At 56.8% G+C, this 56,618-nt stretch carries 59 protein-coding genes (2 of these 59 cut by a window edge); 30 read left to right on the top strand and 29 right to left on the bottom strand.

From position 1 onward, the window contains the following. Positions 1-681, top strand: partial view of a DNA polymerase III subunit delta gene (holA, locus tag C8N45_RS18785; protein WP_108387804.1) — the 3' portion only. The gene continues 342 nt to the left of window position 1, outside the view; only the last 681 of its 1,023 coding nucleotides appear in the window; its start codon lies beyond the left edge, outside the window; the stop codon is at positions 679-681. Positions 682-923: 242 nt separating this feature from the next. Here the strand turns inward: holA and C8N45_RS18780 are convergent, their stop codons facing one another. The 4 genes from C8N45_RS18780 to C8N45_RS18765 all read right to left on the bottom strand — a co-directional run bounded on the left by C8N45_RS18780 (position 924) and on the right by C8N45_RS18765 (position 4,583). Beyond that, a complete protein-coding gene (locus C8N45_RS18780; RefSeq protein ID WP_108387802.1) occupies positions 924-1,145 on the bottom strand; it encodes a hypothetical protein in 222 nt (73 codons plus the stop codon). Positions 1,146-1,488: 343 nt separating this feature from the next. Then, a complete protein-coding gene (locus C8N45_RS18775) occupies positions 1,489-1,701 on the bottom strand; it encodes a hypothetical protein (RefSeq protein WP_108387859.1) in 213 nt (70 codons plus the stop codon). Between the two features lie 105 nt (positions 1,702-1,806). Further along, a complete protein-coding gene (locus tag C8N45_RS18770; RefSeq protein WP_108387800.1) occupies positions 1,807-2,457 on the bottom strand; it encodes a YjbF family lipoprotein in 651 nt (216 codons plus the stop codon). Then, positions 2,454-4,583, bottom strand: coding sequence for a YjbH domain-containing protein (locus C8N45_RS18765; RefSeq protein WP_108387797.1), 2,130 nt, complete (start codon positions 4,581-4,583; stop codon positions 2,454-2,456). Before C8N45_RS18765 ends, C8N45_RS18770 begins: the two co-directional genes overlap by 4 nt. Positions 4,584-4,887: 304 nt before the next feature. Between C8N45_RS18765 and C8N45_RS18760 the strand changes: the two genes are divergently transcribed. Beyond that, positions 4,888-5,403, top strand: coding sequence for a hypothetical protein (locus tag C8N45_RS18760; RefSeq protein WP_133176011.1), 516 nt, complete (start codon positions 4,888-4,890; stop codon positions 5,401-5,403). On the opposite strand, the gene C8N45_RS18755 is transcribed toward C8N45_RS18760, so the two are convergent. Genes C8N45_RS18755 through C8N45_RS18745 form a run of 3 tightly spaced genes read right to left on the bottom strand, consistent with a single transcriptional unit; the run spans position 5,364 to position 7,908 of the window. Beyond that, positions 5,364-6,548, bottom strand: a complete 1,185-nt coding sequence (locus C8N45_RS18755; RefSeq protein ID WP_108387793.1) for a TIGR03862 family flavoprotein — start codon at positions 6,546-6,548, stop codon at positions 5,364-5,366. The two genes, C8N45_RS18760 and C8N45_RS18755, sit on opposite strands and share 40 nt — an antisense overlap. Further along, positions 6,545-7,162 carry an enoyl-CoA hydratase/isomerase family protein gene (locus C8N45_RS18750; RefSeq protein WP_108387791.1) on the bottom strand — a complete coding sequence of 206 codons (618 nt, stop codon included), beginning with the start codon at positions 7,160-7,162 and terminating at the stop codon, positions 6,545-6,547. The genes C8N45_RS18755 and C8N45_RS18750 overlap by 4 nt, the downstream gene beginning before the upstream one ends. After that, entirely contained in the window at positions 7,159-7,908 is a 750-nt protein-coding gene (locus C8N45_RS18745) for an SDR family oxidoreductase (protein WP_108387789.1), read from the bottom strand. Before C8N45_RS18745 ends, C8N45_RS18750 begins: the two co-directional genes overlap by 4 nt. A gap of 127 nt (positions 7,909-8,035) precedes the next feature. Here C8N45_RS18745 and C8N45_RS18740 point away from each other — a divergent pair, with 127 nt between their 5' ends. From C8N45_RS18740 to lpxK, 6 genes are all read left to right on the top strand, one after another. Beyond that, the gene (locus C8N45_RS18740) at positions 8,036-9,538 is read left to right on the top strand and encodes a DUF2125 domain-containing protein (protein ID WP_245882747.1); all 1,503 of its coding nucleotides are present in this window, start codon (positions 8,036-8,038) and stop codon (positions 9,536-9,538) included. 121 nt (positions 9,539-9,659) lie between these two features. After that, positions 9,660-11,006: a TldD/PmbA family protein gene (locus C8N45_RS18735; RefSeq protein WP_108387787.1), complete on the top strand. Its 1,347-nt coding sequence runs from the start codon at positions 9,660-9,662 to the stop codon at positions 11,004-11,006. Beyond that, a complete protein-coding gene (locus C8N45_RS18730; protein WP_108387785.1) occupies positions 10,993-11,784 on the top strand; it encodes an inositol monophosphatase family protein in 792 nt (263 codons plus the stop codon). The genes C8N45_RS18735 and C8N45_RS18730 overlap by 14 nt, the downstream gene beginning before the upstream one ends. 37 nt (positions 11,785-11,821) lie before the next feature. Then, positions 11,822-12,067 (top strand): DUF4170 domain-containing protein, encoded by a 246-nt coding sequence (locus tag C8N45_RS18725; RefSeq protein WP_108387783.1) that lies wholly within the window; start codon positions 11,822-11,824, stop codon positions 12,065-12,067. Between the two features lie 9 nt (positions 12,068-12,076). Beyond that, entirely contained in the window at positions 12,077-13,273 is a 1,197-nt protein-coding gene (locus C8N45_RS18720) for a 3-deoxy-D-manno-octulosonic acid transferase (protein WP_108387781.1), read from the top strand. Then, positions 13,274-14,248 carry a tetraacyldisaccharide 4'-kinase gene (lpxK, locus tag C8N45_RS18715; protein WP_108387779.1) on the top strand — a complete coding sequence of 325 codons (975 nt, stop codon included), beginning with the start codon at positions 13,274-13,276 and terminating at the stop codon, positions 14,246-14,248. Here lpxK and C8N45_RS18710 read toward each other — a convergent pair. Next, complete coding sequence (locus C8N45_RS18710) at positions 14,245-14,910, bottom strand: DsbA family protein (protein WP_108387777.1); 666 nt, start codon at positions 14,908-14,910, stop codon at positions 14,245-14,247. The genes lpxK and C8N45_RS18710 overlap by 4 nt on opposite strands. A 13-nt stretch (positions 14,911-14,923) precedes the next feature. After that, positions 14,924-15,433 (bottom strand): DUF721 domain-containing protein, encoded by a 510-nt coding sequence (locus tag C8N45_RS18705; protein WP_108387775.1) that lies wholly within the window; start codon positions 15,431-15,433, stop codon positions 14,924-14,926. 68 nt (positions 15,434-15,501) lie between these two features. Here C8N45_RS18705 and mutY point away from each other — a divergent pair, with 68 nt between their 5' ends. After that, positions 15,502-16,545, top strand: a complete 1,044-nt coding sequence (gene mutY, locus C8N45_RS18700; protein ID WP_108387773.1) for an A/G-specific adenine glycosylase — start codon at positions 15,502-15,504, stop codon at positions 16,543-16,545. A gap of 61 nt (positions 16,546-16,606) precedes the next feature. Beyond that, the gene (locus C8N45_RS18695) at positions 16,607-17,743 is read left to right on the top strand and encodes an alkane 1-monooxygenase (RefSeq protein ID WP_108387771.1); all 1,137 of its coding nucleotides are present in this window, start codon (positions 16,607-16,609) and stop codon (positions 17,741-17,743) included. A gap of 5 nt (positions 17,744-17,748) precedes the next feature. Here the strand turns inward: C8N45_RS18695 and C8N45_RS18690 are convergent, their stop codons facing one another. The 12 genes from C8N45_RS18690 to C8N45_RS18635 form a co-directional block, all read right to left on the bottom strand. After that, entirely contained in the window at positions 17,749-18,465 is a 717-nt protein-coding gene (locus C8N45_RS18690; protein ID WP_133176010.1) for a hypothetical protein, read from the bottom strand. A gap of 286 nt (positions 18,466-18,751) precedes the next feature. Continuing rightward, on the bottom strand, positions 18,752-19,516 hold the full coding sequence (locus tag C8N45_RS18685) for a proteasome-type protease (protein ID WP_108387768.1): 765 nt from the start codon (positions 19,514-19,516) through the stop codon (positions 18,752-18,754). 48 nt (positions 19,517-19,564) lie between these two features. Next, entirely contained in the window at positions 19,565-20,362 is a 798-nt protein-coding gene (locus tag C8N45_RS18680) for a transglutaminase family protein (RefSeq protein ID WP_108387767.1), read from the bottom strand. A gap of 12 nt (positions 20,363-20,374) precedes the next feature. Further along, entirely contained in the window at positions 20,375-21,316 is a 942-nt protein-coding gene (locus tag C8N45_RS18675) for an alpha-E domain-containing protein (protein ID WP_108387766.1), read from the bottom strand. A gap of 2 nt (positions 21,317-21,318) precedes the next feature. Then, positions 21,319-22,746, bottom strand: coding sequence for a circularly permuted type 2 ATP-grasp protein (locus C8N45_RS18670; protein WP_108387765.1), 1,428 nt, complete (start codon positions 22,744-22,746; stop codon positions 21,319-21,321). Positions 22,747-22,777: 31 nt separating this feature from the next. Further along, on the bottom strand, positions 22,778-23,560 hold the full coding sequence (locus tag C8N45_RS18665) for a transglutaminase-like domain-containing protein (protein ID WP_108387764.1): 783 nt from the start codon (positions 23,558-23,560) through the stop codon (positions 22,778-22,780). 1 nt (position 23,561) lies between these two features. Continuing rightward, complete coding sequence (arfB, locus tag C8N45_RS18660; RefSeq protein WP_108387763.1) at positions 23,562-23,984, bottom strand: alternative ribosome rescue aminoacyl-tRNA hydrolase ArfB; 423 nt, start codon at positions 23,982-23,984, stop codon at positions 23,562-23,564. A gap of 313 nt (positions 23,985-24,297) precedes the next feature. Continuing rightward, positions 24,298-24,948: a queuosine precursor transporter gene (locus C8N45_RS18655; RefSeq protein ID WP_108387762.1), complete on the bottom strand. Its 651-nt coding sequence runs from the start codon at positions 24,946-24,948 to the stop codon at positions 24,298-24,300. A 77-nt stretch (positions 24,949-25,025) separates the two neighbouring features. Next, positions 25,026-25,871, bottom strand: coding sequence for an esterase-like activity of phytase family protein (locus tag C8N45_RS18650; RefSeq protein ID WP_108387761.1), 846 nt, complete (start codon positions 25,869-25,871; stop codon positions 25,026-25,028). After that, a complete protein-coding gene (gene mepA, locus C8N45_RS18645; RefSeq protein WP_108387760.1) occupies positions 25,872-26,774 on the bottom strand; it encodes a penicillin-insensitive murein endopeptidase in 903 nt (300 codons plus the stop codon). After that, positions 26,759-28,135: an MFS transporter gene (locus C8N45_RS18640; protein ID WP_108387759.1), complete on the bottom strand. Its 1,377-nt coding sequence runs from the start codon at positions 28,133-28,135 to the stop codon at positions 26,759-26,761. Before C8N45_RS18640 ends, mepA begins: the two co-directional genes overlap by 16 nt. Before the next feature lie 63 nt (positions 28,136-28,198). Beyond that, positions 28,199-28,735: an acyl-CoA thioesterase gene (locus C8N45_RS18635; RefSeq protein WP_108387758.1), complete on the bottom strand. Its 537-nt coding sequence runs from the start codon at positions 28,733-28,735 to the stop codon at positions 28,199-28,201. Between the two features lie 140 nt (positions 28,736-28,875). Between C8N45_RS18635 and C8N45_RS18630 the strand changes: the two genes are divergently transcribed. From C8N45_RS18630 to C8N45_RS18615, 4 genes are all read left to right on the top strand, one after another. Further along, a complete protein-coding gene (locus C8N45_RS18630; protein ID WP_108387757.1) occupies positions 28,876-29,148 on the top strand; it encodes a YggT family protein in 273 nt (90 codons plus the stop codon). A 91-nt stretch (positions 29,149-29,239) separates the two neighbouring features. Then, positions 29,240-29,641 (top strand): PA2779 family protein, encoded by a 402-nt coding sequence (locus C8N45_RS18625; RefSeq protein WP_108387756.1) that lies wholly within the window; start codon positions 29,240-29,242, stop codon positions 29,639-29,641. Beyond that, positions 29,599-30,453, top strand: a complete 855-nt coding sequence (locus tag C8N45_RS18620) for a PA2778 family cysteine peptidase (RefSeq protein ID WP_245882746.1) — start codon at positions 29,599-29,601, stop codon at positions 30,451-30,453. Before C8N45_RS18625 ends, C8N45_RS18620 begins: the two co-directional genes overlap by 43 nt. Before the next feature lie 95 nt (positions 30,454-30,548). Further along, a complete protein-coding gene (locus C8N45_RS18615; protein WP_108387755.1) occupies positions 30,549-30,974 on the top strand; it encodes a YfjT/YkfB family phage-associated protein in 426 nt (141 codons plus the stop codon). 1 nt (position 30,975) lies between these two features. Here the strand turns inward: C8N45_RS18615 and C8N45_RS18610 are convergent, their stop codons facing one another. The 7 genes from C8N45_RS18610 to chlG all read right to left on the bottom strand — a co-directional run bounded on the left by C8N45_RS18610 (position 30,976) and on the right by chlG (position 38,532). Continuing rightward, entirely contained in the window at positions 30,976-32,787 is a 1,812-nt protein-coding gene (locus tag C8N45_RS18610; RefSeq protein ID WP_108387754.1) for a peptidoglycan -binding protein, read from the bottom strand. Positions 32,788-32,790: 3 nt separating this feature from the next. Continuing rightward, positions 32,791-33,873 carry a biopolymer transporter ExbB gene (locus tag C8N45_RS18605; protein WP_108387853.1) on the bottom strand — a complete coding sequence of 361 codons (1,083 nt, stop codon included), beginning with the start codon at positions 33,871-33,873 and terminating at the stop codon, positions 32,791-32,793. A gap of 152 nt (positions 33,874-34,025) precedes the next feature. Continuing rightward, positions 34,026-34,556 (bottom strand): gamma-glutamylcyclotransferase, encoded by a 531-nt coding sequence (locus tag C8N45_RS18600; protein ID WP_108387753.1) that lies wholly within the window; start codon positions 34,554-34,556, stop codon positions 34,026-34,028. 73 nt (positions 34,557-34,629) lie between these two features. Beyond that, positions 34,630-35,163 (bottom strand): isopentenyl-diphosphate Delta-isomerase, encoded by a 534-nt coding sequence (gene idi, locus C8N45_RS18595; protein ID WP_108387752.1) that lies wholly within the window; start codon positions 35,161-35,163, stop codon positions 34,630-34,632. Beyond that, a complete protein-coding gene (locus C8N45_RS18590; RefSeq protein ID WP_108387751.1) occupies positions 35,160-36,341 on the bottom strand; it encodes a geranylgeranyl diphosphate reductase in 1,182 nt (393 codons plus the stop codon). The genes idi and C8N45_RS18590 overlap by 4 nt, the downstream gene beginning before the upstream one ends. A 3-nt stretch (positions 36,342-36,344) precedes the next feature. Next, entirely contained in the window at positions 36,345-37,625 is a 1,281-nt protein-coding gene (locus tag C8N45_RS18585) for a BCD family MFS transporter (RefSeq protein WP_108387750.1), read from the bottom strand. A gap of 1 nt (position 37,626) precedes the next feature. Continuing rightward, the gene (gene chlG, locus C8N45_RS18580; protein ID WP_108387749.1) at positions 37,627-38,532 is read right to left on the bottom strand and encodes a chlorophyll synthase ChlG; all 906 of its coding nucleotides are present in this window, start codon (positions 38,530-38,532) and stop codon (positions 37,627-37,629) included. 724 nt (positions 38,533-39,256) lie between these two features. Between chlG and C8N45_RS18570 the strand changes: the two genes are divergently transcribed. The 16 genes from C8N45_RS18570 to rplQ all read left to right on the top strand — a co-directional run bounded on the left by C8N45_RS18570 (position 39,257) and on the right by rplQ (position 54,700). Beyond that, entirely contained in the window at positions 39,257-40,039 is a 783-nt protein-coding gene (locus C8N45_RS18570; RefSeq protein WP_108387747.1) for a ThuA domain-containing protein, read from the top strand. Further along, positions 40,036-41,088, top strand: a complete 1,053-nt coding sequence (locus C8N45_RS18565) for a Gfo/Idh/MocA family protein (protein ID WP_181868959.1) — start codon at positions 40,036-40,038, stop codon at positions 41,086-41,088. The genes C8N45_RS18570 and C8N45_RS18565 overlap by 4 nt, the downstream gene beginning before the upstream one ends. A gap of 356 nt (positions 41,089-41,444) precedes the next feature. Further along, positions 41,445-41,798 (top strand): hypothetical protein, encoded by a 354-nt coding sequence (locus C8N45_RS18555; RefSeq protein ID WP_108387745.1) that lies wholly within the window; start codon positions 41,445-41,447, stop codon positions 41,796-41,798. Between the two features lie 120 nt (positions 41,799-41,918). Beyond that, positions 41,919-42,755 carry a flagellar motor protein MotB gene (locus C8N45_RS18550; RefSeq protein ID WP_108387744.1) on the top strand — a complete coding sequence of 279 codons (837 nt, stop codon included), beginning with the start codon at positions 41,919-41,921 and terminating at the stop codon, positions 42,753-42,755. A gap of 159 nt (positions 42,756-42,914) precedes the next feature. Then, complete coding sequence (locus tag C8N45_RS18545) at positions 42,915-44,234, top strand: flagellar hook protein FlgE (protein ID WP_108387743.1); 1,320 nt, start codon at positions 42,915-42,917, stop codon at positions 44,232-44,234. 23 nt (positions 44,235-44,257) lie between these two features. Then, positions 44,258-45,706 (top strand): flagellar hook-associated protein FlgK, encoded by a 1,449-nt coding sequence (gene flgK / locus C8N45_RS18540; RefSeq protein ID WP_108387742.1) that lies wholly within the window; start codon positions 44,258-44,260, stop codon positions 45,704-45,706. 1 nt (position 45,707) lies between these two features. Then, positions 45,708-46,712 (top strand): flagellin, encoded by a 1,005-nt coding sequence (locus C8N45_RS18535; RefSeq protein WP_245882745.1) that lies wholly within the window; start codon positions 45,708-45,710, stop codon positions 46,710-46,712. Then, positions 46,712-47,818: a flagellar basal body P-ring protein FlgI gene (locus tag C8N45_RS18530; protein WP_108387741.1), complete on the top strand. Its 1,107-nt coding sequence runs from the start codon at positions 46,712-46,714 to the stop codon at positions 47,816-47,818. The genes C8N45_RS18535 and C8N45_RS18530 overlap by 1 nt, the downstream gene beginning before the upstream one ends. Positions 47,819-48,783: 965 nt before the next feature. After that, complete coding sequence (locus tag C8N45_RS18515) at positions 48,784-48,993, top strand: hypothetical protein (protein ID WP_108387738.1); 210 nt, start codon at positions 48,784-48,786, stop codon at positions 48,991-48,993. 443 nt (positions 48,994-49,436) lie between these two features. After that, positions 49,437-49,910: a 50S ribosomal protein L15 gene (rplO, locus tag C8N45_RS18510; RefSeq protein ID WP_108387737.1), complete on the top strand. Its 474-nt coding sequence runs from the start codon at positions 49,437-49,439 to the stop codon at positions 49,908-49,910. Between the two features lie 126 nt (positions 49,911-50,036). Continuing rightward, the gene (gene secY / locus C8N45_RS18505; RefSeq protein WP_108387846.1) at positions 50,037-51,377 is read left to right on the top strand and encodes a preprotein translocase subunit SecY; all 1,341 of its coding nucleotides are present in this window, start codon (positions 50,037-50,039) and stop codon (positions 51,375-51,377) included. Then, positions 51,374-52,024, top strand: a complete 651-nt coding sequence (locus tag C8N45_RS18500; protein ID WP_108387736.1) for an adenylate kinase — start codon at positions 51,374-51,376, stop codon at positions 52,022-52,024. The genes secY and C8N45_RS18500 overlap by 4 nt, the downstream gene beginning before the upstream one ends. Before the next feature lie 218 nt (positions 52,025-52,242). Further along, a complete protein-coding gene (gene rpsM / locus C8N45_RS18495; RefSeq protein WP_108387844.1) occupies positions 52,243-52,611 on the top strand; it encodes a 30S ribosomal protein S13 in 369 nt (122 codons plus the stop codon). A gap of 15 nt (positions 52,612-52,626) precedes the next feature. Further along, entirely contained in the window at positions 52,627-53,016 is a 390-nt protein-coding gene (gene rpsK, locus C8N45_RS18490) for a 30S ribosomal protein S11 (protein WP_008236527.1), read from the top strand. Between the two features lie 110 nt (positions 53,017-53,126). After that, positions 53,127-54,143, top strand: a complete 1,017-nt coding sequence (locus C8N45_RS18485; protein ID WP_168769524.1) for a DNA-directed RNA polymerase subunit alpha — start codon at positions 53,127-53,129, stop codon at positions 54,141-54,143. Between the two features lie 137 nt (positions 54,144-54,280). Next, on the top strand, positions 54,281-54,700 hold the full coding sequence (gene rplQ / locus C8N45_RS18480; RefSeq protein WP_108387734.1) for a 50S ribosomal protein L17: 420 nt from the start codon (positions 54,281-54,283) through the stop codon (positions 54,698-54,700). A 1,693-nt stretch (positions 54,701-56,393) separates the two neighbouring features. Here the strand turns inward: rplQ and C8N45_RS23955 are convergent. Continuing rightward, positions 56,394-56,618, bottom strand: the end of a protein-coding gene (locus tag C8N45_RS23955; protein WP_108387729.1) for a calcium-binding protein. It continues 693 nt past the right edge of the window; only the last 225 of its 918 coding nucleotides appear in the window; the start codon falls outside the window, past its right edge; its stop codon occupies positions 56,394-56,396.

Here is a 56,618-nt window from a genome sequence, read left to right as displayed (position 1 = left end):
ACTGCAGGTCAACTCACCGCGAAGTCGGCGCTGCGCAAACTCTTTGAAGTGCACCGCAATGCCGTTGCCGTTGGCATTTATGATGATCCCCCCACAGTGGGGGACATCGAACAGACCCTTGCACAGGCAGATATTCCCAGGCCGGGCCCAGATGTGATGGAAGCACTTATGGCGCTTGCCGGATCGCTTGAGCCGGGGGACTTCCGCCAAACCATCGAAAAGGTCAGCCTTTACAAGCTGGGTGATGATACGCCTCTGACCGTCGCTGATATCATGGCCAACGCGCCGCAATCGGCTGACGTGGATGTGGATGATATTCTGGATGTTGTGTCTCAGGGGCAGGCCGATGCGCTTGGCCCTGTACTGCGGTCGCTCTATGCGCAGGGGGTGACGCCGGTAACGCTGTGCATCGGGGCGATGCGTCACTTTCGGCGGCTGCATGTGGTTGCTTGTGATCCCGGCGGGCCAGCGGCCGGTGTCGGGCGGTTGCGTCCGCCGGTGTTTGGGCCGCGTCGGGACAAGATCGCGCGTCAGGCCGGGCAATGGGGGCGTGACCGGCTTGAAAGGGCGCTGACGGCCTTGACCGATGTCGACCTGTCCCTCAGATCCGCAAGCCGTGCGCCACAGGCGGCTCTGATGGAGCGTACACTCATCAGGTTGGCCATGATGGCGCGACGTTAAATCAGTTCAAGAAACGCTTTTGCCGCTTTGCAGATAGCGTGGTGCGAATCTGCTGCGATAGGCCCTGTTTCTTATGGCCAAAATATCCTGGGGGTCCGGGGGTGAAGCCCCCAGCCTGTCGGCTTGCAGCGCAAGCCGATACGTTTGCCGCAAGAGCCAAAGCCGCGCGTATCACAGGCTTCATTCAAAACGAAAAGGGCTGGCGTTTCCGCCAGCCCCGTCCCATCCGAAGATGGTAAATATTACTCGTCGTCGTCTTCTGCGTTGACAGCCGCTGCGATCAGCAGTGCAGCAAGCACACCGATGACAACGTAAGTCGCGCTGACGGAAGAACCCGCAGGCTCCATTTCTTCAACGATGACAGGTGGCTGTTCGATAACAACAGGAGCTGGGCTACCAGCCTGTACTGCGAAACCGGAAACAGTCAGGGCGGCTGCTGCCGCAAGAGTAGTTACAAAGCGCATTGGATAATTCCTTTACTGCGTTACGACCTGCACGATGCAGGTCGGTCATGGGTTAGTTTTGCAAGGTTTCAGTTGTCTTCTGCCTCTATAGCAGATGTGTTTAACACTGCTGCTGGAAGACGAGAGATCACATATATCGGGCTGATGGAAGGGGGCAAAAGTGAAGCAAGCATAATCTGTGGGACTTAGACCACAGTATTACCGGGGGCGCTGCGAACACTGCGATGCTGACGTCAATGAAATTGGACGCTGAAACCACGGTAATAATGGCGAGCAATCATGTTCTTCGTCGTTTCTGGTCGGCCAGGCAAAACAAGCCGACCAGATTTGATAATATCTATTTTTACTCGTCGTCTTCTGCATTCACAGCAGCAGCAATCAGCAGTGCGGCGAGAACACCAATAACGATATATGTTGCGCTGACAGAAGAACCGGCAGGCTCAGGTGCGACAACAACGGGTGGTTCCATTACTTCTGGGGCAAGGCCACCAGCAGAGGCAGCAAAACCGGAAACAGCCAAAGCAGCTGCAGCAACGAGCGTAGTAGTAAGGCGCATGACAATACTCCATTTATGCACAATATCGGGCGACGGCAAAAGCCGACCCCACATTTTCGCATTAAATCAGGCCGCTATGTCGAATCCAAGATGTCGCGGTTCAGATTAGAAAATATCAATTTGAAGGTAGCCAGCCCCCGGAGAAATCGCTTGCAGGCTGCGGACGATGCGCCCTTGGCGATTCACCCAGTAAACATTGGCGAATTCCAGGTTTGGACTGGCGCAATCTTCTGTGAATTTGGTTGTTTTTTGCTCTGTTCCCAACCTTTTCACCGTCTCAAATCCTTCCGAAGCGATGCGGCACTGCAACACTTCGGTCGAAATACTGTCCATATTTGACAGTGTTTCGTGGGTGCGGTGCGCCTCTCCGCCGCCTGACGCGATCGCTGACCAGCTTTCCGACACGTCCGCCGCGATCAAGTCACGCGGTAGCCCGCGGGTTGCGACTACAATCCCGTTTTCAAATGTGACGCTGATGTTGTCGCTGTCGACCCATGTGACCCGGTCGGCGTTTCGTCCAGATTCAACCGCCGTGCCCCAGCGTTCCTGGTTGCGGATGCTGACCCGGATGTATTTGCCCGGATTGGCGAGCAGTTCTTCCTGCGACACACCGCGCTGGGGTGTGGCTTGTGATGCCTTGCCCGTCGCGACGCTGATGGCCAGATCACTGACCTGACTGGCGATGCTGTTTCGTTCGAGCGGCCCACAGGCCGCTATCACAGCCAGACCCGTCACCACTGCAAATTGCTTGATCATCGCCAGAACCGCCCCCAGCCATCGGCAAGGTCGGCCTTGTGCCCGCCCCGCACCACATCATACAGCCGACCGTCTACAGACAGTCGGGCCCCGCCATCACCTGTCCGTGTGCGGAAACTGTTGCGATAGGACCCCCGCGAAGGTGTGCCCGTAAAGAAGTCCGTTGGGATCGAAACCGAGATGCCCTTGTTGTACGACCCGTCGCCAAAGTCAGCGTAGTCCATATCTGTTTGGCTGACATAGGCACCGATCACCCAGCCATTGTCGAATTCACGGTCCACCGACAGCGTGCCCCCCCAATCCCCGGCAAGGTAGCGCCCCAAATCCACTTGAGTGTGATATCCGTTGCCTATGTCGTAATAGGCAGACACGTGACCGGTCGTGACCTGATAGTCATATTCGTCAAACCCAAACTTCATATCCGTATCGCGCTGGGCGACTTCGTTGATTTCAATACCCAGCCCAAGCCGGCTATCAACGGGCTTCCAAAGCAGTTCGGCCGAAACGCCGCCAAAAAACCGCTCCAGATATCCCACCGTGATCCGGCTATAAAGATCAGTGCCGGGCCGGCCATAGCGCGCCAGCGTCAGGCGGGATAAAACCGGCACCCCGTCGTTGCCATAACTGGATGCGTCAGAGCGGACGTTCTGAATGTCAGGGGTCGGGTCAATCCCGGTGGAATCATCGTCAGGGGGAACGATGCTTTGCTCAATTGCACCGTAGGCCACAAGGTTGGGTTGAATTTGATACCGGCCTTGCAGGCTTAACCCCGTATCGACGTTCACCGTGCCATTGCCGCCAAACGGGTTGAACCTGAAATAGGGGCCCAACCCCCATGCGAAAGGATTCGTGTCACGGTCAACGGGGGTCAGCCCGTCTGGCCCTCCGGCATCGCCGAACGTGCTTTGCTCAAACAATGCGTCGGTCCCGCCAACGCGGTTTTCGAACTGTTCGATGTCCGTCCGCCTGATGGTGATGGCTGAAATCGGGATACCGCGACGGACCGGTTCAAGAATGAAAACCTCGATCGGCGCGGGCATGATCTGGGTCATCATGCGCGCGATCCGGCCTGCGGCCTGTGCCTCGGCCCGATAGCGGTTGTTACTGTACCTGATGCGCGCGGATGTGTCCGTCATTTCCAGCTCGCGCAGGGTGACGCCCTCAAGTTTCAGCAGGCCGGAAAGGGCGCTGCGCACGGCACGTTCGGGCAAGGCTTTGCGATCCCAGCTTTGTGCGGCCAGCAAATCGGGACTGCGGGGTTTGACCGGCGGCGGCGCAGGGTCGAGCCCGCTGCCACCAGCGCGATCATTTGCATTCAGTGCAAAGCTGCCAGACACCCCGATCTGGTTTCCGTACATGTAGGACAGACCCAGTTGATATCCGCCGTCGCCCCGGTAGGTCAGCCCGTAATTTAAGGGTGAATCCACATCGACCGCGATATTGCCCGGGCCTTGGGGGTAATTATTGGATGAATATTCGGCCTTGACGCCCCAAGTGTCGTTGATCTGGTACTCAAGCCCGCCAAACAGCGCCGCATCGCCTTTGAACCACTGATCGGTTGCAAGCTGGCCTTCGGGGTCTGCCGGGTCAAACGCGGGCCGCGTTGCAAAGTCGCCGCCCAGCGGGTTGTCAAACCCGTCCCGTGTCCCGAGGGCCCCCCATCCAAGCCCGGCGGTGACAATGACATTGTCGCCCACGGATTTTGAGGCCACCAGATATTCACTTTGAAAGCGACCAGGCGTGAGGACGTCGCGCAGCCCGATGGCAAAGGCTGGCAAATAGTCCGTTTCATTGTTGAAACGGTATTGCAGGTCAAACCCGCGATTATAGTCACGGAAGGTGCCAACGCCCGTGAGTTCATTGAAAACTTCGGCAGCAGTAAAGCGAAACGTGCCCGAAAGCCGCTTTGTCACCTGAAAGGTCAACGATGTCCGCGGCAACGTGTCGACATAGGAAAATGTCGCGATCAGTTCGCTTTCCGGCGCAGTTTGGGCTGTTGGCATTTCCAGCAGGCCGGGTGTGCCATACAGGGAATAGGTCGCGGAAAGATCCTGTGCGCTGGCAAGGTTGGCGACCGTGGTTGCGGCTATTGCGATGGTTGATGCTCGTTTGATGCCGCTTGGCATTACATGGTCTCCGTTCGTCGCAGTAGGTGGTGTGTAACGATCCTGCGGTGATTTGGGAATCCCGAAAGTCAAAGTTGGCGCCAAACACTTAAAAACGCAAGATTTCACCTTATGCGTGTATACGTTTTGTTAACCTTATCAGTGTGTGAATGGTGTTATGTTGGTTTCTCATGCTTTCAAGTTCGTCTTTTTTCCTGACCCTATGGGCGGCGCGCCCTGGATTGAACGCGCTTTGCAGCCCTGGCTTGATCAGCCGGTTGCTTCTGCGCGCCGCCATTCATCCAAAACGATGTTCTTCAGGGGCATGACCCCGCGTGAAGTGGAATTGGCCTTTGATATAGAGGGTCTATCCTTTCGCAGTTACACGCGGATAGCATTGTTGCGAAACCCCTATGTCAAGATGGCCCAGATCTATGATCGCATTGCGGCGTCGGATCCGATCTGGCGCGCGCGAGAGAGACTGGGCCTTCCGACCCCGAAATTCTATCCTTGGCTGAAAGCAACCCGACCCGACCGCAACGGCGCAGGCTACCGATATAGCCCGCGTTGGCGCAGGTACGGTGCGTGGTCGGCTGACACATGGTGCAGCGGTTGCATTTCGCATGTTGTGCGCAGTGAGGATGCGGCGACGAAATTGCTGCCGATCTTTCAGGGACTGGGCTTTACACCGGCGTTTGGCGACCGGCCCAATCGCGACTGGCAAAACCCACGGGTGGCCGGGCTATATGATCCGCGCAGTCGCCTTCTTATTCAGGAAAGATATAAAACGGACCTTGAACTTTACCGCGTAGACTGGGCGGATATGGATTTGGCAGCATAATCAACCGCAGCCATCCCCGCCGCGCGCCCCGTCGCAAGACACCCGTTGATCAGATAACCGCCGGTGGGGGCCTCCCAATCAAGCATTTCTCCGGCGCAAAAAACACCGGGCCTGTCCCGCAGCATCAGGGCGTCGGTCAAGGCATTCAATCTGACCCCGCCTGCGGTTGAAATCGCTTCATCCATGGGGCGGGGGCCTGCATGCTTGACCGGCAGTGCCTTGATCAAGGGTGCAAGGTCACCCGGAAACGGGCGACCGAATTCAGACAGAATGGCAATTTGTACCGGATCGAGCTTCAAGACCTTGCGCAGGTGGTTTGACAGGCTGGCCTTGCCGCGGGGCTTGGCAAGTGCAGTGCGCACCCGGTCCACCGACCAATCGGGCCGCAGATCAATTGTCAATTCTGCACCCTCTCGCATGGCGTGCGACACTGCATAGATGCCGCCGCCCTCAAGCCCGCGTGCCGAGATCACCGCTTCGCCACGGTTTTCCAAATCACCCGCACGCAGGCTCACCGATTTCAAAGGGGTGCCAAAGAAACGCTCCATGTGGCTGGACCAAGGGACAACGAATCCCATGTTTGCGGGGGCAAATGGGGCGACGTCGTCGGGCAGAAACTGTGTCCAGGAACCATCTGATCCAAGACGCGCCCAGCTTGCACCGCCCAATGCAAGGACCGTCACTGCCGGGTCACGGCGGACGACCCCTTCTGCGGTATCGAAGATCACGCTATTGCCATCCCAACCCTGCCAGCGCCAGCGCGTTTGCAGGGTGACGCCGCGATCACCAAGGCGGCGCAGCCACGCCCGAAGCAAGGGTGACGCCTTCATTGACTTGGGAAAGACACGTCCCGTCGATCCGGTAAAGAGCGGCTGCCCCAGTGCTTCGGCCCAAGCCATTACCGCGTCCGGGCCGAAGTTGGACAGTGCGTCATGAAGTGCGCGCGGCACCATGCCATAGGCCTGCAAGAACCTGTCCATCGATTCGGCTTTGGTCAGGTTCAGCCCTGATTTGCCTGCCATCAGAAACTTGCGCCCGACAGACGGCATCGCGTCCGCGACGGTGACATCAAGGCCAGCGCCTGCCATGACCTCTGCCGCCATCAGCCCGGCGGGGCCAGCGCCGATGACAAGCGCATTGGTCAACGCACGGACGGGATCAAGGATTTGATCGCGGCAACATGTGACCGATCCGCAGCAACTGCCGCCTCTGCCAGTTTTGCTGCATCATCGGCCAGACTGTCGGCATTGCAGATGCGGTCGATCAGCCCCCATGCAACCGCCTCGGTCGCGCCGACTTTCTGTGCGCCCATCAAAATCATCTTTGTCCGTGCAGGCCCGATCAGGGCAGCCATGCGGGCCGGATCGGAAGGCTGCGGCAGAAAACCCAGTTTCATCACAGGGTAGAAGAAATTTGCAGTGGCGACGCTGATCCGCACATCACAGGCAAGCACCATCCCGAATGATCCGCCCGCGACCGTGCCGTTGAGCGCGGCGATGCTCAGCCCCTGATAGTCGGCCAAAGCACCTGAGAGTTCTTCCCACACCGGGTCTGTGGCCAATCCTGCTTTGGCAGCCTCAAGATCGGCACCCGCACTGAACACTTTCCCAGTCCCTGTCAGGATCAGCGCCTTGGTGTCCTTGGCCTCCTGCACAAGAGCGGCCAGTTCCAGCAGCATTTCGCGGGTCAGCGCGCCCGCTTTGTCGGGGCGGTCAATCTTCAGGGTCCAGATGTCAGCGCCCCGGTCGCAGCGGATCATATCAGGCCGACCTGTTTGCGAATGTCATCTTCGCGCAGACTGATGTCGGTGCCCAGATGCGCATCGGCCTGCTCCGTACACATCCAGAGCAAGGCGCGCGCTGGCCATTCGGGCGGGATATGCACAGACCAGTCAAGTTGGCTGACCGGATTGACGCCAGAGGCCTTGATCTCGCGCTGCATTTCGGTGGCGACGGTGCCGGGCGACAGGCCCAGGATGCGCACCCCCTTGTCGCGCAATTCCAGATCGGCGTTGCGGGTCAACATATAGACGCCAGCCTTGGACGCACAATAAGCAGTCCAGCCTTCGACGGGTCCGTGTGCGGCGCCGGACGAAATGTTGATGATGGTGCCATGACCCTGTGCCACCATGCCCGGCACAACAGCGCGCATGCCGTGCATCACGCCCTTTAGGTTGATATCAATCGTGCGACCCCATGCATCGGGGTCGATGTCCTGCAAATGCCCGATCGGGTCGACCACACCCGCGTTGTTGATCAAAATATCAAGTCCACCAAAGGTTTGTGCCGTGGCAGCCACGGCCTGCGCCACATCACTATAGCGTGAAACGTCGCAGGGAATCGCCAATGCCTTGTCGCCGATGTCACCTGCAATACTTGCGATTGCGTCGGTCGAGCGTGCGACTAACGCCACATTCGCGCCTGCTGCGGCAAAAACCCGTGCGGTTGCTTCGCCAATGCCGCGGCTTGCTCCGGTAATCAGTACGGTTTTCCCCACCATATCCATATTTTTCGCCCTTTTCCCTTTTGATCCGGCATCCGGATGTCTAGTTTGGTGTCAGTTATTTCCGCCCCTTGCGATAGTCTAAGGATGCTTGGATCGGTACGAAAGAGACATAATGAAAGGCGATCTCATGAATTCTTTGAACCTTATGCGCAATGCCGTATGTGTCGCTGCCCTTTTCGTTGGTGGTGCCGCGCATGCCGACGTGACTGCGGCAGACGTTTGGGCCGACTGGAAATCACAAATGGCTTTTGGCGGCGCGAATACGGTCGTCACCGGGGTTGAGGAACAAACCGGCGGGACGCTGACGGTCAACGACATCACCGTCTCCATGGATGATGGCAACGTAGAATTCACGTCGAACCTTGGCAGCATGACACTGGAAGAGCAGGGCGATGGGACTGTACGTGTCACAGTGCCCGAAAGCTACCCGATTTCGATGACTTTTGATGGTGATGGCACGGTCAACCTGCTTGTGTCGCAATCCGGACTTGAGATGATTGTCAGCGGCACGGCTGACGCGCTTGACTACGACTACAGTGCGCAATCGGTAAGCATTTCCCTTGACAATATTGTCGATGGCGACGTGACAATCAATGCGGATGCCTCAATCAAGATGAGTGACCTCACCGGGCAATCTACGTCCCGTCCGGGCGACGTGCGCGAAATCACAAGTACCTTGGCCGTTGCATCAACTGATTTCCTGCTGGATTTTCAGGCGCCCGGCAGTGAGGGCGAATATGTTGTCGCCAGCGGCAAGGTCGAAGGTCTGGATTTCGACGGTAAGGTGAGCCTGCCGGATGATGCCGATTTTGAGAATCCGGATGACCTGTTTGCAATGGGTTTTGCGTCCGAAGGCGTCTTTTCGGTTGATAGTGCAGCCTATATCTTTGACATCAACGCCGATGGGGATCAGGCGACCGGCTCGGTCAGCAATGGTGCATCGACCTTCTCATCGCAGATCAGCATTGATGCGCTGGCCTACGCCACGCAGACCGAAAATCTGGCGTTGAACATGACGAGCGGCGACTTTCCGTTTCCGGTTGAAATCGCAATGTCGCAAATCGGTTTTGGTCTGAATATGCCCACGGGGCAATCGGACGAAGCATCACCCTTCAGTTTAAACATTGATCTGGTTGATCTGGTGATCAACGACATGATCTGGGACCTGTTAGATGGGGGCCGCGTGTTGCCGCGCGATCCCGCGACGCTGCAAATAGGTGTGTCGGGGACGGCCCGCCCGCTTGTCGATATCATGGACCCAACCCAGTCGGCGGCCCTCGTTGGTGGCCAGTTGCCCTATGAACTGGGCGATTTGACCATTGATACACTGAATGTGACAGCAGTTGGTGCGGAAATTACAGGCGACGGCGCATTCACCTTTGACAACACCGACCTGGAAACCTTTGACGGAATGCCACGCCCGGAAGGGAATGCATCGGTTCAGGTCAATGGGCTGAACAAGCTGATGGACAACCTTGTTTCCATGGGCCTGATCCCCGAAGACCAGATCATGGGTGGCCGCATGATGCTGGGTATGTTTGCCCGCACCGTCGGTGATGACCAGTTGGAAACAACGCTTGAAGTGAACGGTGAAGGTCATGTGCTGGTGAATGGCCAGCGGATGCGCTAACGCTTGATTTCATTGGTGATTGCGGCACGCGAGGCGGCTCGCGTGCCGCTTTCTTTTGACTGGTTCTCTTGCAGTGGCCACGTGTCGGCATTACGTCCACGACAGCAAAAAAGGAGAGTTCATGACGCAATCCCTGTCTGATCTGACACAGCAGCTCTTGGTGGTCGCCAAACATGCCGGGGCTGATGCAGCCTCTGCGGTGGCTGTAGACGGGACTTCGATTTCTATCGATGTCCGCACAGGTGCTCTGGAAAAAGCGGACCGGTCCGAAGGCACGGACGTGGGTCTGCGGGTGCTGATCGGGCAGCGGCAGGCCTGCGTTTCATCCTCTGATACCAAGCCGGACACTTTGCGCCAGATGGCCGAGCGGGCGGTCGCGATGGCCAAAGAGGCCCCCGAAGACCCCTATATCGGTTTGGCCGACCCCGACCAGTTGGCGCCGCAAGTGGATGCGTCATCGCTCGAACTTTGTGACCCGACCGAAGAACCGGACCCAGCCGCCCTGCAAGATGATGCCATGCGCGCAGAGGCCGCCGCCCTACGCAACAAGGATGTGACACAGGTGCAGTCAGCGTCGGCAGGCTACAGCCGCCGCCGCATGCATTTTGCAGCCAGCAACGGGTTTTCGCGGGGCGTCACACGCTCTGATCGTGGCTTGTCCTGTGTGGCTATCAGTGGGCACGGAACCGGGATGGAGCGCGACTATGACTATGATAGCCGTATTTTTCAGGCCGATTTGCGGGATGCAGAGGATATCGGAACTGTTGCAGCGGCGCGTGCCGTTGAGCGCATGAACGCAAAGCGCCCCAAGACCGGGAGTTACCCTGTGCTGTTTGATGAGCGCATTGCGGGCAGCCTGATTGGCAGTTTGCTGGCAACGATCAACGGGCGCACGATTGTGCGTGGCGCGGGCTGGTTGCGCGACAAGTTGGGTGAACAGGTGCTGCCCAAGGGGCTGAGCATCATTGAAGACCCGCACCGTCGCCGCGTGTCAGGCTCGCGGATGGTAGATGCGGAAGGGCTGGCAACCAAGCGGCGTGCGATCGTCGATGGCGGGGTGTTGACGGGATGGACGCTGGATCTCGCGACCGCGCGGCAGTTGGGCATGGAAAGTACCGCAAACGCGGTCGCCAGCACCGGCGCGCCGCCGCACCCGAGCCTGTCAAACATTGCGCTGACCCAAGGCGCGCAAAGTCGCGATGATCTGGTTAAACAGATGGGTACGGGCCTGCTGGTGACATCAATGATCGGCTCGACGATCAATCCCAATACCGGCGACTATTCGCGCGGCGCGGCAGGCTTTTGGGTCGAGAATGGTGAAATCACCTATCCGGTGAGCGGATGCACCGTGGCGGGCAACCTGCGCGACATGATGATGACACTGGTTCCCGCCAATGATGCGCGTCCCCATCTTACGCATGTGGTGCCGTCGCTTTTGGTTGAGGGGTTGACGCTTGCCGGTGACTGACGAGGCGCTGCTGGTTGCCGCTGCTCGCGAAGCCGGGGCAATTGCGATGCGTTATTTCAAGAACAACCCTGATGTGACCCACAAGCCGGGTGGGGCCGGTCCCGTGACCGAAGCGGACCTTGCCGTCAACGCGATGCTTGCCGCCGAATTGCGCGCAGCGCGCCCCGATTACGGCTGGCTGTCCGAAGAAAGCGAAGATACAGACGCGCGGCTGGACACGCGGCGGCAGTTGGTTGTTGATCCGATTGACGGGACCCGCGCGTTCATTGAGGGCGGCAAAGACTGGTCGCATGCGCTGGGCGTTGTGGAAAATGGCCGGGTCATTGCTGCTGCAGTTTATCTGCCCGTGCGCGATTTGATGTTTGCGGCATCTCTGGGCGGTGGTGCGACGGCCAATGGTGTGCCGATTGCGTCGACACAGGCCGGGATGAACAATGCGACGGTTCTGGGGACAAAGCCGAATTTCTTGCCGCATCATTGGCAGGGGGGTGCAGTTCCGCCGATCAAACGGGCTTTTCGATCCTCGCTCGCGTATCGCTTGTGTCTGGTGGGGCAGGGCCGTTTCGATGGCATGATGACTTTGCGTCCCAGTTGGGAATGGGACATCGCGGCAGGTGCGCTGATTGCGACCGAAGCGGGCGCAACCGTATCCGACCAGCATGGCAATGCCTTGCAGTTCAACAACCAACACCCGCAAGTCCCCGGTGTGATGGCTGCTGGCGCGCAGTTACACAGGGCACTTATTCAACGGCTTGAGCCGCAGCCGACAACCCCCTAATGTTGGCCCGAACGTCCTCAAACCAAAAGGATCTCCCATGACCCAACGCTTGCACCTCGTTTTTGGCGGAGAGCTGATTGATCCGACCAAGAACGCTTTCAAGGACGTAGACGCGATAGATGTGGTTGGCATGTACCCCAACTATCAGGCCGCCTATGACGCATGGAAGAATGCGGCGCAGAGGACTGTCGACAATGCCCATATGCGCTATTTCATCGCCCACATCCACCGGTTGCGCGACGAAGAGGCAGAAGCGTCTTCAACCGAAGAACTGGGCAGCTAAAAATACCCGATGGCACGGTCACTTTCCATTGCGGCCTATTTGGCTGGGCTGGGTGGACAGGTCAGCAGCGATACATTGGCAAAACAGCCGCCGCGTCCCTTTGGGGCAGTCATTTGGGCGCGCTGTTGCCATCCCGACCAACTGACCGCCATCGAGACGCTTAATCGCAAACTGACCGAAGACGGCGATCCTGTGCAAGTGATCGCAACTTTGCCTAAATGGGAAAAATCTTTGTCAGACCGGGCACTTCCCGAACCCAGAGGACGCGACAATATTCGCCTGTTTATGGATCATTGGAACCCCGTCATGGGAATCTGGGTCCGTGGTGATCTTGATCCCATCCTGCTTGATGAATGGCGCGAAGCCGATTTGCCCAGCCTTTTCGTCGATGCAACAGCGGAAGGGTTGGAGCAGGTGGCAGGCAGTTGGGTGCCCGGCGCGATGCGGTCGCTATTGTCCCAGTTCGAAGCGGTCCTGACGCTTGATCAAACCGCCGCCGAAGGGTTGATCCGGGCGGGCACCCCGCAAGAGGTTGTGCGCGTGACCGGCCCGATGGAAGATTGCGCGCCGCCGCTTCCTTGCGAGGATAAAGATCGGCAAAGTCTGGCAAAGGCCGTTGGCACACGCCCTGTCTGGCTGGCGGTCGCGGTGCCCGAGAGCGAAATTGCCGATATCTGCAAGGCACATAAATTCGCAAGTCACCGTGCGCACAGGCTTCTTTTGATCATCGTACCACGCGATCCAATCGACGCCTTTGAATTTGCGGCCCACATGCAGGAAAACGGTTTCTACACCACATTGCGGTCTGAAGAACCGGACCCCGATGAGCTGACACAGGTCTATGTCGATGACATAGAGGACGAACTTGGCCTGTGGTATCGGATTTCCCCTGTCACATATATCGGGGGCACCTTGCAAGGCGGAGGCTGTCGGGACCCGTTTGAACCGGCGGCACTTGGGTCCGCCGTGCTTTACGGCCCACAGGTGACCCCTTTTCAAAAGCATGCGGGTCGTTTGAATGCGGCTGGTGCGTCCCACCTGATCCGGTCGGGGTCCGACCTTGGCCCCTTGGTTGAAGAGCTTTTGGCGACGGACAAGGTGGCGACACTGGCCCATGCGGCATGGGATGTGACATCGCGAGGGGCTGATGTGACGAACCGGATTGTGCGCATTATCCAGCGCCGGACAGAAGAGTTGGGACTATAGATGCGTGCCCCTGATTTCTGGTTTCAGCCACGCAGTTGGCAAGCTGTGCTCTTGGCACCTTTGGGTGCGCTCTATGCCGTCTTGACAGCGCTTCGGTTGCGCCAGCCGGGCTATAAGGCGCAAGTTCCCGTGATCTGTATCGGCAATATCAACGCAGGCGGCACTGGCAAGACGCCGACGGCGATCGCACTTGTTGCGCGCCTACAAGACCGGGGCAAGCAACCGCATGTTGTCAGCCGAGGCTATGGCGGGCGCCTTGAAGGTCCTGTGCGTGTCGATCCGTCGATGCATACGGCAGATGATGTCGGGGATGAGCCGCTCCTGCTTGCCGCCTTTGCGCCCACGTGGGTTGCCAAAGACAGGGCCGCAGGCGTGCAGCTGGCGGTCGGTGCTGGCGCGGAAGCGATCGTGTTGGATGACGGGTTCCAGAATCCGACGGTGGCCAAGGACCTTTCCCTCGTTGTTGTCGACGCGTTGCGCGGTTTCGGGAATGGCAAGGTGCTGCCCGCAGGGCCATTGCGTGAACCTGTCAGCGTGGGGCTTGCGCGGGCCGATCTGGTGCTGGCCATCGGACCACCCGCTGCACAAGACGCATTTGCGGCACGCTGGCCCGATGCAGCGCCTTTGCTGCATGGACATCTGGCACCTTTGCCGACCGGCATGCCGTGGCGGGACCTGAATTTGCTGGCCTTTGCCGGGATCGGCAATCCTGAAAAGTTCTTTGTGACCCTGCGCGACATGGGCGCACAGGTGGTACAAACCCATGCGCTGGGGGACCATCAACCGCTGACGCCCGCCTTGATGAAACGGCTTGAGCGGGATGCAATGCAGAAAAAGGCGCAGTTGGTGACAACCGAAAAAGATGCGGTCCGGTTGCCAGAAGCCTTTCGCGGCAAGGTGTTGACCTTGCCGGTCCGGCTTGAATTGGCGGATTGGGCACCGCTTGACGATGCCCTTTCTCGCCTCGGGCTCTAGCCGATTTTTTCGTCCAGAACGGACGCGAACTCGTCATAGCCCATATTGCTGTATTTCTCGCCGTTGATCAGAAAGCTGGGCGTCGAAGAGATACTGTCGCGTTCCGCATTGGCCTGATACCAAGTAAACAGGCTTTCAGCCTTTGGTCCATCACTAAGGCAGGCATCAAGTGCCGCATCATCGAGACCGGCTGTCTTGGCAAGTGTGCGCAAGTCCTCGACAATCGTGCCCGGATCGCCGCTTGCCAGCCATGTTTTCTGCTTTTCGTACAAAAGTTCTGCCATGCCAAAGAAAAACTCTGTTGTATTCGGGCAGCGTGCAATCATTGATGCCCACAGACCGGGGCGATCAAAATAAACCTCGCGGTAGACGAATTTGATCTTGCCGGTGTCGATGTAGTTCGCCTTGATCTGCTGATACTGGTTGGCATGAAAAGACGCACAATGCGGGCAGGTGAATGACGCATATTCGGTGACTTCAACAGTCGCGTCCGGGTTCCCCGCTACCATTTCCATCACGTCGGGTAGGGCACCATCGCTGGTTTGCGCGTTTGCCGCACCGGGCAAAAGACCTGTTTCGGGGTCGGGACGGGACAGCAGGAACCCGCCGCCCAGAGCTAGAATTGCGCCGCCGCCAGCAGCAAGGAGTGTTCTGCGTTCCATGATAAACCTCTGATTAGGATTTTGTTTTTGATAGGACATTTGCACCAAGTGCCGCAAGTGCGCTGCGCAATGCGTCGTCTTTGATCGGGGCAGACAATTCCATGGCCGCATTCAGCTTGGTAGGGTCCGCGCGCTTTTCGATTTTGGGCGCAGGGGCAAAAGCGGCCCGCCCGTCGGCAAACCCTGTGGGGGCGGTCTGCGTGATACGCACGCGCGATATGGCGTTATAGCCATAGCAGGCGTTCACTTTTTCGCGGACCTGTTCCTTTTGCATCTCAAGCATGGGCGCTTGCGCGCCTGTCGTCAGCAGCGTGAGAGTCGCCCCCATTCCGCCTTTGCCATAGGTCACTTTGACCGGTGTTGCGATTTTTGCGATCGCGTCGCCGACAACCTCGGGCCAGTGGGTCAACAGCCTGGATACTGCAAAACCACGCTCTTCGCTGGCCTTGCGGATGCGGGTTTGCATCAGGCTTGCAGCGCGGGAAAATCCCTTTGTGGTGCTGGCGCGGTATGGCTGTTTCATATCTAAGCTCTAATCTATGTAGCGGGCTGCGCCAAGCCAGAGACTCAACGATGAAGGAACTATAAAGATTGCGTGAACTCAGTGCATCCTTGCTGGAATGGTACGACCATAACGCGCGGGCTATGCCTTGGCGCACATCACCTGCGGATCGCAAGGCGGGCGTGTTGCCCGACCCCTATGCGGTCTGGCTGTCCGAAGTGATGTTGCAGCAGACCACTGTGGCAGCGGTACGTGATTATCACCGCAAATTCATGGCGCTTTGGCCGACGGTTATGGATCTGGCTGCGGCAGAAGACGCGGCCGTCATGGCGGCGTGGGCGGGGCTGGGCTATTATGCAAGGGCTCGCAACCTTTTGAAATGCGCCCGCGTCGTTGTGACTGAACACGGTGGGGTGTTCCCGGATGACTACGATGCTTTGTTGGGCTTGCCGGGTATCGGCCCATACACCGCCGCCGCGATTTCTGCGATTGCCTTTGACCAACCAGCGACAGTTGTTGATGGCAACGTCGAGCGAGTCATGGCCCGCCTGCATGATATTCACAAGCCATTGCCCGGTGCCAAGGCGGAATTGACCGCTTGCGCAAAAGACCTGACACCCATGCAACGCCCCGGCGACTATGCGCAGGCGGTTATGGATCTTGGTGCCACGATCTGCACGCCGCGAAATCCCGCCTGCGGGATTTGCCCTTGGCGTGATTCTTGCGATGGGCGCAAGGCAGGCTCGGCCCCTGATTTGCCAAAGAAAACGCCAAAGAAGAAAACGCCAACCCGGTTAGGAATCGCTTATGTCGGGCGCAGGGCAGATGGCGCATGGCTGTTGGAAACCCGGCCTGAAACCGGGTTGTTGGGCGGGATGCTGGGCTGGCCGGGATCGGCGTGGGATGACAACCCGCAACCTGACGCGCCACTTGATGCGGATTGGATCAAGCTTGCGGCAGAGGCCCGCCATACATTTACGCATTTTCATCTGCGCCTGACGATCATGTATGCAGACCTGCCGATAGAAGCTGAACCGCAGCGCGGCTATTTTATTGCACAGCAGGATTTCAGTCCGGCGGCGCTGCCGACCGTCATGCGCAAAGTCTACGATCTGGCGGATGTGACGCGGTGACAGTCATTGAGCCTGCGCAAAGGGGGCCGTATGGTCCCTGCTGGAACCAAAGGCGAGATTGATGACAATTTCGGACGATACCAACACCAGCGCACGGGTCGCGGCGCCAGCACCTTTTTGGGTGTCGCTGGGGCTGGTTCCGGTTGCCATGCTGGCGGCGATCTATGGCGGTTGGGCCTTGCTGCTGCTGCCGTTATCGACTTGGTATCTTTTCACGGGGCTGGATTTCCTTGTTGGTCTTGATTGCGAAAACCCGGCCGTGGACGCGCCTGACGGCACCCTGTTCTGGCATCAGGCGATTACCCTGATCTGGGTCCCGGTACAGCTTGTGACCGTCTTTGGGATCATGCGTTATTTGACGACAACGGATCATTTGCACCTGGTCGAGCAATGGGCGCTGTTTGCGGGGCTTGGAATTTTGTCCGGCACGATCGGGATTACCTACGCACACGAATTGATGCATCAACGCCCAAAGATCGAGCGGTGGGCGGCTGATATCCTGCTAGCGTCCGTTCTTTATTCGCACTTCCGCTCTGAACATCTGCTGGTCCATCATCGACATGTGGGGACACCCCGCGATGCAGTCACGGCGCGCTATGGCGAAGGGTTCTATCGGTTCTTTGCGCGGGTCCTCAGGGAATGCGGGGTGTCTGCCTTCCGGGCGGAAGCCGCAATGTTGGCGCGCAAACGCAAGCCCTGGACGGACTGGTCAAACCCGTTTTGGCGTTACTGGGCGCTGCAGGGCGGATTTATCGTTTTGGCATACCTCATCGCGGGCTGGTGGGGGGTTTTCCTGTTTGCCACACAGGCATTCTGGGCGGTCTTTCAGTTGGAACTGGTCAACTATGTCGAACATTACGGGCTGACCCGCAAATACCTGGGCGAGGGCAAGTATGAACATGTCAAACCGCGCCACTCGTGGAATGCGGCATATCGGGCGTCAAACTGGCTATTGATCAATTTGCAGCGGCATTCTGACCATCATTACAAGCCAGACCGCCGCTATCCGCTGCTGCAAACCTATGGCGAGGATGAGGCCCCGCAATTGCCATTTGGCTATCCGGTGATGACGATGCTGGCCTTGTCACCGTCCTTGTGGCGCAAGGTGATGAATCCGCGGGTCGTCGCATGGCGCACGCGGTATTATCCGGAAATCACGGACTGGCAGAAACGCCCGGCCGCCGCGCAGGTGCCCTGAACGGTTCAGGCCGCAAAATGTGCTTTGCCCAGCAATCCCAGTTCATAGGCCTTTTCAATGTTCAGCGCCCCATGGCCGAATGACTGCTGTCTGTTCGGGGCGGTGCTGCCTGTTTCGGAACGCGCTGCAAATCGCTTTAGAAGTTCTATCTGAAGCTTCACCTCATGGGAGTGTCTGGCGAGAGTCTGCGCAAATCTGGCAAAGGACGGGCCCGCGTCGTTCAGCGGTTCATCCAAAGCCTCGCAAAGGTTAAGGATGGGCATGGCGAGGTCAGACAGAACAACTGCCGACAAACGGCTGGTGTGATCATCCAGATTCGAACCAAAGCCGGTTTGCGCCGTAAACAATGGACTGAAGCCGCCGACAAATTGCCGAAACCGGAGTGCGACATCCAGCGTTCCGGAGAGGCCCTGTTTCGTAATGATGGTCAGATCAGACAAGGTCACGCCCTCAGTCTCGATCCGGATATCTGGCAAAGCGATCACCTGCGATTCATACGCCAACCCGGCAATGCAGTCACAAAACGCCTTTGCAATATCGCCCGCGAAAACTCCGTCAATTGTCGCAGCTTCGTCGAAAACGGTGCTATTCTGAAAATTCCGGCCATCAAAAGTGCATGACACAACGCGCGCGGCCTCATTGGACGTTATCTGCAACGCAACGACCAACCGTTGTGATGACATGCTGTAATCAAAGATACTGGACTGGTGACGGGTCTGCATCGCTGAAAGCTCCATCCTTCTGGGCCGTTTCGTAGAGAATTAGACTAAAATTATTGATTCTCTGTAAACGCGGGTTGGCCCACTCATTTATGACCGTATTTGCAACCATCGACCGTCTGTCCGAAGATTTCCGGACGGTGGCGCGCGGTCCTGTAGGGGTCTGTTTGGGCGCACGACGAAACGCGACCGTTGGCTAAAGCGTTTCGTCTTTGACCTGAGGCATCAAATAAAGGCGAAACGCCCACAACATATGAACGTTGCACGGCGTTTCCCGGAAAGCTGTGATTCAGGTTTTTCGCGAAACGCTGTCGTCTGGCATTTCGAATGCGTAGGATGGCAACGAATGAAAGGCTTTGCGCAGCGCATCGCCCCAGCCGTTTGAAATCGACAGATAGTAAGGATCATCCGCATCAAAGCGGATCAGGTCAGACGGAACAAGGCTGTCAGTTTCATAGGTTGAAAAATCAAGTGGCAAGCCAACTGATAGATTCGCTTTGATCGTTGAGTCAAAAGAGACCAAGAGCAGTTTCACGGCATCTTCAAAGCTCATGTCTGGATCATAGGCGCGGACCAATATGGGCTTGCCGTATTTCGTTTCGCCAATCTGGAAAAAGGGAGAATCTTCAGTGACTTCGATAAAGTTCCCCTCGGGGTAGATCAGGAACAGCGTTGGCTTGCCGTCCTTGATTTGGCCGCCCACAATAAGCGATGCGCGAAACTTGGAGCTTGCATCCTGCCCGACTTCACTGCTGTCAGCGATCACTTCTTTTAGGGTGGATCCGACAAGCCGGGCGACCTGAAACATTGTCGGTTCTTCAAGGATAGTCGGGTTACGCTCTTGCGTTGTCTTTGACCGCTCTTCAAGCAACCCGACCACGGCTTGCGTCGTGGCAAGGTTGCCAGCGGTCATCAGGGTGATCATACGCTCGCCAGGCACAGACCAGGTGAACATCTTGCGTGTAACCGAAAAATTGTCGACACCGGCATTCGTGCGGGTGTCAGACATAAAGACCAGACCTTTGTTCAAACGAAGGCCGATACAGTAAGTCATGTGGTGGGTCCAAATTCATAAACGCCCGTCATTGGGCATGTACGCTATTTACTGCTGTACTTGCAGCGACACAATCATCGATTCATTTGCATTTCCTAAACGCATGCCGGAAATTGGTGCCGCTTCCTTTGAATCGCGGCCTACTGCGATGCGCACATAGCGTTCATCGGGCGATATCCCGTTGGACACGTCAAAGCCAACCCAGCCAAGCCCGTCGATGTGCGCCTCTGCCCAGGCGTGGCTGGCATCCTGATCCACCCGGCCATCCATCATCAGATAGCCGCTGACGTAACGTGCGGGAATTCCGGCGGCGCGCGCTGCGGCAATGAATATCTGACTGTGATCCTGACAAACCCCGCCACCCAGTTGAAGCGCCTCTTCGGCTGTTGTGCCAGCGATGGTGGACGTCGTGTTGTAGGGGGCGGCGCTGAGAATAGATACAGATAATGCGTGCAGGTCAGCGAGCAGATCGACCGAGTTGTTCAGGTCGCGCGCAAGCGCCCGGATCGCCTTACCAGGTGTCGTTCGCGCCGTGTGTTGACGGAAATGCCAAAGCGGGACAGGTCCGTAGACGTTCCCAAGCACGCCAGCAGTATCAATCGTATCAACGGTGCCGCTTGCGGTGAAGATCACCTCTGTTGCGTTTTGATCGGCTTGTACCAGCAGCGTCTGATTTTTATGTTGGTCGGCGAATTGTAGTTCGCTGTTGCCGCCGACGATGTCGATATTCCAGTCAAGGACAGTTTGCATGGGGCCACTGACAGGTGTCAGGCGGACCTGCTGCAACCCGTAATTCACAGGCGTGTCATAGCAATAGCGCGTTGTGTGTGTGATCGTGAGTTTCATGCCATCGCCCCCCTATCCGTTGAACCGGTAGTCAAGTTCGATTTGCAGACCCAGTGCATTGTTTTCTTTTATGAAATCACTGATGTATTCGTGCAGCCCGTAATCGAAGATGGACGCGATATCGCGGTCGCGCTGCTTTTGGCGCAGGGCCTGCGCCATATCGTGGCAAGGGCTGCGGGCACCGTAGTCCTTGGCCAGATAATCCAGGTTTTCGAGCGCGGACTTGGCGCAAAAAGCCAAAGAGCGGGGAAAACGGGCATCCAAGATCAGAAATTCCGCGATGTTGGCAGAGGTCATGTCATCATCGTTGAGCCATCGAAAAGCCCGGTGGGCCGACACTGATCGCAGGATCGTTTCCCACTGGACATTGTCTAGTGGCGAGCCGACGAAACTGGCGGACGGCAGCAAGGTGTAATATTTCACATCAAGAATGCGGGCCGTATTGTCGGCACGTTCGATGGCCGTGCCGATCTGGGCAAAATCGTAAGCATCATTGCGCAACATTGTGCCGTGTAATGCACCACGCACCAGCGCGCTTTGCTGACGCACCAGACCCAGAACTTTGGGCAGTTCGGTCAACCTGATGGGCCGCTTGAACGCATCAGACAGGGCCATCCAGTTATCATTGACAGCGGTCCAGACTTCGGTGGTGAGGTCAGTGCGGACCATGCGTGCATTGGTACGGGCACTTTCGATCACCGACAGCACACTTGATGGGTTACTTTTGTCTCGCAGCAGAAAATCTACGACAGTTTCAGCTGTGTAGCTGTCATGCTTGGCCGCGAAGGCGTTGCTCACACTTGCTGTAGTGACGACGGATTTCCATTCGGACGCGGGATCGCTTGATCGGGTCAGTGCAATTCTGAATCCCGCCTCGAGCAATCGGGCCGTGTTTTCGCTACGTTCCAGATTGCGGAACATCCAATAGAGGCCACCTGCGGTTTTTCCCAGCATTTCTAGTCCTCCAGAACCCAAGTGTCTTTGGTGCCGCCGCCCTGGCTGGAGTTCACCACAAGCGACCCTGCCTTGAGCGCAACGCGAGTCAGTCCGCCGGGGGTGATGTCGATGCCACCCGGAGACATCAGCGCGAAGGGCCGCAAATCAACGTGGCGCGGTGCCAGCCCCTTTTTGGTAAAGATCGGCACGGTTGACAGCGACAGCGTCGGCTGGGCGATGTAGTTCCTGGGCTTGCGCTTAAGCTTGGCAGCAAAGGCGCTAAGTTCCTTTTTGCTGGCGGCGGGGCCAACCAGCATGCCGTAGCCGCCTGATCCATGCACTTCCTTCACGACCAGCTCTGCCAAATTATCCAAAACATACTGCAAACTGTCCGGCTCAGAACAGCGGTAGGTCGGGACGTTCTTTAATATGGCTTCTTCGCCTGTATAGAATTCAATGATATCAGGCATATAGGAATATATGGCCTTGTCATCTGCTATCCCTGTTCCGGGCGCATTGGCGATGGTGATATTGCCCGCGCGGTAGACATCCATGATCCCTGGCACACCCAGCATCGAATCTGGGTTGAAATTGAGTGGGTCAAGGAAATCATCATCGACCCGGCGATAAAGCACATCAATCACCTTGTAGCCGCGGGTTGTGCGCATCGCGATATGGCCGTCAACGACGCGCAGGTCATGGCCCTCGACCAATTCCACGCCCATCTGGTCGGCCAGAAACGAATGTTCGAAATAGGCAGAGTTGAAAATACCGGGTGTCAACACAGCAACGGTTGGTTTTCCGCGGCAGGAACTTGGCGCGCAGGCCGCCAGTGACCGGCGCAGGTTCTTGGGGTAATTGCTGACCGGCTTCACTTTGATTTTCTGGAAAAGCTCCGGAAACATCTGCAACATCGTTTCACGGTTTTCCAGCATGTAGGACACGCCAGACGGGGTACGCGCGTTGTCTTCGAGGACAAAAAAATCGTTTTCGCCAGTGCGGACAACATCTGTGCCGACGATATGCGTATAGACATTTCCGGGCGGTGACATGCCCATCATCTGGGGCAAAAACGCGTCGTTCTGGGCGACCAGTTCAACAGGGACACGCCCCGCACGCAGGATTTCCTGCCGGTTGTAGATGTCATGCAAAAAGGCGTTGATCGCGCGAACACGTTGCTCGATCCCTTTCGAGAGCTTCGTCCATTCACGGTTGGATAGAATCCGAGGGACAAGGTCAAAGGGGATCAACCGCTCTTGCGCGGCAGCCTGACCATAGACATTGAAGGTGATGCCGGTTTGGCGAAAGAACGCCTCGGCTTCCTTGGATTTCTTGGACAGACGGGCAGCGTCTTCGTTGCCGAACCATGCCTGATAATCTGAGTAGGGAAGACGCACGCCTGTTTGGCCAGAGTGCATCTCGTCGAAATGCTGTTTTTCTTCATCCATTCTTATAAGGTTAATTCATTCAACCTGAGACTCAAGCCGAATCCTGAGTCACTGCAACGGACTGTGTGACCAGATCGACCCAGCCAAAGGATGTGAGAAATGATACATCCGCCGCATCACGCCCGACGCCGATTCGGGCAATGTCCTGTGCATCGGACATTCCGGTAGGGTCCACCAGATGCCATGCGCCGTCCAGGTAAACCTCTGTAACGGCGTGGAAATCCTGTGGCGAGACGTTTGGTCCATAACAGCTGACAAAGCGTGCGGGGATCGAGACAGCCCGCGACATTGCAATCAAAAGATGGGCAAAATCCCGGCAGACTCCGGCCCTTTTTTGGAAGGTATCAAAAGCATCTGTGCCGGCGTTGCTTGCAAAAATATCGTAGCGCATATTGTCTTTGATCCACGCAGACATTGCCGCGATACGTGCGCCACCACGAAGACCGCTGAAATTTTGGGCAGTAAAGTCGAAAAAACGTTCAGGATGACAATAGCGGGACGGCATCAGATATCTGACTTCATCGGCACCAAGGCTGGTCAGTGGGGATTGCTGCAATGATGAGAGCGCGACGGCAGGCCGGGTTATGGCAACGGTTGCATGGTATTCACAGGTAAAATCCCCCGCTGCATCAATCCAGACCCGTCTTCCCTGACCGGATTCATCGTCAAGCTGCCGAACGGCAGTGGCATGTTGCACGTCCAGATTGGTCTGGCACACGTCCTGCCCCTGTGCGTTGGACACTTCGATTTGCAGCAGCAGCGGGCAAGGCTGCTTTAGGCGATAGACCAAATGGCTGTGGATATGCAGTTTCATGTCAGTCCTGATCGTCTACTTTGCCGCGCAGTGCCTTGATGCCTGCCCGCGCCTTTTTACCGGCCAGACGCCGTTTCACCGACCCGTATGTCGGCTTGGTTGCGATCCGCCGCTTTGGCTTTTCGCAGGCTTTGAGGATCAATTCCCTGAGCCGTTCCCTGGCTATTTCCCGATTGCGGGCCTGACTGCGCGTGTCCTGAACAAACAGCACGATTGCACCGTCCACCGTCCAGCGTCGCCCGGCTAATCGCTTCAGGCGGGATTTGACGCGGTCTGGCAGGTTGGGTGACCGGGCGGCCTCGAACCGCAATTCGACAGCGGTAGAGACCTTGTTCACGTTCTGGCCACCGGGGCCAGATGCGCGGGTGAAACTCTCGGTCAGTTCCCAATCTGCAATCTCGATCTGATCGTTAATCTTCATCATCTTGCTGCAAATACGCGTGGCTTGGGCGAATTAACACCGTAAATCGCGCATAGGGCCAAATGGTCAAGGGAGATTTCCACAAGAAAAAGGGCCACCCGGTGATGGATGGCCCCTTCCTGAATTACGGAGGCGGGTCGGTTAGGTTGCCCACCTTATGGTGTTCTCAGCCAAGGGCTGCCCTAGCTGTGACCCCCATAAGTTGTCCCGACACACTTCTCCAATACCTCATGATGCACTGGATCACCTCCTTTCAAATGTTTCACCTGAATCGAAGGTGGCATAGATTTGGTATATTTCAAGTAAAAATATCGCCCTATGCCGCAATATTTTCCCGGTTCATCATCTGCCCAACAATCAGGCGGAATGGAACCAGAGCGAGGAGCGCGATGCTTAGTTTCACGCCCCAGTCAGCAACAGCCAGCGACACCCACAGCGGCACCAGAGGGCCGGAGTTCAGAAACGGCACGGCCTCTTGTGCCCACATGACCTCTTCTGCCGCACTTGCGCCAAAGCCGTTGAACGCGGCTGCAAAGGCAATCGAGAAAAAGATAAGCGTATCGACGGTTGAGCTGACAAGCGTACTGCCCAGCGGCGCTGTCCACCATGACCCGCCGCGCAGACGGTTAAACACGATAATGTCCAGCATTTGCGCAACAAGGAAAGCCGTTGCCGAGGCAAGCGCGACACGCACGGCGACGGCAGGATAGGTGAAACCATCCCCTTGCAACATGATCTGCGACCCGATCAGCGAACAGATGATTCCGACGACGAGGCCAGCCAGTACGACACGCCGCGCGGCGGGCGCGCCGTAGACCCGGTTCATGATGTCGGTGACAAGAAAGGCGAGCGGGTAGGTGAATGCCCCCCACGTCAAGAGTCCGTCAAGAAGCAGGAATTGCACAAGAATGTTCGAGGCCACGACAATGGCGGCCATGGCGATAACGCCAGGAAGGATACGTGTCATAAGATTAGGTCCGTTTTGGCAAGGGTGCGGCACTTGGCCCGCCGGATCATCCGGGGACGCGTCGCTTTAGCGTCCTGTCAGTGGCTGGTCAATCTATATTCAACGATTTCTGTGCGTTGCAAAAACCTGAAATTATCATCCGAAACCATCGTCAGGCGCAGCCCGTCGGGCGCCTGCCAGACGCTGATCCCTTCCAGATTGTCGTGCATGCCGATCCCTGTTTGCAGGATCAGTTCTTCGGCCCCGCCGGTCAGGTCAAACCGGCGCACCCGACTGCGAAATCCGATACCTGTGAAATCCCGTTCCAGCAGATAGAGCAACCCGTCAGGCCCGATATCGGCACCAACGATCAGGAACGCGCCTTTGCGGGGGATTGAAAAAGGTGTCGACCATTGGCCATCCGCAAAGCGGTAGACAGGAAACGGCCGCGTCGCCCGCCCCGACCGTTCGGGCAGGGTATAAAGTGCGCCATCAGGGCCGATTGCCAGCGCTTCAAGCGATGAATTGGTTTGCATCGTCAAAAAGGCCGGTGACGCAAGCAGTGGCCCGCCGATATTGTGCAAATCCGCAAAGGCCCGCACCCCGTGGCGAAACTCGAATGACACATAAACGGTGCCTTGCGAACCAATTGCAATCCCTTCGGCGTCCAGACTGTCGGCGGGGTCAAGATCGGTCTGTATGGGCAGGGCGGGATCGGCGGAAATGCCGGTGATTTCCCCGTTGGTGCGCAGAAATTCACCGCTGACAAAGGTTCCCCTGTCGCTGATGGTCATAAAACGCTGTCCGCCGTCAAACACTTCAATGCCCGAAAAGCCCCCGAAAAGATCGCCCTCTTCGAACCAGCGATAGGCGCTGACAAAAGTGGCCTCTGCGCAGGCGGCATTTGCCCAAAGCAAGGCGAAAAGGCAGCAAATGATCCGCATTCAGTTGGCGTTCAACACCCCGAGGCACTGGCCGGGTAGATTGGCCATTGTCAGTTCTCTTCTTGGACTGGGCGGCGGCGCATTCGGGTCCGGCGGCGGCGGATTCAGGATACGGTCGACCCAGCCCTGCGCTTCTGCGCAGCCATCGCCAGCGGGGGGCGGTGCCTGATCTGTACAACCAGCGTCACCGGCAGGGCAGTTCAGCCGCACATGAAAGTGATAGTGATGGCCCCACCATGGTCTGATTTTGCGCAACCAGCTGCGGTCGCCTGTGGCTGATTTGCACATTGCGACTTTCGCGCCGGGAAAGACGAAAATCCGCGCGACCCTTGGGTCAGATGCGGCCGCTTTCATGACAGCCTCGTGCTGGGGTGTCCATTTGTCGTTGATAAAGGCCCCCGCATTGCGGCGCATGGAGATCGAAGAAATTTCTTCGCGCTCCTGACGTGTCAGGTCCAACCTCTTGGGCGGCAGCATCCAGACGTCGATATCAAGTCCGGTCTGGTGGCTGCGGTGTCCGGTCAGCATGGGCCCGCCGCGCGGCTGGCTCATGTCGCCGATGTAAAGCCCTTCCCAACCGGGTTGGGTGGCGGCAAAACGGCTCAGGTCCTGCACATAATCAACGGTGACGGGTTGCGCCCAGTTGCGATTGCGCGACAGACGCATCGCTTGCCATGTGGGGCCTGTTTCAGGCAGTTGCACTGCGCCCGCCTGACAGCCGCGCGCATAGCCCCCAAGCGATTCCGGGCTTTGGATTGACCCGCTTGGCATCGCCCCGAAAAGCGTTTTTGCCACCCGCGTGTCATTTGCGTTCTGGCTGGCCAGTGAAACCTGCGGCGGAGCCTCTGACTGGCAAGCGGCAAGGCTGAGGGCTAAGAAAATACCTGCTATATATCGGACCATTCTGCACGATCTCCGTTTTTGTTGACCCACCGTAACAAGAAAAGACCCGTCAGGAAAAGGATAAGCACAGGCAGGAACCCTAACTGTGTATTTCCGGTCAATATGGTAAACAAAGTGATAAGAGCAGGAGCCAAAAAGGCCGTTGCCTTGCCGGAAAGCGCAAATAGGCCAAATGCCTCGGCCGGCCGTTCGGGGTGGGTATGGCGGACCATCATGGAGCGTGAGGCGGTATAGACAGAGCCACCGGCCCCACCAATGGCCATGCCACAGAGATAGAAGATGATGTCAGGCAGTTTGGACCCCTCGGCCAAGGGAATACCGAAAAACTGTTCGCGCGACATGCCAATGATGATCGCCGAAACAGCAATCAGCACCCAAACCATCGTGATGATAACGGGCTTGGGTCCATAGCGTTGATCGGCCAGTCCGGCAATCCACGTTGTGATGGCGGCGGCAATGGCCGCGATAATGCCGAACACGCCGATCTGGATGGTCTGCCAGTCCAGCACAAGTGCGGCATATACGCCACCAAATGCATAAAGCGCATTCAACGCATCACGATAGAGCATCGAACCGATCAGAAAACTGCGCAGGCTCTTGCGCCGAAAGACCGAGCGTAGCGTCGCCCCAAGGTCGCGGGCAACCGCCCCCAGACTGGTGGATTTCGGCTGCGCCGGTGGCGTGTCGCGCACCCACAAAAAGAACGGGATGATAAAAATCGCATACCAGATTGCAATGAATGGCCCGACGGACCGTGTCCCTTCGCGCAAGTCGGGGTCCAGCCCGAAAAGCGGCGGATTCCCGAGCAGGGTCACACCCTGTTCGTTTTCGGCCATCAGCAAAAGCATGAAGAAAAGGGCCGTCACCCCCCCCCAATAGCCAAATGCAGCAGCCGAGCCGGAAATGCGCCCGACCTCTTCATCGCTGCCCAACGACGGCAGGATCGCGTTCACGAAGTTCAGCCCGCTTTCGGCCGCAACAAAACCTACATAGAACAGGATCAGCGCCCAGAAGAGCCCAGCCCCGTCCGGCGTCAGCCCCCAAAGCATAAAGGTCGTGATAACGTAGATGATCGAAAAGAAGATGATCCACGGCATCTTGCGCCCGGAATTATCGGCAAAGGCGCCCAGAAATGGGGCAGAAAAGGCAATGAACAGGCCAGCGATTGTCTGCCCCGCCGACCAGATGGATTGCGCCTGTGCTTTTGCTGCACCGCTATCCAACCCCGTTCCCAGATAATACTCGGCAGCGACGGCAGCGAAATAGGGGCCAAAGATAAAGGTCAGCCCAAGCGTATAGAAAGGTTGTGCTGCCCAATCAAAGGCCATCCACCCCCAAATGCGTTTCTTGCTGCTTGTCATTGCCTGTCCCTGCTTTTGTTGGTGCAATAGACACTTTTCCGCAGGAAAGACGCAAGCAAAGGTTTAGCCCATGCGTTCAGGCGGCCATGGCCGGGTCTTTTCGGCCGCAATCCAGTTTTGCACCCACATGGGTAATTCTGGCGGCACCTCGTCGAATCCGACATCGGCAAAGGCACGCTTGGGCTTCACTATGCCGTTTTTATCCGTCAACGCCGTGCGAAACAGGGCCTGTACAGCGCAAATATCGCCGATCCAGATTGATTGCATGATGTAGAAAAACTTGTCGTCCCAGCCAATCGCGCGGCTTTCGATCCGAAACCGCACAAGGGGCCGGATGCGTTTGCGATACATGACCGACGACCCCGCGACCGTCAAACCCCAGCCATTCCTGCGCATCGCGGCTACCAGCCCGACGCGCTTGGCCAATACAAAGCGGCCAAGATCCAGAATGGTCAAAATGCGCCCGTTGTTCATTTCCAAAAACATATCAAGGTCCTGCGGCCAGCAGCGATGATGCGAGATATGGGTGCCAATGCCCGGCAAATCCGGTGCGTTGCGGTGGACCACGAATTCTTTGATCAGGCGGACAATGGGAAACATGACATGGGCCTCTATGCGTTGTTGCGGGCACATGGGTCAGATTGGCCCAAGGGTCAACTTTAACCTCAGGGCAAGGCGGGGCTTGTTACAATGCGTGCGAACGCTTAGGTCATGCGTGCAATTACAAAATAGGGTCAACAATGGGCATTCTTATCACCATCTTGCTGTATCTGCTCAGCGTGGTTTGGTTCTTTGTCATCGCGCATTTCATCATGAGCTGGCTGATCCGGTTCGAAGTGCTGAACGTGCGGCAGGAATTTGTGGGGCAGGTGTGGTACACGCTGGAACGGATTCTTGATCCGCTTTACAGCCGTATCCGGCGGTTTATGCCCGACCTTGGCGGTGTTGATTTGTCACCGATTGTGGTACTTGTCGGCATTCAGGTGTTGCAGATCATCCTCACCGGTCTGTAGCCCGCCAGACAGTTTTGCAGCGCCATGTTGCGCCGATGCGGCCTTTACCTGAAACTGTGTGCTAAAGACGCTCAATGAGAAGGGAAATTCCATGGGTATTCTGAATTTGACAAAACGGGGCGTTGCAATCGCCCTTTCGGCGCAGCTGGTTCTTGCGACACAGGCGGTGACGATGGCGCAGGCTGAAATGCTCGGCACAGAAGCTGCGATCAACAAATATGCGCAACACAGCGACCGCTCTTTCCTGATGGGCGAATTGCAGCGCGAAGATGTGCGTGCCGAGATTGTCGCGCTAGGCGTTGACCCCGCCGAGGCAGAGGCCCGTTTGGCCGCGCTGTCTGACGCCGAAGTGGCCAGTATTTTGGCGCAGATGGAAAAAGACAATGCAGGCGCCGATATTATCGGCATCCTGTTCACGGTATTTATCGTCTTGCTGGTGACGGATATCCTGTGCCTGACGCGGTTCTTCAACTTCACCCGCTGCGTGCGCTGATCTATCGCCTATTCTGCTTGCTGGCCCTGGGTTGGCTGGCCGGGTGCGCTGTTCCTTTCGACCGGGATGCACGGCTGTCTGTCGATGTGCCGACCCGCGCTTTTGTGCCGGATGTGCCTCTGATCGAACAAGAGGCCTTTTTTTGCGGCCCTGCTTCCCTTGCCATGGTCATGCAATGGGCTGGTTCTGATGTTACGCAGGACGATATTGCCGCCCTTGCCTTTAGCCCCGGCGCGGGCGGGACCTATCTGGCTGACATGATCGGCAGCGCGCGCCGCAGCGGGCAGTTGGCGATGACCTTGCACAACTATGATGATTTGCTGGCCGAGATCGCAGCCGGCCATCCGGTGATCGTATTCCAGAACCTTGGTTTGGGATTTGCCCCGGTGTGGCATTATGGCGTTGTGACGGCCTATGATTTCGACCGTGATGCCGTGTTCCTGAACTCTGGTCAGCAGGACCAGATGGTCATGCCATTTGCCCTGTTTGACCGCACTTGGGCGCGGGGTGACTATTGGGGGCTCGTGGTGCTGCCACCCGATAGGCTGCCGGCCAGCGGCTCAGAAATTGAGATTCTGCAAGCGGCAGCCGCTCTGGAACGTGTTGACGCGTTTGCCGCCGCCGCGGTGCTCTATCAGACAGGTGCCGCGCGCTGGCCGGACAGCTGGCTGTGGTATTTCGGGTTGGGCAATGCCCGTTACGCCCAAGGCGATTTACGCGGTGCCCGGCAGGCATTGTCGCGCGCTCGGTCAATTGCGCCGGACGTGCCGGAAGTTCGCGCGAACCTTGCGCAGGTCCGCAGTGAGCTATGACAAGATGCGGGCTTTGCAAGGGCCGTTTGTCAGCCTATCCTCGCGGGAAATGAATGACCAAGAAACTTGGCATCGCCTGATTGAGGAAGCACTTCATGTTCAAAACCATCCTGCTTTGCGCGGCCTGCGCGGCTGCGCCATCACTTTCCGCCGCTGACCAATGGGTCGGCCAAGACGGGCAGGGCGTCCGCATTGCGGCGATCCAACATGACGGTATCTATCTGGGCGTCAATTGCGCGACCGCTGCATCGGGGTTGACCAGTTCCGTTACTGTAGCGCATCAGGGCCGCAAACCGACGGGAACGATCCGTTTCATATTCGACTATGATGAAAGTTCTTTAGTGCAGCTTCCATTCGTTGCGGGCACGTACAAAGCGGGCACCGAAGCAAGCCGCCAGAAGTTTTCGGCGCTGGTGCGGTCGTTGCGGGCTGGCCGCTGGGTCGAAGTGATTGACACGCAAGGTGGCAACCCACTGGTGCCGCTGAAGGGATCAGGCAATGCTCTGATTGGCTGCGAGTAGGCTAGCGTTCCGTAAGCTTTAACTCGATCCGCCTGTTTTGTGCGCGCGCTTCGGGGGTGTCGGCGGGGTTGATCGGCTGAAACTCTCCGAACCCGTTAGCCGCGAGCCGCTGGGGCGGAATGCCAAGGTCTTGGGACATATAGCGCACGACCGACAAAGCGCGCGCCTGACTAAGTTCCCAATTGTCTGCAAAGCGCGAACTGCGCCCGACAGGGATGTCGTCGGTGTGGCCATCCACGCGGATCACCCAGTCAATGCCGGGTGGGATATCATCAGCGATGCTGCGCAGGATATCGGCGATATTGGCGATCTCTGCCTCACCGGATGCGGACAATCGGGCCTGACCGGGTTCGAACAGAACCTCGGACGAGAAAACAAACCGGTCGCCTTCGACGCGGACTCTGTCCTGGCCTTCCAGAACTTCGCGCAACTGGCCAAAGAAGTCTGACTTGAAACGGGCAAGATCCTGCGCTTCGGCAGCAAGTATTTCAGCCTCTTGCGCCAACCGTGCGGCTTCCTCTTCAAGCCTGATCCGCTCGGCCTCTTCAAGCGCGCGGCGCTGGCGTTCCTCTGAAACGACGCGGGCGAGTGCTGTGTTCAACTGCGCCCCCAGTGTTTCGATCTGAACCTGTGCTTCGCGGTCAGTTTCTTCAGCGAGGTTCAGCAGAGATTGCAGATTGCCTACTTGGTTGCGCAATTCCGTGACCTGTTCGTTCAGCAGGGCCACCTGACGCTGGCTTTGCGCAGAAAGTGCCTGTTCCTGCGCAAGCGCGCTGTTGGCCTGATCCAGAAGCGCTGCTTGCCTTTCGGCTTGTGTTGATTGAAGGGTTTCGTTGGTTTGCGCCCGGTTCAGTGCGGCAAGCGCGTCGGCCAATTGATCGTTCAGGTCGGCATTCTCGGATGCGGCGCGGGCAGCGGCGGCCTCGGCGGCGCGTCTTTCGGCCTCGGCAGCGCGCCTTTCGGCTTCTTCCTGCGACAGGTTTGCGGTCACTTGAGCCTGTGCGGTCTGCAAGGCATCCAACTCAGTAGCCAACTGTTCGCGGGCGCTGCGTGCAGCGGCAAGCAAGGTTAGTGTGTCTTCTGCCTCTTTGCGCTGCGCTTCGAGGTTCAGGGTCATCGCGGTCAGTTCGGTATCGGCATTGGCAAGCCGTTCGCGCAAGGCTTCTGCGGCGGCAGCATCAACAAGACGGTCTGCTTCCAGCGCCGAGATTTGGGCGGCGCTTTCGCTGTTCTTTGTTTCAAGATCTGTGACGAGCGCTTCAAGCGCCTCGCGGCGCGCGGCGGCCAGACGGGCGGCTTCGGCGCCTGCGTCGATCTCATTCCGGGCCTGGGACAGTGCAAGGTTCAGCGCATCCTGTTCGGACAACAGATCGGCCTGTGCGGCCTCAAGTCCAGCGATGGTCTGGTTGGCATCGGCACGGTCTGCCAAGAGCCCCGCAACCTGCGCCTCGAACCGGGTGATCTGGCTTTGGGCCTGCGCCAGTTCGCTGGACTGGGTGTCGCGTTCCGCAATCAGCGTTGCAATCCGGCCCGCCTGCGATTGGGCCAGCGCGATGGACTGGTCAAGATCCGCTGATAGCCCCTGTACGCGATTGCGTTCGATGCCCAGTGTTTCGGTCAGCGTGGCAATTTGCGCGCCAAGCGCGTCCAGTTCAGATTCCTGCCCGGTGATCTGTTCGCGCAGCACAAACTGGATTACCATAAAGATGGTGAGTACAAACATCAGAACCAGCAACAGGCCCGTCATCGCATCAACGAAACCCGGCCAGATCGCGTTTTGGAAACGGTTGGATGATCTGCGGCTTAGCGCCATGGATCAGACCTTGCTCTTGATTGCGTTCGCCAGACGGGCCAGATCGGCCCGCAGATCGCCCACGCTTTCCTGACGGCCTGCGGTGATTTCCTCAAGAATACGCAGCATCTGCACGTCAATGGACCGCAGGCGCATCCGGCTTTCCGCGTCGATCCCGTCACCGGTGCCCGCTGTTTCAAGCTTGGCGACCAAGCGGTTTTGCCCTTCGACGACTTGTGCAAGAAGATCGCGGGTCCCATCGTCGTTCTTGTTGCTAAGGCCTTCGATTGCCGAGGCGATAACGGCAAAGCGCTTGTCGTTCTCTTCACGGTCCTGATCGATCTGGCCCATGCTCATCTGGATTGTGTCGATCAACTCGCCCAACTGTTCGACGAATGCGGCCATGGCCGGGCTGCTGCCCATGCCGCCTTCGTCACCGTCGATGCCCACCCGGGTGATGGTCGACATCCACTCTTCCAATTCGCGATAAAACCGGTTTTGGCCGTGACCCGCGAACAGTTCCAACAGGCCCACAACAAGCGACCCTGCAAGCCCAAGCAAGGAACTGGAGAAGGCTGTGCCCATGCCGCCCAACTGGCTTTCCAACCCTGCTTGCAGCCGCGAAAATATGCTCGCGCCGCCTTCGTCGGTACCCGGATTGAGTGACCGGATGGTTTCAACAAGTGCGGGCACTGTTGTTGCCAAGCCATAGAAGGTGCCCAGAAGGCCAAGGAATATCAGAACATTACCGATATAGCGGGTGATTTCGCGATCTTCGTCGATCCGCTGGGCCACGGAATCAAGGATTGACCGGCCCGAGGTCGACGAAATCTGTGTGCGCGCCCCTCGTGAGCGCAGCAATGTGGCAAGCGGGGCCAACAGTGACGGGGCCGTGCTGTAGGAATGTCCGCCCGCATCCTTGGCAAACCGTTCAATCCAGCGAACGGACTTGATCAGCAAGAATGCCTGATTAATGCACGACAGCACACCCAGCAGAAAGACAGCCAGAATGACCCCGTTCAGGTAGGGGTTAGAATTGTAAATCGCGAGGATTTGTTCCTGTCCAAGGTATAAACCAGCCGCAACAAGGCCAATCACGATCAGCATAAAAACGATCTGCCGGATCGGTTGCGAGAATTGCGGTTGCACCTTCGGAGCCCTGATTTCTGCCACGGGTCGCCTTATCTTTGCTTATTGCCCTGCCCGCATAGGACCATAGGGGCGATCTGTGAAAAACCCTAGCAAATTCTCGGGGTTGCTCATGTTGCTGTCAGGGCACGCACACGTTCAACCAAAAAGGCCATATCGTTGTCCCTGATTCCAAGTTCGGTCAGGTGTGCGGCGGTATTGTACAGATACTCTGTATTGGGACCACGCCCGCCAACGGCCCCTGCAATCATCCGGGCCTGCTTTTCAAGATCAAACTGGCAATATTGCCGATGATCGGGGTCAATGATGTAGGTTGTCGCCTCGATCGCCTCGCCGTGATCCGCGATCAGGCACACCGTGGTTTCATAATAGGCCGATGATATCAATTCGCGTTCGCGCAGGTAGGTCAGCACTTGTTCTTCTTCACCTTCATGCACCCTTAGGGCCAGACCGGTGCATTTGCTGCCGACTGACGCATCCAGCGCAAGAACAAGTCCGGGGTTTTCTTCGGTTCCCCGGTGATGAACGGACAGCATGCAAAAGCTGCGGTGGTAGTCCTGCAATTGCGCTTTGACTGTTTGTACAGGCGTGAAACCGGGGTTCCACAAAAGCGATCCATATCCGAAAATCCAAAGTGCCATCAAACCGTCCCTGACTGATCAGGGACCATAAACACTGGATTACCGGTGCTGTCACGCGGGAAGGTTCGGCGTGTTAGCCTGCCCGCACCATATCGCCAAAAATCGCCCCCTGATGCTCTTGCATGTAGATGCGCAGCCAAGGGGTATAGAGGTCGGGGTGGCGGGTCACTTCGGCGGACAGGTCATAGAAATCAATCCAACGGGTCGCCATGACCTCTTCGGGGTTCATCTTGACGCGCATATTGTCAGGGGCATCGGCGACAAACACCTCTACCACCTCATGTTCGATCAGGCCGCCGCCAACGTCGGCCCGATATTCAATCTGGTCGCGGTAGGCGGGGCAAAGTCCGGTGATACCCAACTCTTCATCCAGCCTGCGCACGGCACAATCGGCGGGGCTTTCATCCCACTCGGGATGGGTGCAGCAGGTGTTCGCCCACAGGCCGGGGGTGTGGTATTTTCCCATCGCGCGCTGTTGGATCAGCACGCGCCCTTTATTCATAACAAAGACGCTGACGGCCTTGTGTTTGAGGCCCGTCACATGCGCCTCAAGTTTTTCCACGGGCGTCAGTTTGCCGTTGACCCAGGCCGGGATCATGATTGTCATGTGCGCAACGGCGACACCAGCCGCGTCAGGTGGGCAAGATTCTTGATGCCGATTTTCAGGTGCGCCATTGGTCGGGCCTTTACCAGTTTCTTGTTCATATAGGCCTCAAACGTAAGCTTTTGTACGTCCACATCGTGGCAAAGCGATACAAAGCGTTCGCGGCGTTCGTCACTGCGATAATAGGCGTTTTGCATGGCGCCTAAAACCCTGAACACCTGTTTATGTTCGCGCATGAACAGCTTGCGCGCCAGTTGCAGGTCTTTGACCCGCCCGGTTTTCAGCTTGGCCGCCGCTGCGGTGGCCGCAACCCGCCCGCCGACCATGGCATAATAGATGCCTTCACCTGACGACGGCGCGACGACGCCAGCGGCATCACCCGCCAGTACGACATCACGTCCATTGTCCCACCGTTCCAGTGGCTGCAAAGGAATTGGCGCCCCTTCGCGACGGATTGTTTTGCAGTCGGACAGGCCCGCGCCAGCCCGCAAATCAGCGGTTGCCTGTTTGACGTCAACAGATTTGACAAGCGACCCCATGCCGATGCTGGCTTGCCCGCCGTGCGGGAAGATCCAGCCATAAAAGTCCGGTGAAATCTTGCCGTCGTAGATCACATCACAGCGCTTTGGATTGTAGAATTCGGTTTGTTCGGGGGCTTCGATGATTTCGTGATAGGCAATCACATAAGGAATGCTGTCGCCGCCCGGTACGCATTGCCGCGCGACATTCGACCGGGCTCCATCAGCGCCAATCACCAGTTTCGTAGTCAGTCGCATTGAATTGCCGCTGAGCTTGTCGCGGTAGCAGACGTGGGTGCCATCTTCGTCACGCTCGATTTTGGTGAATGTTCCGGTATACCTATGCGCGCCTGCCTGCTCCGCGCGATCACGCAGGAACGGGTCGAAATGTTCGCGATCGACCATGCCAACAAAGCCGTTTTCAATCGGGATATCGACGTGCCGCTGGGAGGGCGAGATCATCCGCGCCGTATTCACCTTGGCGACGATCTGTTCGTCTGGAATAAAGAAATCCGCAATCAAACGCGGCGGTATAGCCCCGCCACAGGGTTTGATCCGCCCGTCACGGTCAATAAACGCTACGGAATGCCCAGACCGGGCAAGGTCTTCGGCAGCGGTGGCACCCGACGGCCCTGCGCCCACAACAACAACATCATATTGCATCTGTTACTCTCCAGGTATCAGGGTTGCGGACGGCAATCTGCGGTCCATGATTTTTGCGGCCATGGCTGTGGCTGCGATGAACAGAGTGGCCTCGAACAGGAACACGCTGCCAAAGGCCTGCACGTCGGACACAACAAGGCGCAACAGGTCCACCATTCCAGCACCCACAAGACCGCCGAAACCTGCGGCAATCGCCTGCGCGGCCCCCCACAGCCCCATGCGCGTGCCTTCGCGCTGTTCGCGTCCTTCGCCAGCCAGCGCCATCATTGACCCGATGGCGGCGACCGCAAACATGCCGTTAAAGAACCCCAGCGCCACAACAGCTGGCATCAGTGGCGCACCGGGGCCAAGCGGGCCGAGCGTGGCAATCAACGCCAGCGTCGCTGCCGACCCTAGACAGCCCGCCATGACCCAATTTCGCAGCATCCCGATTTTCAGGCCCGTCGCCATGATCCCCACGGTCAGCATCCCAATGAAAACGCCGCCATTCTGCGCCCCGGACAGGGTTGTCGACTGACCGGGTGTAAAAGCAAAGACCAGCCCGGCATAGGGCTCCAGGATCAGTTCTTGCATGAAGTAGGCCGTCATCGACAGAAAAACGAAGATTGTGAAATTGCGCGCTTTGCGTTCTTGCCAGACCTGATGCAATCCTTCGCGGAAAGGTGTCGGGTCTGCCTCGCGAACAGCGACCAGCTTTTCTTCGATCCGCCAGACGGCGATGCAGGTGAGCGCCACGGCGGTCAGAACCACGATGCCTACGATCTTGATCAGCAGTTGTGGTGTGTAGGGGTCGATGAGCGACCCGACAACACCTGCGGTCATGGCAATGCCAAAGATCATCATCAGCCATGTGATCGTGGCCGCCGCCGCCCGTCTTGTCGGCTTTGTCGTCGTCGCCAACAGGGCTAGCAAGGATGTGCCCGATGCCCCGACACCCAGGCCGATCAGCGCGTAGGCTGCGACCGAAATGGCCATTCCAATCGCAAATGTGCTTTCCAGCACCAGCACGCCGCAGGCCGCCAAAAACGCCCCCGCTGCCAGTGCAACCATACCGCCGATGATCCAGCGCGTGCGCTGCCCGCCTGCGTCAGAGGCAAAGCCCCAATGTGGTCGCGTCATCTGAATCCCGTAATGCAGCCCCACCAGCAGCCCCGGCAGAATTGCGGGCAGTGACAGTTCAACCACCATCAATCTGTTCAGGGTTGATGTGGTCAGCACAACAATGGCACCCAGCGCCATCTGCACCAGCCCAAGCCGGAAAATCTGGAACCATGATAAGGTCATGTTAGCCTCCGATTGCGGTGGCGGTGATCATCATACCGCTGATGTAGAAAAGAATGCCCATGCCCTGATACCAAGGTGTTTTTCCTTCGGGGTCGCGCAGCAGAACGCGCATCGCGCCCAGTTGAACAGCCAGCATGGCGGTGACGCCAAGCGCGTGGAACATGTGGTCCCAATAGAAAAGCAGGCCGATCACGATGGCTTGCGGGACCGCCATGATCCAGCAGGCCAAACGTGCGGCGCGATCGGGTCCCAAAGAGACGGGCAAGGACTTCAGGCCCATCGCCCTGTCGCCCTCAATTGCCTTGAAATCGTTCAGCGTCATGATCCCGTGCGCACCAATCCCATAAAGCAAGGAAATGCCGATGACCTGCACGCTCGGTGCCCCGGCACTGACAACAGCGGCCCCGGTGATCCATGGCAGGCTTTCATAGGCCAGTCCGCACAGGCCCGGCCCCCACCAACCAGACCGTTTGGCCCGCACGGGTTCCGCCGAATAAGCCCATGCCGCAGCCACGCCAAGCAGCGTCGCGCCAAAGCCCCAAGGCCCGAGTTGATAGCCCACAAAAAGGGACAAAACCGTCATCGCCAGCGCAATATATAAACCCCAGCGCCCCGGAATCCGCCCCGATGGAATTGGCCGGTCAGGTTCGTTGATCGCATCGACATGCCTGTCGCACCAATCGTTTGCCGCCTGTGACATGCCACACACGATAGGTCCGGCCAAAATCACACCAAGGAAAATATAAAACCATTGGCCAGTCGGGCTGACACCAGCGGACACCACACCGCACAGATAGGCCCACATCGGCGGAAACCATGTCACCGGTTTGATCAACCGCAGTGCGGCCCGTGGCTCGGGCCAGCGCCGGACTTGGCGGGAATGGTGTAAGGCGGGTGCGACACTCATTGTGTCAGATTAAGCTGACATTAACTATCGGGCAAGTGTAAATGCAGGTTGACAGTGTGCCAAACCGTCGCTGGACAACCTGACAGTTTCCGGGCGCAAAACCGGGACCTACCTCAGGATGTCAGTTCGCCCGTCACGCATCACAACCACTTCGCCATCCCGAAGCGCAGTAAAGTCGCGCCCCTGCGCCCGGAGTGCTTCCACGGCCAAATCAGCAGCCTTGCTTTCATGGTGGCTTGATTTGTATTGCGGAATGATGGGGCGGGGATAAAGTTTCGAACCCTCCCAGATCGGTTCGGTCTGATCGCCCTTTGCTGTGACATCAGGTGAATGCCATCAAGCGTATTGCAGACAACTGCACTATCTGCGCTAAATCCGCCATAGACAAGACGATCTCTGGCCAGAAGTAACGTGATGACCCGATCAAACCCGGACTGCCGCATCGCCTTGCGCAGCAGAAAACCGTTGCCTCCTAACGTCCAGATCAGGCCAAGCCCCGAAACATCATCATACAGTTGCCGACTGCGTCCCCAATAGTCCCGCAGGTCAGGTTGCCGTTCAGCATTTCTACAAGGACTTCGCTGTGCCGACCAAGCCGATAGGATGACAGATACAGGCACGTGACTTTTTTTACGCCAATTGTCCCTGTGCGAAAGCCAATTCGGTGCTTGTGTTCTGATGCGTTACCGCGCAAATTTCTTGCCAAAGCGCTTTGGGGGCACAGATGGTGATCAGAACGGTTGTCTGGGGCGAGAATGTTCATGAGCAGACCAGTCAGGTTGTTGCTGACCTTTATCCGGATGGCATGCATGGCGCGATTGCGGCGTCTGTTCAAAGCGCCGGTATCAGCGCCACCACTGCGACGCTTCAAGAGCCGGAACACGGGCTGTCCGAGGACCGCCTGACGCAAACCGACGTGTTGTTATGGTGGGGCCACGCGGCCCATGGCGATGTCGATGACGCAATAGTGGAGCGTGTGGCCCGCCATGTTCATGCGGGCATGGGGTTGATCCTGTTGCATTCTGCTCATTTCGCCAAGATTTTCAAACGTCTGATGGGCACGCCCTGCAACCTGACATGGCGCGAAGCAGGCGAACGTGAACGGCTTTGGGTCACGTCGCGCAATCATCCGATCGCGGTTGGCTTGCCTGATCATTTCGAACTGGAAAACGAAGAGATGTATGGCGAACCTTTTGGTGTGCCGGAACCGCTGGAAACTGTCTTTATCAGTTGGTTTCAGGGGGGCGAGGTATTCCGCTCTGGCCTGACCTACAAGCGCGGTGCGGGGAATATTTTCTATTTTCGTCCCGGACATGAAACCTATCCGACCTATTATGACACCAACGTGCAACAGGTGCTACGCAACGCGATCCATTGGGCACACAATCCTGCACCCCGCGTTCTGGATGTTGATGCGGCACCAAATGTCCCGACCCATCAGGCGCTTGAACCGCTGACGCAAAAGGGCGCGCGCCCGCACAAAGATGGCGAAGCGGGCCTGCGATGATCCGTGTTCTGATCGTTGGCACCGGCACGATGGCCCGCGACCATGCACAGGCCTATGCTGCTATGTCGGGGGCAACGGTTGTCGGAGCCGTAGACCCCAATTGCGCAAACCTGCAGGCATTCTGCACCCAATTCAACATTGAAGAGAGTTTTCCAACAATCGAGGACGCTCTGGGATGGGGGCAGTTCGACGCCGCATCCATTGTCACCCCCGACCCCGTTCATGCCCGCACGACATTGCCGATGCTGGCCGCGGGAAAACATGTCCTGTGCGAAAAACCTCTGGCCACGAATTATGCAGATGCGAATGAAATGGCGATTGCCGCGCAGCTGGCAGGCGTGACGAATATGGTCAATCTGTCCTATCGAAATGTCCCTGCCTTGGCCAAAGCTGCCGAGATGGTCGCGGCCGGTGACATCGGAGAAGTGCGTCATTTTGAGGCAGCCTATCTGCAAAGTTGGCTGACACAGGCTGCGTGGGGCAATTGGCGCACGCAAGACCAATGGCTGTGGCGCTTGTCGACGGCGCATGGATCAATGGGCGTTCTGGGCGATGTGGGCGTGCATATTCTGGACTACGCCACATTTGCCGCTGGCTCAGACGTGGCGCGCGTTTCCTGCCGTCTGCACACCTTTGACAAGGCCCCCGGCGGTCAGATCGGCCCATACGCACTGGATGCAAATGATAGTATGGCGATGCATCTCTCGCTCAAGAATGGGGCAATGGGCGTTATTCATGCCAGCCGTTTTGCCAGTGGGCATCTGAATGATCTGACATTGCGACTATACGGAACAAAGGGTGGCCTCGATGTTCGGTTTGAACAGGGAAAAAGCAGGTTGCGGGCCTGTCTTGAAGACCAGCTTCAGGCGCAGGCATGGCAAGATGTGGACACTCCGCCAGTTGGAACAAACTACGCACGCTTTATTGATGCCATCCGGGAAGGCAGGCAAGTACAACCCGACTTTCATCAAGGTGCCATATTGCAGCAAGTCCTCGACCTGTCGCTTCTGTCACATGGTCAAATGAGCCAGGATCAGCTGGTCAGGTAAGAACGGTCTTTTGACTTCGTAGCGTGATTAGGGTTCACATTACCCATGCTGTATAGTTTCTGACAGCAAAGGAACCCGATGACTGTTAGCTCTTTCGACCGCGTGATCTATCAAACTGACCGAAACGCAATTTCGCGAGATAGCCTGCAAGAAATTTTTTTGCAGTATTCAGGCTTATTCCATCAGCTTTTTATTTGTTCACAACCCAATATTCCCGTGCAGATACTCCGGCGGATCCACCTGCTTAAAACCCTCGCGCATGCAGTTGGTCCAATGTCGGGTCATATTTCCGACTTGTGGCGCGCGATGTCCGGCAAAACCGTGCCCGTCAGGCGATCATATTTGAAAGAAGCCCAATGAAAGAGTTACTTGTTCAGCTGCCTCCACAGGATGTGATTGCATTGATGTCATCGCTTAGATTGGGGTCGCATATGACGTCGAACCCGCAAGAACGCGACGTGATTGCGCAGCAGGTGAGCCAACTACAGGAGGCAATCGATGCTGCTTTCGGAGCTGATAGTAACTACGCTGGTTATTTGGCCAAGCTAAGCAATCTCGACATGGATTTGCACACACTCGAAGCTGACCTGCAACGGAGTGAAGCGCAGCAGGATTTTGGTGCGGCCTTTATCGCTTTGACGCGATCCTTTCTGGCCTTGAGGACGCAACGTGCTGCTCTGATGGCCGAGATCGCGACTGAACTGTCCTGACGTTGGGCAAGTGGGGTTCTTGAACCTGCTCCCGCGAAATTTTTCCCAAAATTGATTCTTTAAGCTGCTCTTCACACCCTGCGCGATATCTGGCTGCTTGGGTGAAGAAGAGGTGGCAATATGGCTAACGGATCAAACGGGCCGACAATTATCAGGCGCAAGAAAGTATCTGGTGGTGATGGACACCATGGTGGTGCCTGGAAAGTTGCCTACGCTGATTTTGTGACGGCGATGATGGCGTTCTTTATGCTGATGTGGCTTCTGAACGCGACAACGGAACAGCAGCGCAAAGGCATTGCTGACTATTTTTCACCGACGATACCGATCAACCGGATTTCCGGCGGTGGGTCAGGCGCTTTCGGTGGTGACAATATATTTACCGAAGACAACCTTTCGCAAAGCGGAACCGGTATCAATCAGCCGACCATTGGCCAGAAACCCATGCGCTTTGAGTCAGACGAAGATGCCAATGCAGCTGCGGCAGAGGTCGCGGCCCTTCAAGACCTTGAAGCCATTCTCTTTGCGCAAGGTGGCGAAAGCATGATCTCTGATCTGGCATTGCGCCATGTCGTGTCACGTCTTACTGACGAAGGATTGGTGATCGAGATTTTCGACCTTCCAAACGCAACCCTGTTTGAACCTGACAGCGCGACCCCAAGCCCCGTTGCCGCCCAAATTGCAGGCGTTCTTGCGCGCCTTTTCCAGAGCGTTACCAATAAAGTGGCGATCAAGGGCCATTTGCAGGCACGTTCCGTCCTCGCCCTAGATAATCCGATCTGGGAGCTTTCAACAAGTCGGGCAAGCCAGATGCGGCTATTGTTGGAAGCGGGCGGACTGAATCCGCTGCGTATTTCACGGATCACCGGTAGTGGTGACCGCTCCCCCGCAGTACCGGACGCAACTGCACCCCGCAACAATCGCATTGAAGTGGTTCTGTTGCGGTCGAACCGCCCCTGACAGAATTACGGTGAACAGGATGCGCGCAGAACCCAAGCCAGGTTCTGCGCGCATTGTCTTTGAAAACTCTGTTGGATTTTACGTGTTAGGGGGACATTAAGCCTGACCGTTTAGGAAGAAGAGGACTTTGAAGTCATCCCTGATGCAGAAAGGCACCTAATGACGATTTCCTCTTCCTTGAACGCCAGTGTTGCAGGTCTGGCCGCGAACGCCTCGCGCCTGGCCACGATTTCGGACAACATCTCGAACTCATCCACTTATGGCTACAAGCGCGCCGTGACAGACTTTGATTCCATGGTGATTGAAAGCGGGCGGGGAACTTATTCTGCAGGCGGTGTGCGTACAACGACGTCACGCCTGATTGATGAGCGGGGATCGCTTGTTTCGACGTCAAATCCGACTGATCTTGCAGTCCGTGGACGCGGCATGCTGCCGGTCACGCCTGAAGCTGCCGTGACCGTGAACAATGGTGATGTGCCTCTCCTCTTGACGACGACCGGCTCCTTCAGACCTGATGCCCAAGGGTTCTTGCGCAGTCCAGGAGGCCTGATTTTGCTGGGCGTCCCGGCGCTGGCAGATGGGTCGATCCCCAATTATCCAAGGGATTCGGTTGACGGCCTTGTCCCAGTTCAGATCAACGCCAACCAATTCGCGGGCGAGGCAACGACCAGGGTCGACCTCTCTGTCAACCTGCCAGCCACCTCAACGCGTGAGGGGGCTGCGGGCGATAATGAAACGCTGTCGGTCGAGTATTTCGACAATTTGGGGGCGTCCTCAAATCTGAGCTTTACCTTTACACCAACGGTGCCGGCGTTCGGTGCGTCCAACGAATGGACAATGGTCATCCAAGACAGCGAATCGGACGTCAATACCGACGGCATTCCGGACGTTGTGGGCGAATATGCCCTGACCTTCGATGATAGCCGGGGTGGCGGCGGAACGTTGCTTAACGTGACAACAACCTCCGGTGGGCCTTATGATCCTGCGACGGGTGTCCTTACCATTGCAGTCGATGGCGGCCCGATGGAAATCAACATTGGAGAATTGGGCAGTGGGATCGGGTTGACACAGCTTTCCAATGCATTCTCACCTACGTCTATTTCCAAGAACGGCACGCCTGTTGGTAGTTTGACGTCGATCGAAGTTGACCCCAACGGCTACATTCGCGCGTCCTTTGATATTGGGATCAACCGGGTTCTTTACCAGATTCCCTTGGTCGATGTACCCAACGTGAATGGGCTCGAGACGCTCGATCAGCAAAGCTTCCGTGTGACGCCAGACAGCGGCACGTTCTTTTTGTGGGATGCGGGTGACGGTCCAACCGGCGATATCGTGGGATACGCCAGGGAAGAGTCCGCCACTGATGTTGCTGGCGAGTTAACCAACCTGATCCAGACGCAGCGCGCCTATTCATCAAATGCCAAGGTGATCCAGACCGTCGACGAGATGCTGCAAGAAACCACGAATATCAAACGCTAACGCACCTCGGGGGTAGATGACCAATGAGTATTTCTAGTGCACTAGGCAACGCTTTATCTGGGCTTGCGGTGACCTCCCGCTTTGCAGAGGTGACGTCGTCCAACCTGTCGAATGCGCTCACTGATGGTTACGGGCGCCGGTCGGTCGAGCTGATTGCATCGCAACGTGGCGGTGTGGGCGGGGGCGTTCGTGTTGAATCGATCACGCGTTTTTCGGATCCCGGTATTCTTGCGGACCGTCGCCTTGTCGATGCCGCGCTTAGCGGTGAACAAAGAGGTGTGGACACATTGCAACGCCTAGAGAAAATGCTGGGTGACGCAGAAGACCCTGCCAGCCTCGGAGGGCGTCTTGCATTGTTTGAACAATCGCTCATTCGCGCAAGTAGCGATCCAGCGTCAGAGGTCCGGCTCTCGAATGTTCTGTCGCGTTTGAATGACTTGACGACAACACTAAGCTCGAATGACCGCTCAATTCAAGGGATGCGACAAGAAGCCGATGCTGCAATCGCGCGTGACATCGAAACACTTAATTCTGCATTGCTGCAAGTCGCCGATTTCAACAAGGATATTTTGCGCGTCAAATCGATTGGGCAGGATCCATCGTCACTTCTGGATCAACGCCAGAATGTTGTCGACCGGATTGCTGAGATTGTCCCGGTACGAGAGATTTCCCGCGAAAATGGCTCAATCGTCCTGATGACGACAAACGGCACGACGCTGCTGGATTCCCAGGCAGTGCAATTCGGCTTTGAGCCATCGCCAACAATCACCGCCGATATGACGCTTGCATCGGGTGCTCTGTCGGGCATTACACTCGATGGCGTCCCGCTTGATCCGGTAACGGGTATCGGGCGGCTTGATGGCGGATCGATGGGTGCCTCTTTTGCTCTGCGTGACCAGACCCTTGTGCAGGCGCAGGGGGCGCTTGATGGGATCGCCGCAGATTTGATCGCGCGGTTTCAAGACCCCGCCAACGATCTGACACTGGCGCCGGGAGATATGGGCCTGTTAACTGATGAAGGTGGGGTATTGGACCCCGCTGATCTGGAAGGGCTCGCCGGGCGGATCGCGCTTAACCCGGCGATTGATCCTTTGCAGGGTGGGCTGATATCTCTGTTGCGTGACGGTCTGAACGCAGCCACGACCGGACCTACGGGTGATGCGACCCAACTCAACCGATGGATCGCGGCACTTGATGTAACGCGCGCGGATATCCCCGGTGCCGCCAGTCGAACGGCGGCGGGGCGAATGGCAGAGTTTACGTCTCTGATCGGCGCCACGCGCGTGAAAGCTGATGAACAACTCAGCTACACCGCAGCACGCTGGGATACCTTGCGAGAGGCTGAGCTTGCGCAAGGTGTGGATACCGACCTTGAGCTGCAAAATCTGCTTAGGATCGAACAAGCTTACGCAGCCAACGCCAAGGTCATAGAGACCGCAGATTTTATGATGCAACGCTTGATGGAGCTATGATATGCCAGTGACGTCCGTGGGAGACATGGCCCAGCAATTTGTGTCCATGCGCAATAGTGGCACCATCAAATCAGATTTGAGCCGCCTTGCCCAAAGCTTGTCGACCGGTCGGGTCACAGATGTAAGCGCCACTTTGGGCGGGCAAACGACACAATTGTCGGGAATCAATTACAGTCTGGAGCTAAATGTTGGATACGCACAGATTGCGCGCGAGACCGGCATGCAATTGAGCACAATGCAAATCATGCTTGAAAAGGTGGATGCGGCACGCAGTCAAACAAGTTCTGACCTGTTGATCCTGAACAACGTTAGCACACCGCAGCAGGTTGATGTCTCGGCCGCCGCAGCCCGTGGGACATTTGAAAGCATGGTTGCAAGCCTAAATACGCGGCTCGCTGATCGTTCACTTTTTGGCGGCGTTGAGACAGAGGGTCTGGTGCTTGCAACGGCGGATGACATGTTGGCCGATCTCCAGACAGCGATAGGTGGCGCTACCACGACAGCGGCCATTGGAGCCGCGATTGATTTTTGGTTTGATGACCCGGCGGGCGGATATGCAACAATGGGGTATTTGGGTGATACAGGTGCTCCCGTCCAGAAACGCCTTTCCGCGGACCGGGTGTTCGAAATCGATGCGCGCGCAGATGATGGGGCCATTCGTGACGTCCTGAAAGGTGCAGCGTTTGCTGCCATGGCCAATGATCTCCCTGCGATTAGCCAGCAAACGAAATCTGAACTTTTGCAGGAATCCGGGCTTCGTCTTTTTGCTTCGAGCGATGGTCTTGCGGCAATGCAATCGCGCATCGGATTTGTTGAGGCACGGGTGGAACAAACGACGATAGAGTTGACCTCGCAAAAGACGGCCTTGAGCATGGCCAAGAACGATTTGATTTCGGCGGACCCATTTGAGACCGCCTCGCGCTTGAGTGCGGTACAATTGCAGTTGGAAACCCACTACAGCGTCACCGCGCGGCTTTCGCAACTTAGCTTACTAGGTTACCTCTGATGCAGCATTTGCGGCTTTTCATAGGCATTTTGCTGCTGCTATTTGCGCAGTCGGCCAACGCCTCGCCAATTCGTATCAAAGACCTGGTGGAATTTGATGGTGTACGCTCAAACGATCTTGTCGGATACGGACTTGTCGTGGGGTTGAACGGGACTGGCGATGGGTTGCGAAACGCGCCCTTCACCGAAGAGATGCTAAGCAATATATTGGAACGTCTTGGCGTGAATGTCACGGGTGAACAGTTTCGTCCCAAAAATGTTGCCGCTGTTCTGGTAACTGCGTCGCTGCCTCCGTTTGCGCGGGCGGGTAGTCCAATGGATGTGACCGTATCAGCAATTGGCGATGCAAACAGTTTGTTGGGGGGAACGCTGATTATGACCCCGCTGAATGCCGCCGACGGCGACATCTATGCTGTAGCACAAGGTACAATCATTGCGGGCGGCGCAGCCGCTCAGGGTGATGGCGCGGCCGTGATACAAGGCGTGCCGACCGCTGGTGTGATCCCTTCCGGGGCAATCATAGAGCGCGAGGTTGCATTCGACTTTGCCGGTATGACGACTCTTCGGTTAGCTTTGCGCACACCGGACTTCACAACTGCGGGGCGGATTGAGATGGCGATCAATCAGGATTTTGAGCGCGCCGTTGCGGTCATGTTGGACGCGGGAACGGTAGAATTATCGATTGCGGCCTCGGGGATGCGGTCGCCCGCACATGCTTTGGGTCGGATCGAAAATATCATGGTTGAGCCCGAAAGGCGCGCCCGCGTTGTCGTAGACCAAAGGTCCGGAACAATTGTGATGGGCGAGGATGTGCGCATCAGCCGGGTCGCGGTGAGCCAAGGCAACCTTACGCTGCGCATCCAGGAGGCGCCGCTTGTTGTGCAGCCAAACCCGTTTGCGGAAGGAGAGACGGTCATTGTCCCCCGAACAGACGCCGCCATCATTGAAGAGCCCGGGATTGGGCTGGCAGAAGTGCGCGAGGGCACATCACTGAGCGAGGTTGTCGCAGGGTTGAATGCGCTGGGCGTGGCTCCCAGAGATATGATTGATATCCTCAAGAGCATTAAGGCCAGCGGTGCACTGCACGCCGAGTTTATTGTCCGCTGACGCTTGGCAAAGCCCGCGAACTTGGACAGTAACAAGAATCGTATTGTGCCATCCACTGGTTGCTGGCGCGCAGCCTGAGTGCATATGCTGATTTCGAGCAACACCCACGCTCGGCAAATCTGTTTTTTAGGTATTTGGTGAATAACGGATCACATGGACCGTCCGCGAAATGCGCTGCGTGCGATATATACGTGCAAACTCCTTGCAATTTGCGGCCACTGCAACGCGGCCTGACGGGGACGTTGTTGCTTTGACATATGCAGATGCTGTTTGGGTGCAAACCGGACCGCAGTCGATTGCCGCATATCGGTGGTGATGATGAAATCTGGCTTGGAAGCCACCGCTTATGTTGGCGCACTGATGCACGTCGGACAGCCTGAGTTTGATGTAGGCAGATCCGCGAGAAATCATTCAAAGAGTAAATGCAATAGCCCGTCCCTGATACCGGAAGCGTTGAACACGGCGTTGATTGATGGCTGCACTGGGTATTTCGAAGGCTTGGGCTTCGAATTTAACATGATGTATGGGTCATGATCTCAGGCAAATCGACACCTGAACTGACGCAGTGTTGCAACCCGACGTGTAGATAGACTGTGTTTTGGCCGTTGGCTCCCATACTTGTGAAGCTGCGTACAAGGCGATTGAAGCCCCAGACGCCTGATCAACAATTCGACGCAAATCTCCGGCTTTGCGGATTTTTTTTGCCTGCCATTTGCATCAAGATTGGGAGTCAGTTCAGTGATCGAACGCAGGCCCAGTGCGGACAAGCAACGCTCGCCAATGCCATAGCGCGGCCGATCATTTTTGGGGCAAAGGGGCTTGTCCTTGACCAACCGACCTCGGCTTTGGGTCATAGCAGCATTTGAAAGTGCTCAAAACGATTGCGTTGGTGAAGGAACGCAGGGACATGGCTGTCACCTTTTTTCATCCGTAATGAAATCCATTCAAAACTGAAAGCAGATAGAATGAGCCTTCTCGCCCCTGGCCAAGTGTTAGGGGCGGGCAGGTGCGAAAATATTGCACGCGAGGACATCCGCCACCTGATCGCTGGGGGCGCAGAGATGAAAGATTTTGAGCAGGAACTGGCCAAAATCTCAGGGTGCGAAGTGACCGCACCACTTTGTTGGGGGCTTAAATTGGCAGCAGACCCCATCCTCTCGGGTAATGGTTGCTGAAAATTGCACCAGCTTCTGCGCCGTCGCATAGTTTCTTGCGGCAGTGCAGAAAAACCTTGCGCGATCATTGACGATCGCTGAGCGTGATCAGCAAGGGGACACAATCCCCGCGATTTAAAAAAGCCGCCAAATCTGCAAGAACGGTATCGTCATAATCAAGAGCAAGAACGCTCGCGTGGAACACGGACTTCTCCTCCCTCGTGAACTGCGCGAGCGTTTTTTTTATGAGATTGAGGCCAATGCCTGTCTGGTACTTTTGCCTTGCCGCTTCGGCGCATGCCGTCCCTCCATGGCATCCGTATTTGCAGCTGATGCTTTCTTGACCTGTCCGTAAGCCCCGTCTATACGCCGCTGGTCGGCAGGCACTCGCCCCGACTCACATGCAACGCCGTGTTTGGCCGCTCCCGTCGCTGGGGGCCAATTCCGGCAAGAGGAGAAGCGACATGAAATTGAACGAACTGTCTGACAACCCAGGCGCAACCCAACGCAAGAAACGCATTGGCCGTGGCCCAGGGTCCGGCATGGGTAAAACCGGTGGCCGTGGTATCAAGGGTCAGAAATCCCGCTCGGGTGTTGCGATCAAGGGTTATGAAGGCGGGCAAATGCCTTTGTACCAGCGCCTTCCAAAGCGCGGCTTTAACAACATCAACCGCAAGACATTCGCCGTTGTGAACCTGGGCCTGATCCAGAAGTTCATCGACGAGGGCAAGATCGACGCCAAGGCAGACATCACCGAGGAAGCGCTGATCGCATCCGGCCTGGTTCGCCGCAAAAAGGACGGTATCCGCGTTCTGGCCAAGGGCGATTTCAAGGCCAAAGCCAACATCACTGTGACAGGTGCATCCAAGGGCGCGATCGAAGCTGTCGAAAAGGCGGGCGGTTCGCTGACCGTGGCAACCCCGGTGGCGGCTGAGTAAGACCTTGTGAGCGACCAGCCGGTCGCCTACATGTCTTTTTGAAGTTTTCCAAACGCCGCCGCTCGGGAAACCGGATGGCGGCGTTGATCATGAAAAGGGCCCCTTATGGCTTCTGCAGCAGAGCAAATGGCAGCCAACGTCAGTTGGAGCGCCTTCGGCAAGGCAACTGAACTACGTCAGCGCATTTTCTTCACCATTGGATTGTTGATGGTGTATCGGCTGGGAACGTATATCCCCATCCCTGGAATCGACAATCTGGCATTGCGTGAATTCATGGAACAAGCCGCCTCTGGTATTGGCGGCATCCTGTCCATGTTCACCGGCGGCGCGCTGTCTCGTATGGGGATATTTGCACTTGGGATCATGCCCTACATTTCGGCCTCGATCGTCGTTCAGCTTTTGGGCGCGATGTGGGAGCCGCTGAAAAACCTCAAGAAAGAGGGCGAAGCCGGGCGGCGTAAGCTGAACCAATATACCCGTTATGGTACGGTGGCGTTGGCAACCGCGCAGGCCTATGGCCTTGCTGTCAGTCTTGAAGCGGGCGGTCTGGCCTCTGATCCGGGGATGTTCTTTCGTATTGCCTGCATGGTGACAATCGTTGGCGGCACCATGTTCCTGATGTGGATCGGTGAGCAGATCACAGCGCGCGGGATAGGTAACGGTATTTCGCTGATCATTTTTGTGGGCATTATTGCTGAAATTCCCGCTGCGATGGCGCAGTTCCTGTCGCAGGGGCGGTCCGGCGCGATCAGCCCGGTGGTGATTGTGGGCATCATCCTGATGGTCATTGTGATCCTGACGTTTGTTGTGTTCATGGAACGCAGCCTGCGCAAGATCCATATCCAGTATCCGCGTCAGCAGCGCGGCATGAAAGTCTATGACGGCTCATCCAGCCACTTGCCGATCAAGGTGAACCCCGCCGGTGTGATTCCCGCGATCTTTGCCTCTGCTTTGCTTTTGCTGCCGACAACGATCAGCACATTCAGCGGTGGTTCAGCCAGCCCTATCATGTCGACTATTCTGGCGTACTTTGGCCCCGGACAGCCGCTCTACCTGCTGTTTTTTGGCGGCATGATCATCTTTTTCACCTACTTCTACACCCGTGAAGTTGCGTTCAAGACGGAAGATGTGGCCGACAATCTAAAGAACCAGAATGGCTATGTGCCGGGTATCCGCCCCGGTAAAGCCACGCAGGAATATCTTGATTATGTCGTCACGCGTGTTCTGGTTCTTGGCTCGGGGTATCTTGCGCTGGTTGCTTTGCTGCCCGAGATTATCCGCGCACAGCTTTCCATTCCGTTCTATTTCGGGGGCACATCAGTGCTGATTATCGTGTCCGTTGGCATGGACACTATCCAACAGATTCAATCCCATCTCGTTGCTCACCAGTACGAAGGTCTGATTGAAAAGTCGCAGCTGCGTGGTAAGCGGGGCGCGAATAAACGCAAAGGACCAGCGCGTCGATGAATATCATACTTTTGGGGCCGCCGGGTGCGGGTAAAGGGACACAGGCACGCAGGCTGGTGGACGAACGCAACATGGTACAGCTCAGCACCGGCGACATGCTGCGCGCAGCGCGCACCAGTGGCACCGAAATGGGCAAGCAAGTTGCTGCTGTGATGGACCGCGGTGAACTGGTCACAGATGATATTGTCATCGGTCTGATTCGCGAACAGCTCGAGGCTGACAATGGTGCCGGCGGCTATATCTTCGACGGTTTCCCCCGCACGCTGGCGCAAGCAGATGCGCTGGGCCGCTTGCTGGTAGATATGGGTGAAAACATTGATGCGGTGATCGAGATGCAAGTTGATGACGATGCGCTTGTTGACCGGATCACTGCCCGGTCAAGCTGTGCATCCTGTGGTGAGGTCTATAACGACAACACCAAGCCAATTCCTGCCGATGGCAAATGTTCCAACTGTGGCAGCGCCGAAATCACGCGCCGCGCCGATGACAACGAAGAAAGCCTGCGGACACGCCTGTTTGCCTACTACAAACAGACCAGCCCTTTGGTTGGCTACTATTATGCCAAGGGCGACCTGAAAACAGTCAATGGTCTGGCCAGTATGGATGAGGTCGCGGCAAGCATAAATGCTGCTTTGGCAAGCGCCTGATTCAGCACCTTGCCGAAACGGCTTGACGGGGCTTGACGCTCATCACCAACGCTTCTAAACAGCGCCATCCCGCAAGGGAATCAATCTGTTTATCCGGGGTCGCCCCCCGGATTTAACGACCACCTGATATGACGCAGCCCGGCGCTCACCCGCTCCGGGCTTACGTTGTGAAAAAAGGGTCTGGAATGACGGACCCGCAACGAAAAGGAATTGCACACGTGGCACGTATTGCCGGCGTAAACATCCCGACTGCAAAGCGGGTTCCAATCGCCCTGACCTACATCACCGGAATTGGCCCTGCCAAAGCCGAAGAAATCTGTGAAGCAACAAAGATCGACCGCGCTCGTCGCGTCAATCAACTTTCTGACGCAGAAGTCCTGTCAATTCGTGAATATATTGACGCCAACCTGATGGTGGAAGGCGATCTGCGTCGTGAGACACAGATGAACATCAAGCGCCTGATGGACCTTGGCTGCTACCGTGGCCTGCGCCACCGTCGCAATCTGCCTGTGCGCGGGCAGCGGACATCAACCAACGCACGTACACGCAAGGGTCCTGCAAAGGCCATTGCCGGTAAGAAGAAATAAGGGAGGGCTTGAACAATGGCACGTGATACAAAACGCACCAAAAAGAAGGTCTCCAAGAACATCGCCGCTGGTGTGGCGCATGTGAACTCTTCTTTTAACAATACCAAGATTCTGATCTCTGACGTGCAGGGCAACGCCATTTCATGGTCGTCTGCGGGTACGATGGGTTTCAAAGGGTCGCGGAAATCAACACCCTATGCAGCGCAGATGGCGGCAGAGGATGCGGGCAAGAAAGCACAAGACCACGGCGTCAAGACGCTGGAAGTCGAAGTGCAGGGCCCCGGTTCTGGCCGTGAAAGCGCGCTGCGTGCTCTGGCTGCTGTTGGTTTCAACATCACATCTATTCGCGACGTGACCCCAATGGCGCACAACGGCTGCCGTCCGCCAAAGCGCCGCCGCGTCTAATTTATTACGAAACGCTTTGGGGCCCGTGCTTTCGCGCGGCCCCAATCCGTCATTTTAACCTCGGGCGTTTGCCTTATTGGACATGAAGGCAGGCAGGTATGGAGGGACATATGATCCACAAAAACTGGGCTGAGTTGATCAAGCCAACTCAATTGGAAGTAAAACTGGGCAACGACCCGGCGCGGCAGGCCGTTGTCGTCGCAGAACCGCTTGAGCGTGGTTTCGGTCTGACATTGGGCAACGCCCTGCGCCGTATTCTGATGTCGTCGCTGCAAGGTGCTGCGATTACGGCCGTGCAGATCGACAATGTCCTGCATGAATTCTCGTCCGTTTCGGGTGTGCGCGAAGATGTCACCGACATCGTGCTGAACCTCAAGGGTGTCGCGATCCGTATGGAAGTCGAAGGCCCCAAGCGTTTGTCTGTGCAAGCCAAAGGCCCCGGCGTTGTGACCGCTGCCGATATTTCCGAAACAGCGGGCATCGAAATCCTGAACAAGGATCACGTGATCTGTCACCTCGATGATGGTGCTGACCTTTACATGGAGCTGACCGTCAACACAGGCAAAGGCTATGTCGCAGCCGACAAGAACAAGCCGGAAGATGCTCCCATTGGCATGATTGCCATCGATGCGATCTATTCACCGGTCAAGAAAGTCAGCTATGACGTGCAGCCCACCCGTGAGGGGCAGGTGCTCGACTATGATAAGCTGACCATGAAGGTCGAAACCGACGGGTCACTGACACCTGACGATGCCGTGGCCTACGCCGCCCGCATCTTGCAAGATCAACTGTCTATCTTCGTCAACTTTGACGAACCTGAATCAGCGACAGCCGGTGCCGATGATGACGGTCTTGAGTTCAACCCGCTTTTGCTCAAGAAAGTGGACGAGCTGGAACTGTCCGTGCGTTCTGCCAACTGTCTCAAGAACGACAACATCGTTTATATTGGCGATCTGATCCAGAAAACCGAGGCAGAGATGCTGCGCACGCCGAACTTTGGCCGGAAATCCCTGAACGAAATCAAGGAAGTTCTGTCCGGCATGGGTCTGCACCTTGGCATGGACGTCGAGGACTGGCCACCAGACAACATCGAAGATCTGGCCAAAAAGTTCGAAGACCAGTTCTAAAGATTTCGGGTGGGCCTGCGGGCCCATCCACAAAATGCCCGCAAAAGCGGGGAACATCCGGGCATTCCGCCCCAAGGAGAGTAGGGGACACGCATCCCTTGCCAGACAAAGCATAAAGCACTTTAGGAGATCAAAAAATGCGTCACGCAAGAGGTTACCGCCGCCTGAACCGCACCCATGAGCACCGCAAGGCGCTGCTCGCGAACATGGCAGGCTCGCTCATCGAACATGAGCAGATCAAGACAACATTGCCCAAGGCCAAAGAACTGCGCCGTGTGGTTGAAAAGCTGGTTACGCTGGCGAAACGCGGCGACCTGCACGCCCGCCGTCAGGCCAATGCGCGCCTGAAGCAGGAAATGCACACCGCAAAACTGTTCGAAGTTCTTGGCCCACGCTATGCGGAGCGTCAGGGTGGTTACATCCGCATCATGAAAGCGGGCTTCCGCTATGGTGACATGGCGCCAATGGCCATCATCGAATTCGTCGACCGCGACGTGGACGCCAAAGGCGCCGCAGACAAGGCGCGTTTGGCTGAATATGAAGCTGCAGAAGACTAAACCCGGTCGAAATGACAATGCAAAAAAGCCCCGTCTTGTGACGGGGCTTTCTTTTTGGGCACCCATGATCGCAATGATACAGATTTCGCCGCGCCCGCCACGCGCTACAGGTCTGGGATGAAATGGCTTTTGCTGCACTACGTATCAACTAGCAAGACGCGGACGAAGCGACCATTCTGCTGACATCATCGAATGCAAACTGAGTCATTGACAGATAAACACGACGGCTGCTGCAAAGACATTTATGGGACTCCTGAAACGACGGGCCGAAGGAAGGTGTCGGCCATCCTGGAACGCCAGATTCCAATCGGTTTTCATGAGCAAGCCAGATCGTGGTTGGGCGGATTGCCTGTGAAACCCGGGTTGGTCAAGTGGCCGCGTGATCCTGTGGGTGCACCACCGTATTTCATAGCCCAGATTTCTTGTGCGGATTTTCGGAAAATTTGTGGAATGGCCAAGTACCCTCACAGGTTGGTCGTCGGTTAATCTGGAATGCTCGGTGCGCCGGAAGCGGATGAAAGTGTCTCCAACGCTGAGATCAAAGCTGCGGGTGAGCCGCATCAAGTCTGGGGCGAAGAGATGGCTGAGAGAGCAAAGAGGTGTCTGGAGAAAGTCCATTCCAAGTACCTTGATGACCCAATATCCGCCTCCGAATGGCAGACGATCTGGAGGGTGTGCTGTGAAGCGAAGACCGTTTTCTGGCAACGCACCGGATCGCTTGTTTTGGCAAGGGTGTCTAATCGATGGATCGCCATCTGGCCATGGCGGTTCGCGAAAACCGCTGCAGCTTTTTACCCGTGACGCGACTGGATTGCAGTCGCGGCGCGAGGAACAGCGCAACATGTTTGCGCAACGGTTGCGACACATCGAAAATAATCTGTCACATCGCATTGGTGGTGACTCTACCCGGCTCAAGGCGGAGCTTTGCCCGGCCACCAGCTTGTGATCCAACTCGCGACGAACAAACCTACGGGGATAAATGTGGGGCGATGTAGGCGCGGTCTACGTCATGATGGTGTCGAAAGACCTGAAAAATACGATTCAGGAACTGGTACGCAATGCTTGACGGACATTGAAGGGCCTCCAAATCTCGGCAAAGCCACAAGCCATCCCAAAAGCGCAGTTGAACTGTCGCTTCGAAAATGCGCGCGACCTCTTCAGCGCTCAGCACGACAGGGATATTCTTCGCTACCCGTTGATAGTGCATTTGCCGCTTCATCTCAGGTCGCGGGCACGTGGTTGCGCAGAAAAAGCATAACAGAGTCAGCCGGTTGTTGAACGGCGTCACTCTATCCGGTGTATGACACCAGCGACCGCGTGAAGTCGCATCGCCCGCAAAAACATCGACTGCTTCTTATGCAGCAGACCATTTATAGCCATGTATTCGACAAACGGCGGCGCAGCTAGGGAACATGTTGATCGGTCATGAAAGTCTTTTTGCATCAGATTGAAAAGGTCCCAATCGTCAGAAAGGTTGGTCAGTTCGCAAAACCTAAGCCGCTCACATCAAACCGCAACACACGCCAATACCGCGAGAGTGCTTTTGCCCTCGTCTCGCATAGCCGTAACTGGGTCGGAAATGATGGCGGTCAGATTTTCCTCGGGGTCATCAAGCACCAATGACCTCCGACACAATTGGCCTTGGCCAAGGACAGCATGGTAACTGGCAGCATCGGCTGCAAGGGAATCGGGTCTATGCCGCGATCAGAATGACATCTGACAGATCCAACTCTTTGAGGTTGGTAAAGGTCGCTACAACCTCGCCATCCGCGTGCAGGACCAGCCCGGCGTCCGTTTGCGACGTGCCCAACACGGGGGTCGGGCCTTCATAGGTGATTTCGACAATGTCCTCGGTCGGGTCAAAGTCCGCCACAATCGCGTTCAGCCCCTCTGCCAGCCCAAAGCTGTCGGCGCCGGT

The organism is Yoonia sediminilitoris (assembly GCF_003058085.1).
Lineage (GTDB): Bacteria > Pseudomonadota > Alphaproteobacteria > Rhodobacterales > Rhodobacteraceae > Yoonia > Yoonia sediminilitoris.
The sequence above is the reverse complement of the archived record's forward strand: the minus strand, read 5'-3'. Positions and strand labels throughout refer to the sequence as shown.

Coding starts and splice junctions, on each gene's coding strand:
- C8N45_RS18570 (WP_108387747.1), top strand. CDS start 39,257: ATGGTGATCAGAACGGTTGTCTGGGGCGAGAATGTTCATGAGCAGACC.
- C8N45_RS18665 (WP_108387764.1), bottom strand. CDS start 23,560: ATGAAACTGCATATCCACAGCCATTTGGTCTATCGCCTAAAGCAGCCT.
- lpxK (WP_108387779.1), top strand. CDS start 13,274: ATGCGTGCCCCTGATTTCTGGTTTCAGCCACGCAGTTGGCAAGCTGTG.
- flgK (WP_108387742.1), top strand. CDS start 44,258: ATGAGTATTTCTAGTGCACTAGGCAACGCTTTATCTGGGCTTGCGGTG.
- C8N45_RS18780 (WP_108387802.1), bottom strand. CDS start 1,145: ATGCGCTTTGTAACTACTCTTGCGGCAGCAGCCGCCCTGACTGTTTCC.
- C8N45_RS18735 (WP_108387787.1), top strand. CDS start 9,660: ATGACGCAATCCCTGTCTGATCTGACACAGCAGCTCTTGGTGGTCGCC.
- C8N45_RS18545 (WP_108387743.1), top strand. CDS start 42,915: ATGACGATTTCCTCTTCCTTGAACGCCAGTGTTGCAGGTCTGGCCGCG.
- rpsK (WP_008236527.1), top strand. CDS start 52,627: ATGGCACGTGATACAAAACGCACCAAAAAGAAGGTCTCCAAGAACATC.
- C8N45_RS18740 (WP_245882747.1), top strand. CDS start 8,036: ATGAATTCTTTGAACCTTATGCGCAATGCCGTATGTGTCGCTGCCCTT.
- C8N45_RS18635 (WP_108387758.1), bottom strand. CDS start 28,735: ATGTTTCCCATTGTCCGCCTGATCAAAGAATTCGTGGTCCACCGCAAC.
- C8N45_RS18535 (WP_245882745.1), top strand. CDS start 45,708: ATGCCAGTGACGTCCGTGGGAGACATGGCCCAGCAATTTGTGTCCATG.
- mepA (WP_108387760.1), bottom strand. CDS start 26,774: ATGGTCCGATATATAGCAGGTATTTTCTTAGCCCTCAGCCTTGCCGCT.
- C8N45_RS18655 (WP_108387762.1), bottom strand. CDS start 24,948: ATGACACGTATCCTTCCTGGCGTTATCGCCATGGCCGCCATTGTCGTG.
- C8N45_RS18625 (WP_108387756.1), top strand. CDS start 29,240: ATGGGTATTCTGAATTTGACAAAACGGGGCGTTGCAATCGCCCTTTCG.
- C8N45_RS18555 (WP_108387745.1), top strand. CDS start 41,445: ATGAAAGAGTTACTTGTTCAGCTGCCTCCACAGGATGTGATTGCATTG.
- C8N45_RS18500 (WP_108387736.1), top strand. CDS start 51,374: ATGAATATCATACTTTTGGGGCCGCCGGGTGCGGGTAAAGGGACACAG.
- C8N45_RS18775 (WP_108387859.1), bottom strand. CDS start 1,701: ATGCGCCTTACTACTACGCTCGTTGCTGCAGCTGCTTTGGCTGTTTCC.
- C8N45_RS18760 (WP_133176011.1), top strand. CDS start 4,888: ATGACCCCGCGTGAAGTGGAATTGGCCTTTGATATAGAGGGTCTATCC.
- C8N45_RS18485 (WP_168769524.1), top strand. CDS start 53,127: ATGATCCACAAAAACTGGGCTGAGTTGATCAAGCCAACTCAATTGGAA.
- C8N45_RS18640 (WP_108387759.1), bottom strand. CDS start 28,135: ATGACAAGCAGCAAGAAACGCATTTGGGGGTGGATGGCCTTTGATTGG.
- C8N45_RS18670 (WP_108387765.1), bottom strand. CDS start 22,746: ATGGATGAAGAAAAACAGCATTTCGACGAGATGCACTCTGGCCAAACA.
- C8N45_RS18515 (WP_108387738.1), top strand. CDS start 48,784: ATGAGCCTTCTCGCCCCTGGCCAAGTGTTAGGGGCGGGCAGGTGCGAA.
- C8N45_RS18710 (WP_108387777.1), bottom strand. CDS start 14,910: ATGGAACGCAGAACACTCCTTGCTGCTGGCGGCGGCGCAATTCTAGCT.
- C8N45_RS18690 (WP_133176010.1), bottom strand. CDS start 18,465: ATGCAGACCCGTCACCAGTCCAGTATCTTTGATTACAGCATGTCATCA.
- C8N45_RS18530 (WP_108387741.1), top strand. CDS start 46,712: ATGCAGCATTTGCGGCTTTTCATAGGCATTTTGCTGCTGCTATTTGCG.
- C8N45_RS18695 (WP_108387771.1), top strand. CDS start 16,607: ATGACAATTTCGGACGATACCAACACCAGCGCACGGGTCGCGGCGCCA.
- C8N45_RS18765 (WP_108387797.1), bottom strand. CDS start 4,583: ATGCCAAGCGGCATCAAACGAGCATCAACCATCGCAATAGCCGCAACC.
- C8N45_RS18600 (WP_108387753.1), bottom strand. CDS start 34,556: ATGGCACTTTGGATTTTCGGATATGGATCGCTTTTGTGGAACCCCGGT.
- idi (WP_108387752.1), bottom strand. CDS start 35,163: ATGACAATCATGATCCCGGCCTGGGTCAACGGCAAACTGACGCCCGTG.
- C8N45_RS18725 (WP_108387783.1), top strand. CDS start 11,822: ATGACCCAACGCTTGCACCTCGTTTTTGGCGGAGAGCTGATTGATCCG.
- C8N45_RS18680 (WP_108387767.1), bottom strand. CDS start 20,362: ATGAAACTCACGATCACACACACAACGCGCTATTGCTATGACACGCCT.
- C8N45_RS18630 (WP_108387757.1), top strand. CDS start 28,876: ATGGGCATTCTTATCACCATCTTGCTGTATCTGCTCAGCGTGGTTTGG.
- C8N45_RS18565 (WP_181868959.1), top strand. CDS start 40,036: ATGATCCGTGTTCTGATCGTTGGCACCGGCACGATGGCCCGCGACCAT.
- C8N45_RS18590 (WP_108387751.1), bottom strand. CDS start 36,341: ATGCAATATGATGTTGTTGTTGTGGGCGCAGGGCCGTCGGGTGCCACC.
- C8N45_RS18605 (WP_108387853.1), bottom strand. CDS start 33,873: ATGCTGATCGTGATTGGCCTTGTTGCGGCTGGTTTATACCTTGGACAG.
- C8N45_RS18650 (WP_108387761.1), bottom strand. CDS start 25,871: ATGCGGATCATTTGCTGCCTTTTCGCCTTGCTTTGGGCAAATGCCGCC.
- C8N45_RS18615 (WP_108387755.1), top strand. CDS start 30,549: ATGTTCAAAACCATCCTGCTTTGCGCGGCCTGCGCGGCTGCGCCATCA.
- rplO (WP_108387737.1), top strand. CDS start 49,437: ATGAAATTGAACGAACTGTCTGACAACCCAGGCGCAACCCAACGCAAG.
- C8N45_RS18720 (WP_108387781.1), top strand. CDS start 12,077: ATGGCACGGTCACTTTCCATTGCGGCCTATTTGGCTGGGCTGGGTGGA.
- C8N45_RS18550 (WP_108387744.1), top strand. CDS start 41,919: ATGGCTAACGGATCAAACGGGCCGACAATTATCAGGCGCAAGAAAGTA.
- C8N45_RS18770 (WP_108387800.1), bottom strand. CDS start 2,457: ATGATCAAGCAATTTGCAGTGGTGACGGGTCTGGCTGTGATAGCGGCC.
- C8N45_RS18745 (WP_108387789.1), bottom strand. CDS start 7,908: ATGGATATGGTGGGGAAAACCGTACTGATTACCGGAGCAAGCCGCGGC.
- rplQ (WP_108387734.1), top strand. CDS start 54,281: ATGCGTCACGCAAGAGGTTACCGCCGCCTGAACCGCACCCATGAGCAC.
- C8N45_RS18750 (WP_108387791.1), bottom strand. CDS start 7,162: ATGATCCGCTGCGACCGGGGCGCTGACATCTGGACCCTGAAGATTGAC.
- arfB (WP_108387763.1), bottom strand. CDS start 23,984: ATGATGAAGATTAACGATCAGATCGAGATTGCAGATTGGGAACTGACC.
- C8N45_RS18675 (WP_108387766.1), bottom strand. CDS start 21,316: ATGCTGGGAAAAACCGCAGGTGGCCTCTATTGGATGTTCCGCAATCTG.
- secY (WP_108387846.1), top strand. CDS start 50,037: ATGGCAGCCAACGTCAGTTGGAGCGCCTTCGGCAAGGCAACTGAACTA.
- C8N45_RS18610 (WP_108387754.1), bottom strand. CDS start 32,787: ATGGCGCTAAGCCGCAGATCATCCAACCGTTTCCAAAACGCGATCTGG.
- C8N45_RS18685 (WP_108387768.1), bottom strand. CDS start 19,516: ATGACTTACTGTATCGGCCTTCGTTTGAACAAAGGTCTGGTCTTTATG.
- C8N45_RS18705 (WP_108387775.1), bottom strand. CDS start 15,433: ATGAAACAGCCATACCGCGCCAGCACCACAAAGGGATTTTCCCGCGCT.
- chlG (WP_108387749.1), bottom strand. CDS start 38,532: ATGAGTGTCGCACCCGCCTTACACCATTCCCGCCAAGTCCGGCGCTGG.
- C8N45_RS18585 (WP_108387750.1), bottom strand. CDS start 37,625: ATGACCTTATCATGGTTCCAGATTTTCCGGCTTGGGCTGGTGCAGATG.